We start from the raw sequence: 57671 nt of genomic DNA on the forward strand, positions 1-57671 counted from the left end.
CCTTGTCCGCCGCCACCACCAGGTAAGGATCGTCCGGGTCGTGGCGCACCACGTTGGCCGGCGGCACGATCTGGCCTTCCTTGATGTTGTCGGTGATGTCGAGCAGTCCGGAGATGAAGATGCGGTAGCAGGCGATGGCCTCGGCCTGGATTTCATCGCGGCTGCCGCCAACCGGCAGGCGCCGCGGGATGAAGCCGCCCTTGGCACCGGTGGGGACGATCACCGCGTTCTTCACCTGCTGCGCCTTCACCAGGCCCAGCACTTCGGTGCGGAAGTCTTCCTCGCGGTCGGACCAGCGCAGGCCGCCGCGGGCCACGTCGCCGAAGCGCAGGTGCACGCCCTCCACACGCGGGCAGTAGACGAAGATTTCGAACTTCGGCGTCGGCCGCGGGATTTCCGGAATCGCCTTGGGGTTGAACTTGAAACTGAAATAGCTCTTGTTCTGCCCGGCCGCGTCCGGCTGGTAGAAGTTGGTGCGCAGGGTAGCCTTGATCAGGTCGAGGTAGCGCCGCAGGATGCGGTCCTCGTTGAGCACCTGGACATCGTCCAGGGCGGTGAGGATGGCCTGTTCGAGCTTCTGCTGCTTGTCTTCCAGGTCCTCGGCGGTGAGCTTGCGGGCCAGGTAGAAGCGAGTCTTGAACAGACGCACCAGTTCGCGAGCGATGTCCACATGGGCGTTCAGCGCGCTGGCGATATAGCCCAGGTCGAAGCCCAGGCGAATCTGCTTGAGGTAGCGGGCGTAGGCGCGCAGCAGCGCCACGTCGCGCCACGGCAGGCCGGCGGTCAGCACCAGGCGGTTGAAGGCGTCGTTCTCGGCATCGCCGTTGACGATGTGGACGAAGGCATCCTGCAGGGTCTCGTTGAGTTCCTGGATGTTGACGTCCAGGCCTTCGGCATAGGTGAAGGCGAAGTCATGAATCCAGTATTCGCGGCCGTTGGTGTGGCGCAGGCGGTAGGGGAACTCCCCGAGCACGCGCAGGCCGAGGTTCTCCAGGATCGGCAGGACGTCGGACAGCGCCAGCGGCGTATCGGCGTGGTACAGCTTGCAGTGCAGCTGCTGCTCACCCTGGGCCAGCGGCTGGTAGAAGCTCATCACCAGTGGGCGGCTATCGGACAGGCTGGACAGATGCTGCAGGTCCACCACCGCGAAGTGCGGGGCGAAACGCTCGCGGTAGCCGGCCGGGAAGCCTTTCGGGAAATCTTCCAGCAGGTTGTTGCCCTGCCCTTCGCCGAAGTTCTCCAGCACCAGCGCGGCGTAGTCGTCCTGCCAGGAGCGACAGGCCTGGATCGCCTCCTGTTCAAGCTGGGCAGCGTCGACGTCGATGCGGTTCTTCGGGTCGACGCGCAGGATGAACTGCACGCGGGCCAGGGTGGACTCGGAGAAGAAGGTCCAGAACTCGCAGTCGCTGGCCTTCAGGCGCTCCATCAGCACCTGCTGGATCTTCATCCGCGTTTCGGTGGAATAGATGTCGCGCGGCACGTAGGCCAGGCAGTAGGCGAAGCGGCCGTACGGGTCTTTGCGCAGGAACAGGCGGATCTTGTTGCGTTCCTGGATCTGCACAATGGACATGGCGGTGTTGTACAGCTCGTCCACCGGAGTCTGGAACAGGTCGTCGCGCGGCAGCACCTCGAGGATCTGCGCCAGCTCCTTGCCCAGGTGCGCCTTGCTGTCGAAGCCGGAGTTCTTCAGCACCGCGGCGACCTTGCCACGAATGAACGGGATGTCGAACACGCTCTCGGCGTAGACCGCCGAGGTGTACAGGCCGAGGAAGCGGAACTCGCGGACGACCTTGCCCTTGGCATCGATCTCGCGGATCGACACGTAGTCCGGGTATGCCGGGCGGTGCACACGGCTGGGCTGCGAGGCCTTGGCGAACGACAGCAGTACCGGCTCGCGCAGATAGGCTACCGCGTAATCCTCGATGTGCAGGTCGTCCTTGTTCAGGCCGGCGCGCAGGGTGCGGGTCAGGCCGAGGAAGGCCTTCTCGTCGTACACCAGGTGGCCCCCGTCGGCCTCCTCCTGCACAGTGAATTCTTCATAGCCGAGGAAGGTGAAGTGGTTGTCCAGCAGCCACTCGAGGAAGGCGCGCACCTCGGCGGTTTCTTCCGCGCGGGCCTTCACCTTGGATTTGCCCAGCCAGGCCAGCAGCTCTTCGGCCTTGGTGCGCATGGCCGGGAAGTCGGCGACGGCCAGGCGGACTTCGCCGAGCACGTCCAGCAGGGCCTTCTCCAGAGTGCGCAGTTCGCCGGCCTGGGAGACACGATCGATCTCCAGGTACATCAGCGATTCCTGATGCACGTCCTTGCCAGTGCTGTTCTTCGGCAGAATTTCCAGCAGCTCGCCCTTGGCGTTGCGGCGCACGCTGAGCACGTTGGTCTGCAGGGTGTGGATGCTGTAGCCGCGGCGGTTCAGCTCCATGCGTACCGAGTCGACCAGGAAAGGCTGGTCCGGGTGCAACACCTGCACGGCGGTGTGGGTGGACTGCCAGCCGTGCTTTTCGTAATCGGGGTTGTAGACCGCCACTTCAGGCTGGGTGGGGTCGAAGCGTTCCAACAGGCGCCAGGAAGACAAGGTGCAGCCGACCAGGTCGGACAACCTGCGCTGGGTCAATTCGTCGAGTGAGATAAAGCCGAAGAACTGCTCGGCGAACAGGGCCACTTGTGGCAGACCCTTGTCGTCGACGTGCTGCGCCAGGGCCGCTTTCAGTTGTTGCTGGAAGTCGGCTTTGCTGGCTGCGGTGAAGAACGCCATGTTGTTACTCCGCTGGGCTCGTTTTGTTGGATTGAGCGTAGAACGCATATCGTCTTGTGTCGGGCCACAGGTATAGACGGGCAGTGTGACCCTCGATTGACAGCCCCGACCGGGCGGTCATCGATCCCACCGAGCTTATCGGGAGTCACCCGGCGCTGGCTTACGGGGCTGCGACATATTCGGTCAACGGCATGCAGGCTCATCGTCCACGCGAGGACGACCGATTTCGCAGTACGATCGTTCCGTATCTGCCGCCAGAAATATCAAAGCGCTATCATGGCAATTCCTGATCTGGAACGGACGCCATGCAACGCCACCCGCCCCTGCACCGCCCGCTGCTGCGCCACCTGGACAACCTGCTGGTCACCCTGCTGGGCGTGGCATTGCTGATGCTGGCCTGGCTGTTCCTCGACGAGGCCGTACGGCCGCTGCTGATCGGCGCGGTGCCGGTCTATCTCGGCGTGCTGTTGCCGCGCATCGTCGGTCGCGATGAGCGCCTTCGCCGTGTCGAAGCCGCGCGCGAGCGCTCGGTGCGCGAGTGGGGCTTCTGCAGCCGCGATCGCAACGGCCCGTGGATCAACTACATCGACTTCCCGCTGGTCTGCGAAGACCCGGTATTCGACGGCCGCTTCTTCTATAGCGAATGGCTGGTGGTGCACGACGGGCGCCTCATCATCAACCCCGGCCCCGCCAGCGTGGACCTCGCCGCCGGTACCGTGGGCTACGACTTCGGCTGCACCCGCACCTATGCCTGGGACGGCTGCTCGCCGAAAGTGCCGTTCTTCTGGATCGCCACCCTTGGCACGCCGGACTGGTGGGAACACCTGGAAAGCGTGCAGTGCCTGCGCCACGGCCAGCAGAAGGAGCGCGTGATGTTCTGGCCGGTGGCGCACCACGCCAGTCTGGTGCACGACGCGCTGTATCAGTTCCTCAACGTTGCCCCGGTGAGCAAGGCCGAGGCGGACCAACTGTTCCACCGCATGCTGCTGCGCGCCGGCATGCCGCGCCTGGTGGCCTGGGTCTACCGCTTCGCGGTGGTCCATGGCGGCGCGCGCGACATGCGCCACCAGCGCAACCCCAATACCCTGCTGCGCTGCCTGACTCCCCTGCCCGGCCTCGAAGTCCATCGGGAACCACTAGCGCCGCACAAGGCTCGCAGCGCAGCGCTGCAAGAGTGAGGGCCGATGCAGTAAAGTAGGCGGCCCGACAGCCCCACCCTTCGTCCAGGAAATCCACGCGATGGAACATCGTGAGTCGCTCCTTGCACTGCGCCAGTATCTCTCCAGCCAGATCCTCGGCCAGGAAAAGCTCATCGAGCGGCTGCTCATCGCCCTGATCGCCGACGGCCACCTGTTGGTGGAGGGAGCACCGGGCTTGGCCAAGACCAAGGCGATCAAGGACTTGGCCGAAGGCCTGGAAGCCGAGTTCCACCGCATTCAGTTCACCCCTGACCTGCTCCCGGCCGATATCACCGGCACAGAGATCTATCGCCCGGAAAATGGCAGCTTCGTGTTCCAGCAGGGGCCGATCTTCCACCACCTGGTGCTGGCCGACGAAATCAACCGCGCACCGGCCAAGGTGCAGTCCGCCCTGCTCGAAGCCATGGCCGAGCGCCAGGTCAGCGTGGGTCGCAGCACCTATGACCTGCCGCCGCTGTTCCTGGTGATGGCGACGCAGAACCCCATCGAGCAGGAAGGCACCTACCCGCTACCCGAGGCACAGCTCGACCGCTTCCTCATGCACGTGAAGATCGGCTACCCGGAAGCCTCCGTGGAGCGCCGCATCCTCCAGCAGGCCCGAGGCGAAGCGCTGCACGGCGAGACCAAGCCAGAGCGCCGGGTCACCCAGGAAGCCATCTTCGCCGCCCGCCACGAAATCCTCGGGCTGTACATGGCCGACGCCGTGGAGGAATACCTCGTGCAACTGATCATGGCCACGCGCACCCCGGCCAAGTACGACGCCGAACTGGCCGAGTGGCTGTCCTACGGCGCCAGCCCGCGCGGTTCCATAGCCCTCGACCGCTGCGCACGCGCCCACGCCTGGCTGGCCGGGCGTGACTTCGTCAGCCCCGAGGACATCCAGGCGATGCTCTTCGACGTGCTGCGCCATCGCCTGATCCTCACCTTCGAGGCGGAAGCCGCCGGGATCGACCAGGACCGTGTGGTCCAGCGCATCCTCGACGTGGTCGCCGTCGCCTGACATGCACAACGTCCTGGCGCCCGGCGTGGCCGTCTCGCTCGGCGAGCTGATCGAGATCCGTCATCGCCTGCGCGAAGTCCAGCTGTTCTCGACACCCTCGCGGCGCAGCCCGTTGATCGGCCTGCACCACTCGCGCTTGCGCGGCCGTGGCGTGGACTTCGACCAAGTGCGCGTCTACCAGGCCGGCGACGACGTGCGCACCATCGATTGGCGCGTCACCGCACGCAGCCAGGAGCCGCACACCAAGCTGTTCCATGAGGAGCGCGAGCGCCCGGTGTATGTGCTGGTCGAACAGAGCGCGCGGCTGTTCTTCGGTTCCGGGCTGTGCTTCAAGTCCGTGCTCGCCGCCCGCGCCGCCGCCTTCGTCGGCTGGGCCGCGCTGGCGCACAACGACCGCATCGGCGGGCTGGTCTTCACCGACAGCGAATGCCACGAGATCAAGCCGCGGCGCAGCAAGCAGAGCCTGTTGCAGCTGTTCAACCTGATCGTGCGGGCCAACAATGCGCTGCTCGCCGGCTCCAACCTCAGCCACAGCGGCGACGGCTTCGGCATGGCCCTGCGTCGCGCCCGCGAGGTGCTGCGCCCCGGCAGCCTGATCATGGTGTTGTGCGACGAACGCGCGCTCAGTGACGTCGCCGAACAGCAGCTATCCCTGCTGGCACGCCACACCGACCTGGTGATGCTGCCGGTGTCCGACCCGCTCGATCACGCCCTGCCCGCCGCCGGCCTGCTGAGATTCGCCGAGGGTCAGGCACAGCTGGAACTGGACACCCACATCGACGAGCAACGCCTGGCCTACCGCGCCCTCGGCGAAGCCCGTCGCGAGCGCTGGAAGCGTCTGGCCCTGCGTCTGGGCGTGCCGCTGCTGCCGCTGACCACCCAGGAAGAACTGGTGGAACAGCTGCGCAACCTGCTGGAACAGCACCAGCCGGGCTACGCGAAATGAATCCCCTCGACCAGTTGCAACCGCTGATCGAACCCGCTGCGGTGCCCTGGTGGCCACCGGCGCCAGGCTGGTGGCTGCTCGCCGCACTGGTGCCACTGCTGCTCTGGGTACTCTGGCGCAACCGCCAGCGCTGGCTGCCCAGGCGCAAGGCCAAGGTGGTTGCCGAAGTGCCGCTGGACCCGCTGCGCGAAGCCGCGCTGGAAGAGCTCAAGCACCTGCCGCGCCCCTACGACCGGGCACCAGCCGGGCCCTGGCTGCAATCACTGAACGGCCTGCTCAAGCGCCTGGCCCGTGCCCGCTGGCCGGAGAGCCACAGCCACACCCTGAGCGGCCGCGCCTGGCTGGCCTTCCTCGATACCCGCTGCCCGGCCGCCGGCCTGACCCGCTGGATGATCCTGGTGGAAGGCGGCTACCGCGCCGAGTGCAAGCTGGACGACAAGGCCATCGACGGCCTCGCTGCATCGGTGGAAACCTGGGTGCGCAAGCATGTTTGAGTTCGCCTGGCCGTGGATCTTCCTGCTCGCCCCGCTGCCCTGGGTGATGCGCTTCATCCTGCCGCCGGCCGACAACGGCGAGGCGGCGATCAAGGTCAGCTTCCTCAAGGAACTCGAAGGCCTCGCCGGCCGCCGCGCCCGCGCCCGCCTGCCGGCCTGGCGCCAACAGGCGCCCTTCGCCCTGCTCTGGCTCTGCCTGCTGCTGGCCGCCGCGCGCCCGCAGTGGGTTGGCGAGCCGCTGCCAATCCCGGCCACCGGTCGCGACCTGCTGGTGGCGGTCGACGTCTCCGGTTCCATGGACTACGCCGACATGACCTGGGACGGCGCGGAAGTCAGCCGCCTGGACCTGGTGAAGAAGCTCTTCGGCGACTTCATCGAAGGCCGCCGGGGTGATCGTGTCGGGCTGATCCTGTTCGGCACCCGCGCCTACCTGCAAGCGCCGCTGACCTTCGACCGCCACACCGTGCGCATCTGGCTGGACGAGGCGCTGATCGGCATCGCCGGCAAGGACACCGCCCTGGGCGACGCCATCGGCCTGGCGGTCAAACGCCTGCGCCAGCGCCCTGCCGAGAGCCGCGTGCTGGTACTGATCACCGACGGCGCAAACACCGCCGGCGAGATTTCCCCGCAGACCGCCGCCAAACTCGCCGCCGAAGAACAGGTGAAGGTCTACACCATCGGTATCGGCGCCGATCCCAAACAGGGCGGCGTCGCCGGGCTGTTCGGCCTCAATCCGGGGCTGGACCTGGACGAACCGACGCTCAAGGCCATCGCCGAAAGCACCGGCGGCGAATACTTCCGGGCGCGCAACGGTGAAGAGCTGCAACGCATCTCCGATAGCCTCGACCAGCTCGAACCGGTGGAGCAGAAGCCGACCCAGGCACGCCCGGCCATCGCGCTGTACCGTTGGCCGCTGCTGCTGGCCCTGCTGATCAGCGCGGCGCTGGTCGTCGGAACGTTGTGGCCGCCCGAGGACTGGCGCTGGCCCGCCTGGGTGACGCGCCTGCAGAAGGAGCGCCGGCCATGAGCCACGTCTGGCCGCACCTGCTGCACCCGCTGTGGCTAATCCTGCTGCTGCCGCTCGGCTGGCTGCTGTGGAAACTCTGGCACCGCGAACGCCGCGCCGGCCGCTGGCAATTGCTGCTGCCCCCGGCCTTCCATCCGTGGCTGCTGTCCGGCGGCAGCGGCCGCCATGAACGCCGCCCGTGGATCTACCTCGGCATCGCCTGGCTGCAGGCGGTGCTCGCCCTGCTCGGCCCGAGCTGGGAGCAGGTGGAGCAACCGACCATGGAGCGCAGCGACCCGCTGGTGGTGGTGCTGGAACTCACCCCGCAGATGCTCGCCACCGACCTCAAGCCGACGCGCCTGGAGCAGGCCCGGCACAAGCTGCTCGACCTGCTGCAGAGCCGCAGCGACGCGCAGACCGCCATCGTCGTCTACGCCGGCAGCGCCCACACGCTGGTGCCGCTGTCCAATGACCTAGGCACCGCGCGCAATCTCATCGACGCCCTGAAGCCGTCGATCATGCCCGAGCCCGGCCAGCGCGCCGATCTTGCCGTGGCCCAAGCGCGCCGCCTGCTGGACAACGGCGCCGAGGGCAACGGCCGCATCCTGCTGATCACCAGCGCGCTGGACGCCCGCGAACGCCAGGGCATCCGCCAGGCCCTCAAAGGCAAGGGCAAGGACCTGCTGCTGCTCGCCGTCGGTACCCCCGGCGGCGCGCCCATCGCCCAGGAAGACGGCACCTTCCTCAAGGACGACCAGGGCAACATTCTCGTGCCGCGGCTAGACGAAAACTCGCTGCGTGCCTTCGCCACCGACATGGGCGGACGCTTCCAGCGCCTGCGCGCCAACAGCAGCGACCTGCGTTCCCTCGGCTTGCTGGACAGCACCCAGGGCCTGCAGGTGAGCGAAGAAGATGCCCTGCTGCGCCTGCAACGCTGGGCCGACCAGGGCTACTGGCTGCTGTTGCCGCTACTGCTGCTCGCCGCCTGCGCCGGCCGTCGCGGCTGGCTGTTCAGCCTGCCACTGTTGCTGCCGCTGCTGTGGGCGCCGCCGCAGGATGCCAACGCCTTCGAGTTCAACGACCTCTGGCTGCGGCCGGACCAGCAGGGCCAGCGCCTGCTCGATGCAGGGCACCCTGCCGAAGCCGCCGAGCGCTTCGACGACTTCCGCTGGAAAGGCTTGGCGCTGTACCGCGCCGGCGACTACGTCGACGCCGCCCAGGCCTTCGCCCAGGGCGACGCGGCCGCGGACCACTACAACCGCGGCAATGCCCTGGCGAAACAGAACGAACTGGAAGCCGCCATCGACGCCTATGACCAGGCGCTGGAGCGCGACCCCGAGCTGGAAGCCGCCAAGCGCAACAAGGCGCTGCTCGAAGACCTGCTGCGCCAGCGCAAGGACAACCCCTCGGGCGATGGCAGCGACCAGCCGCCGCAGCAGAACCAGAACCCCGCCCAGAGCAGCGATCCCCAGGCCGCCAAGCCGCAGGAGCAGCAGCAAGAGGAAGAACACTCCAGCGAACGCGACTCGCAGCCGGCACCGGCGGCGAAGAACCCTTCGCAGGAAGCCGACCGTCCCTCCGCCAGCCAGAGCGACAAGCCCGGCGAAGACGCCCGCGAAGAACAGGAAACCAACCCGGAAGATGCCGGTCCACTGGGTGACGAGCGCCGTCAGGCCCTGGAACAGTGGCTGCGGCAGATTCCCGACGACCCGTCCGAGCTGTTGCGCCGCAAGTTCTGGTATCAGCAACAGCAGCAGCGCCAGGAACCCAACCCATGAAAAGGCTGATCTGCCTGACCCTGCTCTGCCTCGCCGCCTTCCGCGCCGAGGCCAGCTTCACCGCCAGCGTCGACCGCGCGCGCCTGAACCAGGGCGAGAGCGTCGAGCTGACGCTGGAATCCGACGACCCCACGCTGTTCGGCAAGCCAGACCTGAAGCCGCTGGACGAGCAGTTCGTGGTGCTCGGCACCCGCCAGGTCAACCGCCTGACCACCCTCAACGGCAAGTCCCAGGCCACCACGCGCTGGATCATCACCCTGCAGCCGCGCAACGAAGGCAAGGTGGAAATCCCGCCGATCCACCTGGGCGGCAACGCCAGCGAACCGATCAGCCTCGAGGTGCTCAAGGCCGAGGACAGCGCCGAGGGACAGAAGCTCGCCCCGGTGTTCATCGACGCCAGCGTCGACCGCGAGGAAAGCTGGGTGCAGGCCCAGGTGATCCTCACCCTGCGCATCTACCACTCGGTGTCGCTGTACGACGACAGCAGCCTCAGCCCGCTGCGCATGAACGACGCCCGCGTCGAGCAGCTGGGCGAGCCTCGCACCTACGAGAAGGACATCAACGGCGTACGCCACGGCGTGATCGAAGTGCGCTACGCGATCTTCCCGCAGACCAGCGGCACCCTGGAAATCCCCGGCCAGACCTTCAACGCCACCCAGGTCGCGCAACGCCGCAATGATGACAACCCTTTCGGCCCGCCGACGGGCAAGCAGATAAGAGTGGTTTCGCCGAGCATCCCGCTGCAGGTCGATCCCAAGCCGGCCGATTACCCGAAAGACGCACCATGGCTACCCGCCCGTTCGCTCAGCCTGACCGAGACCTGGAGCCCGCAGCCCGAGGAAGCCAAGGCCGGCGAGTCGCTGACCCGCAACATCATGCTGCGCGTAGACGGTCTCTCCAGCGCCCAGCTTCCGCCGTTGCCGATCATCCTGCCCGAGGGCCTGCGCCATTATCCGGACCAGCCGCAGCTGGCCAACGAGGCCAGCGACCAGGGCATGATCGGCAGTCGCGAAGAGCGTGAAGCGCTGATCGCCGACAAGGCAGGCCCGGTGGAGCTGCCGCCGGTGGAAATCGTCTGGTGGAACACCCAGGAGCGCCGCGTCGAACGCACCAGCCTGCCCGCGCGCACGCTGCAGGTTGCCGCAAACGCGCAGCTGGAAGAACACACCGAGCCCCCCGCCGCGCCCAGCGAAACAGTGGTCAGCGATACGCTGCTGTGGCCCTGGCAGCTCGCCTGCGCGTTGCTCAGCCTGACCACCCTGCTCGGTTTCGGTCTGTGGTGGCGCGCGCGTAGCCAGCCGGCGGTAATCCGCGTGGCGCAGGCCGGCCCCAGCACCCGCACGCTGCTCGACGAACTGCGCCGCGCCTGCCAGGCCAACGACTCCCACGCCACCCGCCAGGCGCTGGACGCCTGGGCCCGCCAGCAGCCGCAAACCCTGGCCGACATGGCAGCGCGCTTCGTGCCGCTGTCCGATGCGCTGGACGGCCTCAACGGCGCGCTTTACAGCGACAGCGAAGGCGGTCGCAACTGGCAGGGCGAAGACCTCTGGCGCGCCATCCGCACCCTTCCCGGCGCCGATCCGGACGCACCGCCAGCGCCGGAAGCCAGTAGCCTGCCACCGCTCTATCCACGCTGACGGCTATGCTGGAGGCATCCCCGCCAGAGGTGCCTCCATGCCCGCCCACCGGCTGATTCCAGCGCTGGCCGCCGGCCTGCTGCTGATCTGCAACCTGCTCCAGGCAGCCCCGCTGAGCGCTGCCGAGGTCCTGCCACCGTCCCAGCCACTGCAGGGCCCCGGCGGCTCGAACTATGCCCACGCCGACGTGCGCCAGTGGCACTTCACCACCGACGGCAACGAGTACTGGGTGTTCACCCCGGACCGCCCAGTCCCGGCCACAGCCCCCGTCGTGGTCTTCACCCACGGCTGGAGCGTCATGCAGCCCGACCTCTACCGCGCCTGGATCGAGCACATCGTCCGGCGCGGCGCCATCCTCATCTACCCACGCTACCAGGCGACACTGAAGACGCCGGCGGCGGAGTTTCTGCCCAACGCCGCTGATTCCGTGCGCCGTGCCCTCGCCGATCTGCAGGCGGGCACGCTGGGGGTGAAGCCGGAGCTGGAGCACGTCGCCTATGTCGGCCATTCGGCGGGCGGCCTGATCGCCAGCGGGCTGGCAGCCTCCTGGCAACGCCTCGGCGTGCCACAACCGCGCGCGCTGATGGCAGTTGAGCCGGGCAAGAGCAGCGGCCCGCGCTGGCGGCAGGTGCCACTGGAACCACTGGCAAACATTCCCGCCGGCACCTTGTTGCTGGCTGTTTGTGGTGATGAGGACGAACGCGTCGCCTGCGATGACGCGCGACGCGTCTACGCGGAGAGCACCCAGGTCGCATCGCGCGACAAGGACCTGCTCCTGCTGCGCAGCGACCGCCACGGCAGCCCGCCGCTGCTGGCCAATCACGCAGCGCCGACCGCGCCGCGTTTCGATCCGCGCTACCCGCCCAGCGACTCTTCCAGCTGGCTGCTCAACCGCGTGCAGGAACGCGTGAAGCAACGGCTCAAACAGGGGCAACCCTCGGCGCACAACGCGCTGGCCACCGATGCGATGGACTGGTTCGGACCCTGGAAGCTGTTCGATGCACTGTACGATGCAGCCTTCTACGGCCAGGACCGCGACTACGCGCTGGGCGGCGGGCCGGCGCAGTTGTCCATGGGGCGCTGGAGTGACGGAACGCCGGTGAAGGCGATCCTGCGGTTATCCCAAGCCAGCCCCTGATGGGTCGGACACATGGCGGGTTGGCGAGCAAGGGCTAGGCGCCCCCCTCGGTCCTACGAAGAGCACTTGCCCATTCAATTACCCAGCTTTGGCTTTGGCTCTTGAGTCTTCCAGAGCCATATCCGCACGCGCCGAATGCCCCGTTCAGGAGGCCTCGTTGAAGCGGAGTTTCAGGGGTCGAGCGACATGGATGTCGCGAGAGCTGCGATGGGCCAGGGATGGCCCTTCGCAGCGGGCCCCTGAAACTCCGCTTCAACGAGGGAATTTTTCGCCTAAGCGAAAAACCGGATGTCCGGGGCAAGACCTTTGCCCACTTTGGGGCGTTTGCCAAAGTGGGTCGCCCGAGGGGGCGAAACACTATGCCTACGCGCACACCAAAGCGGCGCAGAAATACCGAACCCCAAGCAAGAGCATCGCGGAGTAGCTCCGCTCCTACGATGAAATTCCGTCGTTTGGGCGTGCCCTAACCCTAACCCTGGCTGCGCGCCCCGCCCCAGCCATCTCAGCCACCGCTGCTCTCCATCACCGCCCCCTTGAACACATCATCCAGCGGCACCTGGTAGCCGATGGCCAACCGATTGGTCTCATTGGCCATGGCCACCACCGCCATCAGCTCGCCAAGCATGGCATCGTCCATCCCCGCCTTGCGCGCCGCCGCGCCGTGAGAACCGATACAGTAATTGCAGTTGTTGGTCACGCTCACCGCGACGTAGATCAACTCCTTCACCAGCGGGTCGAGTTGCCCCGGCCCCATGACTTCCTTGAGGCTTTCCCATGTGCGCTTGAGGGTCTGCGGATGGTTGGCGAGGGCCTTCCAGAAGTTGTTGACCCAGTCGATCTTGCGGGTCGCCATGATGTCGTCGTAGACGGCACGGACCTCGGGGCTGGCTTCGGCGTACTCGATGAGCTGGAAGGACATGGGGTCTCCTAACGGAAAGGAATAAGAAAAGCAGAATTCAGAATTGGTAGGCGGGGCAAGCGATGGAGAAAGATAAGGCGCTTTCTCCCATCCCCGTCAAGGAATCAGACCCATGCAACGCCTCCCCGCCCTGCTCTTCGCCGCCGCCCTGTTGCCCGCTGCGAGCCAGGCTGCCCAGCCCGGCCTGTGGGATACCTACGCCAGCCTCAAGCAACACACTTTCGTCGACCTGACCCACTCGTTCGACAGCAACACGCCGCACTGGAAAGGCTTCGAACCCATGGGCCGCAAGACGCTCTACACCGTGGACAAGGACGGCTTCCAGGTGGAGCTGTACAGCCACGTCGGCCAGTGGGGCACCCACGTCGACCCGCCGGTGCACTTCCACAAGGGCTTGCGCAGCGTCGACCAGTTGGACGTGAAGGAGCAGTTCCTGCCGCTGGTGGTGTTCGACATCCATGAGCAGGTGACGAAGAACCCCGACTACGTGCTCACCCTGGCCGATGTGAAGGCCTGGGAGGCGAAGCACGGCAAAGTGCCGGAAGGCTCCTTCGCGGCGCTGCGCACTGACTGGTCCAAGCGCTGGCCGGACCAGGCGAAGATGCAGAACCAGGACGCCAAGGGCGTGGCGCACTATCCGGGCTGGAGCAAGGAGGCGCTGGTGTATCTCTACGAGACGCGCAAGATCACTGCATCGGGCCACGAGACCACCGACACCGATCCGGGTATCGCCACCAGCAAGGACGACTATTCGCTGGAGTCTTACATCCTGGGCACCAACCACTATCAGATCGAACTGCTCGCCAACCTCGACAAGGTGCCCGAAGCCGGCGCGCTGGCGGTGGTGAGTTTCCCGAAGATTGCCCAGGGTACGGGCTTCCCGGCGCGGGTGTTTGCCATCCTGCCCTGACTTGAACCTGTAGGAGCGAGCTTGATCGCGAACCAGCCCCTGCTGCGAAGCTGTTCGCGAGCAAGCTCGCTCCTACGAAGAGCATAAAAAAACGCGGCCCGAGGGCCGCGTTTTTTATGGCTGAAGCGCCGATCAGTGCACCAGGATCGAAGCCTTCTTCTGACGCACCTTCTCCGGGTTGATCAGGAAGCGCGCCAGCGCCGGCAGCAGCCACAGGGCGCCGAACATGTTCCAGAGGAGCATGAAGGTCAGCATCAGGCCCATGTCGGCCTGGAACTTGATCGCCGAGAAGATCCAGGTGGCGACGCCGATGGCCAGGCAGAGGCCGGTGAACAGCACCGCTTTACCGGTGGACTTCAGGGTCTCGTAGTAGGCCTCCTGCAGGGACAGGCCCTGGCGCAGGAAGGACTCCAGGCGGGTGTAGATGTAGATGCCGTAGTCCACGCCGATACCCACGCCCAGCGCGATCACCGGCAGGGTTGCCACCTTCACGCCGATGCCCAGGGTGGCCATCAACGCGTTGCCCAGCACCGAGGTGAGGATCAGCGGCAGCACGATGCACAGGGTCGCGGCGAAGGAGCGGAAGGTGATCAGGCACATCAGCGCCACGCAGATGTACACCAGGATCAGGATGGTCAGTTCCGAGTGCTTGATCACGTCGTTGGTGGCGGCCTCGATACCGGCGTTACCGGCGGCGAGCTTGAACTTCAGGTCATCCTTCTCGTTGGCCTTGGCGAAGTCCTGCACGACGGCCACGGCGCGGTCGAGGGTCTCGGCCTTGTGGTCGTTGAGGAACACCAACAGGGGCGCCAGCGAGCAGTTGCTGTTGAACAGGCCTTCGGCGCGGCTGATGGAGTTGTTCAGCACGTCCTGGTTGCGCGACAGCGACTCCCACTTCAGGTTGCCTTCGTTCATGCCCTTGATCATCTGCTTGGAGACGGTGACCAGGGAGATGGCCGACTGCACGCCCTGGGTGTTCTCCAGGCGCCAGGCCAGCTCGTCGATGGCGGACAGGGTCTTGTGAGTGGAGCAGCCTTCGGCCTCGGACGCCACCATCACCACCAGCACGTCGGAGCTGGTCGAGTAGTTGCGGATGATGAAGTCGTTGTCCAGGTTGTAGCGCGAGTCCGGACGCAGTTCCGGCGCTCCCTGGTCGAGGTCGCCGATCTTCAGGTGATGGCCCTGCCACATGCCGCCGGCGAACATCGCCAGGGCAATGACCACGGAGATCGGCGCCACCGACGGGCTGGCGAAGTTGGACAGCGCACGCCAGAAGGGATGGTCGCGCACGGCGTCTTCCTTGCTGCGCTGTACCGCCTTCTTGCTGATGCCGATGTAGGAAATGGCAACCGGCAGCAGGATCAGGTTGGTGAACACGATCACCGCCACGCCGATGGACGCGCCGATGGCCAGTTCGCGGATCACGCCGATGTCGATCACCAGCAGGGTGATGAAACCCACGGCGTCCGCGAGGATCGCGATCATGCCCGGCAGGAACAGCTGGCGGAAGGTACGGCGGGCCGCCAGCAGCGGGGTTTCCGCGTCACTGGACTGCAGGGCGATACCGTTGATCTTCTGCACGCCGTGGGAAATACCGATGGCGAAGATCAGGAATGGCACCAGCATCGAGTACGGGTCCAGTCCGAAGCCGATCAGGTGCAGGATGCCCAGTTGCCAGATCACCGCCACCAGCGTGGTGGACAGTACGGCAATGGTGGAGCGCACGCACTTGGTGAACCACAGCAGCAGCACCAGGGTGATGACGAAGCAGATGCCGAAGAAGCCGACCACCATCAGCAGGCCATCGATCAGGTCACCGACCTTCTTGGCGAAGCCGGTGATGTGGATCTTCACGTTGGGGTTCTGCAGCTGGTACTTGTCGCGGATCTTCTCTTCCAGCTCATGGGAGAACTGGCGGTAGTCCAGCTTCATCAGCTTGCCCTGGTCCTTCGGGTCCGGGTAGACCTCCAGCAGCGGCACGTCGACGATGCTCGACTTGAAGTTGTTGGCCACCAGGCGGCCGATCTGGCCGGACTTGAGCACGTTGTTGCGCAGCAGGTCCAGGGCCTTGGCGGAACCGTCGTAGGTCTGCGGGATCACCTCGCCACCGGCGAAGCCTTCCTCGGTCACCTCGGTCCAGCGCACGCTGGGGCTCCACAGCGACTTCATGCCGGAGCGATCGACGCCGGGGATGTAGAAGACCTCGTCATGGATCTGCCGCAGCGTCTCCATGTATTCCTTGGTGAAGATGTCGCCATTCACCGCTTCCACCGAGATGCGCACGGTGTTGCCGAGGTTGGCCAGGTCGTTGCGGTGCTCCAGCATGTTCTGGATGAACGGGTGCTGCAGCGGAATCATCTTCTCGAAGCTGGTGGACGGGCGCACCTGCGTGGCCGACCAGGCGAGGAAGACTGTCACCAGCAGGCACGCGATGATCACGAACGGCCGGTGGGTGAAGATGATGCGTTCCAGGAAAGTCGCCTTGTCCTGTTGATGCTTGTTCAGAGCGTTCATTGCGGCTCCCCGGCTTATTGTTGTTCTGTCAGCTCGGCGCCGGTCGCCGAAGCCAGGTGGATACCGCCCTGGCCGACCAGGACCAGGTTGCCATTGCCGGCCGCGCTCACGCCCGCGAGGGACAGGCGGTCCGGACGGTTGACGACGCTGAAGCTCACGCCGTCGTCCTTGCTCTCCAGCACGCTGCCGCCATGGCCAACGACGACGATGGTGCCGTCATCCAGCAGGCTGCCTTCGGAGAGGCCGAACTCCAACTCGCCGCCATTGGCGGTGGGCAGGCTGACCTGCTGCCAGGTGTCGCCGAAATCGGTGGAGCGGAACAGGTGGCCGCGCAGGCCGTAGGCCAGGACGGTGCCGACCTGGGTAGTGCCGGTAGCGCCGAACAGCGAGCCTTCGTATGGGCCTTGGAGTTTCTCCCAGGTCTCGCCCCAGTCCTTGGAGCGGAACATGCTGCCCGCCTCCCCCACCACGAACAGGCCGGAATCCTTCACCGCCGTGATGGCGTTGAGGTGGAACTGGTCTTCGTTGTCCAGGCGGTCGCTGACATCTTCCCAGTGCTGGCCGCCGTCGGTGGTTTCCAGCAGCGCGCCATAGGCGCCCACAGCCATGCCGTGGTTCTCGTCCTGGAACCAGATGTCCAGCAGCGGCGCTTCGCGCTTGAGGTCCTCGAACTGGCGCACCCAGGTGGTTCCGCCATCGGTGGTGGCCAGGACCTGGGCGTCATGGCCAACGGCCCAGCCCTTCTTGTCGCTGATGAAGAACACCGAGGTCAGCAGCTGGCGGGTCGGCACGGTGGCCTGGGTCCAGCTCTTGCCTGCGTCATCGGAATAGAGGATGTGCCCGTGATCACCCACCGCGACCAGGCGCTTGCCGGCATGGGCAACGCTCAGCAGCAGGCTGCTGGAGGCCTTGGCGGAAATGATCGAGTTGGAATCACTGACGGCGTCCGTTGCGGCAACCGCATGCAGCGGAGCCAGGGACATCATCAGGAAGGAAAACGCGCCGAGCAGGGAAACCGTCTTGCGCGACATCGGGAAGGAGCTTCGCACTCCCGACACGGGCTGCTCGCTCGAAGTGCGCCGCAGGGGCTCACGCATATGCCTTTACCTCTTTTTCTTATGCAGGCGGTATGTAGTTTCGGGGTATATAGCCAGCCTTTTCCGGGGCTGACAATTAACGGCACGTTATCTTTTGTTAAGCCCTGGGCGCCTCACTCGAAAGGATGAGTGCTTTTTGCTATCTCAGCCGAAAGGTGCGCCGTCAGGGGCTCGCAGCGGGTGAAGTGGTAACACTTCTAGAGTCTGTCAGAGCGCGTCCGACAAGAGTTTCGATAACCCATGAAGCAGCTCGCCGAGACGCAGAACCTCTTTTGTAGGAGCGAGCTCGCTCGCGAACAACTCAACCGGTAGCTCCACCGTTGGGCGGGTTCGCGAGCAAGCTCGCTCCTACAGGCTTACCGGAAGCCCATAAAAAAGCCCCGCCGAGGCGGGGCTTCTTCGTTCAGGCAACCGACTCAGCGGGTGCCGCGGCGACGCAGGGCGGACGGGCTGAAGTAGGAGTCGTCCGGCACGGCCTGGCCGAAGTCGATGGTGCTCGGCTCTTCGTTGTCCAGGTTCTGTACGTGGTAGCGACGGGCCTGCAGGTCGTGGAAGGTATCCAGAGCGGTCCAGGTGGTGGGCAGCTCGTAGTAGTTCTTCAGGTAGGCCAGCGAAACACGCCACAGCTCGCCGCGACCGTCGTACTGGTCGACTTCTGCGGCGCCCCAGCTGTCTTCGTCCAGGAACAGCACGCGCTTGGAGTAGATGTGGCGCGAGCCCGGTTTCAGGGTGCCTTCGACGATCCACACGCGGTGCAGTTCGTAGCGGGTGTATTTGGGGTTCAGGTGGCTGGGGGTCAGCAGATCCTTGTACTTAACCTCAGGGCTGGAAACCTTGTAGTTGTTGTACGGGATGTACATTTCCTTCTTGCCGATCAGTTTCCAGTCGTAGCGATCGGGCGAGCCATTGAACATGTCGGTGTCGTCGGCGGTACGCAGGCCGTCAGCGGCAGCAATCGGAGTGTCGTAGGCCAGGTTCGGCGCACGGCGCACGCGGCGTTGGCCGGCGTTGTAGCCCCAGGCCTGACGCGGCTCCTTCACCTGGTCCAGGGTCTCATGGACCAGCGCGGCACCACCTGCCAGGCGAGCCGGGCTCTTGGTGAACGACAGGTAGTAGAACAGCAGGTTGTTCAGGTCCGAGAAGCTCTTGCCCTGGATGTAGTACTTGAACAGTGCTTCCTGCTGCGAGGTCACCAGCGAGTAGTCACCGTTGCGCTGCACCGCCACTTCCGAGGCGCGACGCACGACGTAGGTGCCGCGGTAGCGGGCAATGTGGTTCCACACCGCTTCCACGCCGTTCTGCGGGATCGGGAACGGGATGCCGCCGAAGGCATCGACGAAACCGTTGCCGCCCTCGGCCAGCTTGGCGCTGGTGGCGTTCTTGAAGGTGTTGTCATAGACCCACTGCGGCGCGGAACCACTGCGACGGCTCGGGTAAACCGGCATCTGGAAGGTGTCCGGGTAGGTGGCGAAAAGCGCCAGGGTGCCCGGGGTCAGGTTGGCCTTGTACTGGTCCAGGTTCGCCTTGGTGATGGTGTACAGCGGCTTGTCGGCGGCGAACGGGTCGATGTGGTGCTGGCCCGGCTTGTAGCCGGCCGGCGCCTGGGTGATGCCACCGGTCCATGCCGGGATGGTGCCGGCGGCGTTACCGGCCTTTTCCGCGCCCAGCGGGGTCAGGCTCGACTGCAGCTTGGCCGCGTCCTGCGGGGAAACCGCTGCCAGGGCGCTGCCGGCCGACAGGGCCAGGGCCACTGCGGCGCCAACCAGGGTACGCATGTTGCGCATGTTGCTTCTCCGTGAGGTGTGCGCGGCGGGTACTTCCGGACCCCGCCGCGCGGCTTTCGTAGGATCTGTTTGCGTTAGAACGAGTACTTGACGTTGAAGCCCACGTTGTCGCGGTCGCGTGCGGCGTTGTTCTGCCCGGCGCCGTAGAACTCGGTGTATTGCAGCTCGGCTTCCAGGGCGTTCAGGTAGGTCGCCTTGACGCCCAGCGTGTAGGCCTTGCGGCCTTCGATGAAGTTGCCGGTCTGGTAGGAGTTGCCTTCGAAGTCGTCCTTGTAGACGGCGTAGGGCGAGATGTTCACGCCGGCGAAGACGTCGTTCCAGGTACCCGACAGCAGCAGGGTGTAGCCGTAGGCGTTCTTGTTCACCTGATCGTCGCGGTCGTAGCCGGAGATGTAGGCGCCGTTGCTGCGGCCGGAGTAGTAGCGGGTGCTGCCGTCGTACGCGGTGTACTTCAGGTCGCTGCCGCGCAGGTGCTCGGAGGCCAGCTCCGCCACGCCCATCAGCGAGTCGAAGGACAGCGACGGGCCGAAGTTGTAGATGGTGCCCAGCGAGGTGTTGAAGGCTTCGACACGCTCGTAGTTGTGGATCTGGTCGCTCATCGAGACCTGGCCGCCACCGATGTTCACGGACTTGCCGCTGGCCAGCCCCGGAGCCTGGACCAGCAGGTCGCCGAGCAGGTCGTTGGTGGTGGCGATGCCAATCGGCAGATTCGGACGGTAGGCCAGTTCACCGAACACCGAGGCATCGCCCACGGTGGTGTTGAAGCTGAAGCCGTACATGCGGATGTTCTCGACGTACTCGCGACGGGCATTGACCTGGTTGGCCACGTCCACCGAGGTCGCGCCGTTGACCAGGCTCAGTACCTGGCCGGCCAGGGCGTTGCCGCCGCCGGCCGCGCTCACCAGTTGGTCGTACGAGCTGAAGCCGCCGATGCCGGCCAACTGGTCGAGGTTCACGCCGGCGTAATCGCTGTTCAAGTCGGCGTAGATGGTCGGCTCTTTCGAGTGGTAGTTCACGAAGTAGAAGCCGAACTCGGTGGAGTTCAACTCTTCGGCCACGTAGTGGAAGGCCACGCCGAACTGACCATCGTTCTTGGCGTTGATGTCCTTGCCGACGTTGGCGACCTTGAACACGCCATTGGAGTCCAGGTAGCTGGTGCCCTGCAGGCCGCCCACATGGGCTGCGGAAAGCTGCGGGTAGAGGGTCTGGAACAGCGGATTGGAGAGCGCGCCCACGGTGGTGTAGGCCGTGTTGCCGCCGTCGGCGAACAGGTCGGTCTCGGAGAAGAAGGTGCCGACCGGGTCGATGCGGGTCTCCTTCCAGTTCCACTGGTAGAAGGCGTCCATCGACAGGTTGTCGGTGAGGCCGATGTTGAAGCTCGCGGCTTCAACCGGCATCAGTACTTCCTTCAGCTCAGAGCCCGGCAGGCGGAACTTGGCGGCATCCACCGGATTGGTGGTGTTGACGCCACCACGGTAGAAGATGCCCTCGCCCCAGTTGAACACCTGGCGGCCCAGGCGCGCGGTCAGCGGGTGGTCGGCCACGTCCCAGTTGCCGTAGACGTAGGCATCGAGGATCTCGGCGCGGTTGCCGGCGGCGTCGCGGGTCTCGCTGGTGAAGCGGTCGCTGTTGGGGTAGGTCTGGCTCGGCTGCGCCGGATGGTTGTTGTCGTAGTAGTCATTGCGCTTGTCCATGATCTGGGTGTCATAGAAAGCCGAGCCACGTACGAACAGGCCGTAGTTCTTGTAGGTCGCTTCCAGATCGGAAGTGATCTTGTACACCTCGGAAACCAGGCCGGTGTCGAAGTTGCGGTTGCCGTCGTTGCCGTTGATGTCGTTGTTGGTCTTGTCCTGACCCTGTACGCGCCACAGCGAGCCGTAGGAAACGGTGCTGTCCAGCGAGCCGGTCACCTCGTTGTCGAGGAAGCTGAACTCGACGGCGGTCGCCGGGGCGGACATCAGCAAAGGCAGGATGCCTGCCAGGGCGAAGCCCGCACGAGCAGGCGCATAACGCAAGACAGGCTTGCGAACTGGGATTTCCATTAGGACTCACTCCATGGACTGATCATTCTTTGGCGGTGCCGCCACTGCGGGCGGTTCACCGTTTTCAGCCGTTATTCCACGGCCTTGTTGTCGTCGATCTGAAGGAAACTCCCCCAAGGTGCTCGACACGCCTCCCGCCCCATCGGACGGGCAAAGGCTAAGCGGGGTCCGGCGGTGCAACCCCAGTGCCAACAGCACCGATGTATCCGGTTCTGCTTACAAAAAATAAAGAATCTGCGCGCTACTTTTTGTGACTGGTCGTTCACTGATCAAATCAAGTGGCCGATTGCGCCATTTGCGATCCAGGATGGCGCAATCGGCCCCTGAAGGCGCGACGCAGACACATCGGCGTTTTTTGCCCAATATCACAAAGCGATAAGAATGATATCGATTAATTTCGATAGGTAACAAAAAGGTGTTACCTATCAAAGTTGGTAACACCTTTTCGACAGTGCAATGCGCCCCTGGAACGGGGCGCGGCGGGTGTGTTACGCGAGGCTCTTGCTGACCACTTCGTATACATCGCTGGACAGCTCGCCAGACGCGAGGATGCGTTCCAGCTCAGCTTTCATCTGCACCTGGCGCGCCGGCGCGTACTTGCGCCAGCGGGTCAGCGGAGTCAGCAGGCGCGAGGCGATCTGCGGGTTGAGCGCGTTGAGGGTGATGATCTGGTCGGCAAGGAAGCGGTAGCCGGCGCCGTCCGCGCGGTGGAAGTTCACCGCGTTCTGGTTGGCGAAGGCGCCGATCAGCGCGCGGATCTTGTTCGGGTTCTTCAGGGTGAAGGCCGAATGCTTCGTCAGCTCCTGCACACGCTCCAGTCCGCCCGGCAGGGTGCAGCCGGCCTGGACGCTGAACCACTGGTCCATCACCAGCGGGTCATCCTTGAAGTAGTCGGCGAACATCGCCAGCGCGTCGGTCTTCTCTTTCTCGAAGGACGAATTGACCAGCACGGCCAGCGCGGTCAGGCGCTCGGTCATGTTGTCGCAATCCTTGTACTGCTCCTGGCAGGCGGTGAGCACTTCGGCCTTGCCGCTCTGCATGAGATAGGACAGGGAAATGTTCTGCAGGCTGCGGCGCGCGATGTGGCTCGCCTCGGCGACGTAGGCGGTGTCGCGGGACTGCTTGCGGTTGGCTTGGTAACGCTCCCACAGCTGCTCGTGCAGTGCCGCACCGATCTGCTGGCGGGCGAACTCGCGGGCGGTGTGGATGGCCTCGACGTCCGCCACTTCGCTGATCTCGGTGAGGTACGCCTCGCTGGGCAGCGAGAGCATCTCGGCGACCATGGCCTGGTCCAGACCGGTGTCCAGCAGCAAGGTGCGGAAGGCGGTGATCAGGCGATCATCCAGGACAAGCTTCTCGCCACGCTGGTGCTGGCCAATCAGCTCCTGCAGGACCTGCACGGACAGCTGCTGGCCGGCTTCCCAGCGATTGAAACCATCCTCGTCGTGCTGCATGAGGAACATCAGCTGGTCGCGGTCGTAGGGGAAGCTCAGCTTCACCGGCGCGGAGAAACCCCGCAGCAGCGACGGCAGCGGCTTCTCGGCGAGGCCGACGAAGGTGAAGGACTGTTCCGCCTCGGTGACCTGCAGCACGCGATCGCTACCGTGGCCGTCTTCTTCGCCCTTCAGGCGCAGCGAAAGGGCATTGCCCAGCTTGTCGATCAGGCCCATCTGCACCGGGATGACGAAAGGCTGCTTCTCGCTCTGCCCCGGCGTGGCCGGGCAGCTCTGGCGGAAGGTCAGGGTGTAGCTCTGCGCCGCCGCGTCGAAGCTCTCCTCCACCGCCAGGCGCGGGGTGCCGGACTGGCTGTACCAGCGCTTGAACTGGGTGAGGTCGACGCCGTTGGCATCTTCCATGGCCTTGACGAAGTCGTCACAGGTCACGGCCTGGCCGTCATGGCGCTCGAAGTACAGGTCGGTGCCCTTGCGGAAGCCATCGGCGCCCAGCAGGGTGTGGATCATGCGGACCACTTCCGAACCCTTCTCGTAGACGGTCAGGGTGTAGAAGTTGGAAATCTCGATGAACGAATCCGGGCGCACCGGGTGCGCCATCGGACCGGCGTCCTCGGCGAACTGGTTGGTGCGCAGGAAGGCCACGTCCTCGACGCGCTTGACGGTGCGCGAGTTCATGTCGGCGGAGAACTCGCTGTCGCGGAACACGGTGAAGCCTTCCTTGAGCGACAGCTGGAACCAGTCGCGGCAGGTCACGCGATTGCCCGACCAGTTGTGGAAGTATTCGTGGGCGACGACGCCTTCGACCCGCTGGTGCGCGGCGTCGGTCGCGGTCTCGGCTTTGGCCAACACGCAGCTGGAGTTGAATATGTTGAGGCCCTTGTTCTCCATGGCGCCCATGTTGAAGTCGTTGACCGCGACGATCATGAAGATGTCCAGGTCGTACTCGCGGCCGTAGACCTTCTCGTCCCAGCGCATCGAGTTCTTCAGGCTGTCCATGGCGTGCTGGACCTTGTCGATGTTCTCCGGCTCAACATAGATGCGCAGGGTGACGTCGCGCTCGCTCATGGTGGTGAACTGGTCTTCCACGCACCAGAGGTCACCGGCGACCAGGGCGAACAGGTAGGCCGGCTTCTTGAACGGGTCCTGCCAGGTCGCCCAGTGGCGGCCGCCCTCTTCCGAGCCGCTGGCCACCGGGTTGCCGTTGGACAGGAGCACCGGGTACTGGTGCTGCTCGGCCGACAGCGTGGTGGTGAAGCTGCTCATCACGTCCGGGCGATCGAGGTAGTAGGTGATCTTGCGGAAGCCCTCGGCCTCGCACTGGGTGCAGAACATCTTGCCGGACTTGTACAGGCCCTCCAGCGCGGTGTTGCTTTCCGGGTGGATGCGCACGGTGCTGTCGACGGTGAAGGTCTTCGCCGTCGGCTGCAGGGTCAGGTGGTTCTCGTCCTGCTGGTACTGGCCGGCTTCGAGGGTCTGGTCATCCAGCGCCAGCGACAGCAGCTCCAGCTGCTGGCCGTCGAGCACCAGCGGCGGCAAGCCGTCGCCGCGCTCCGGATTGCGGCGCATCACCAGCTGGGCGTGGACCAGGGTGTGGTCCTCGTACAGCTCGAAGGTCAGGTTTGTCTCGTCGATCAGGTACTCGGGTGCCTGATAATCCTTGAGGTAGATGACTTTCGGTTGCTCGGTACGCATGGCTTTTGGCCCCTTGGAAGGCGGCAGGCGGAATCGGCCGGCCGGAGGAATCTGGTACTGACTCTAGCGATCAGGAACGCAGCAGGCGAGTCGGGCACGCCTCTATCCGTAGATGCGTGCCACGAGCCGGAAATTCAATGCGGTTTCGATCAGGCGCTGATGGCCAGCTGGTATGCGCTGAACTTGCGCACGTTGATCACGCCGGTATCGAAGATCAGGTACTGGCCCTTGATACCCTGCAGGGTACCCTCGACCACCGGCGTCTTGTCCAGATCGAAGCTGGTGATCTTGGCCAGGTAGGCCTCCACCGGGTAGCGGATCTCGATGGGCTCCATGTCGATCACCGGCTGGATCGCCTGCAGGCCGAAGCGCTGCTGCAGGGCGACGATGCCCTCGGCGCAGGCATCGAAGATCTGCTCGCGGATGGCCACCAGGTCCAGCGGCTCGGCCTCGCCCTTGAGCAGCGCGCGCCAGTTGGTGCGGTCGGTGACCTGGCTGCGCAGCAGGTCCTCGACGAAGCCGGACTGCTGGCGGGTTGCCACGCGCATGATCGGCAGCGCCTGGCGCGCGCCCTGGTCGATCCAGCGGGTCGGCACCTGGGTGGCGCGGGTGATGCCCACCTTCGCCCCCGAGGAGTTGGCCAGGTAGACCACATGGTCGGTCATGCAGAAGCGCTCGCCCCATTCGGGCTCGCGGCAGGAGCCATCTTCGTAGTGGCACTTCTCCGGGCTCATGATGCAGCTGTCGCATTGCGCCAGCTTGGTGAAGCACGGGTAGCAGTAACCCTGGGCGAAGCTCTTCTTGGTCTTGCGCCCGCAGTGGCAGCAGTTGATCTCGCCCAGGTACTCCAGGCGCACGGTCCTGCCGATCAGCGGGTTGACCGGAACGTCCGCCTCGCCGAGGCGGAAGGCGTACTGCACGGGGCTTTCCAGGCGCGCCGACATCTTGCTCAGGGCGCCGCGTCCAATCTCCTGCATCAGTGCAGGGAGTTGGAGGAGAAGATCATGTTCGGGATCGGCTCGGCGTGGGAGGCGCATTCCTGCGGGCCCATGTAGCCGGTGCGCTGGTCCTCGGGGAGGTTGTCCATCTCCCAGGCGATCATGGCCTGCAACGACAGCTCCTTCTGTTCCTGGGACAGCTTGCGGCCATCGGGCCACTTGCCGATTTCCACGGCCAGCTTGAGGCTCTCGTAGATCTCGGGGGTGATGTTCTGGATCATTTCGGCGAAGGACGACATGGGCCGGCTCCTGCAGGGGAAAAACGAAGCGGGCATTCTACCGGGCTGTGCGCCTGGGCGCACGAACGTCGGTCAATCGGTTGCCCGGCCGCATTCATGTAGGAGCGAGCTTGCTCGCGAACCGCCTAACTCCGCAGCGTCCGGCGAGATTGTTCGCGAGCAAGCTCGCTCCTACAGAGTCAGGGTCAGGGTCAGGCCATGCGACGCCGTGCCAGCAGCCCACCGATCAGGCCGCTGAGGCAACCCGCCAGCAGCCCGCCGACATGGGCGCCGTTGGCGATGGAGCCGAAGCCGAGCAGGTCGATAACGCCCGAGAGGCAAACCAGCAGCCAGATCAGCATCATCGCCACCACGCCCTTGGGCAACTGGTAGGCCGGCGTCGGCGCCATGCGCTGGAAGATCCAGCAGTGGCCGAGCAGGCCGTAGAGCACCCCGGACAAGCCGCCGAACAGGCTCGGCCCGCTGACGCCGTACTGCACCAGGTTCGATACCAGGCCGAAGCCCAGGCTCAGCCCAAGCAGCAGCCAGGGCCCCTGGCGGTACTCGATGCGCCGGCCCAGCTCCCAGTACCACATGGCGTTCATCGCCAGGTGCAGCCAGCCGAAGTGGATCAGCATGGGCGTGAACAGGCGCCACCACTGCCCCTGCGCCAGCGAGTCGGACAGCGGGTAGAACAGCGCGCGATCCTCGCCCACCAGCTGGAAATTCTGGAAGGTGAACCAGCGCAGCGTTTCCGGCGAGGTGCCGAGCAGAGTGATGGCGGCCACCACGAAGGTCACCAGCAGCACCGCCGCAGTCATCCGGCTCATCTTCAGTTGCTGCACGAACCCCGGCCCGCGGCGCGGAGGTTCGGCCTGCACGGTGAACTCCGGATCGCCCTGCGGATAACGCTCGTACAGGCTGCGGACCTGCTCGGCCAGCTGGGAATTGGGCACCCAGAGCACCTGCTCGCCGGACTCTTCGCTGACCCGGAACGGCACGTTCAGCCGGCGCAGCAGGCCGACGAACGCTCCCAGGTCGACTGCCGCCGGCAACCGTATCGCTTCAACTGTGCTCACTCATCGCCCTCCGGACGCTTCACATCCACCCAAACGAACTTGTTGCGGTCCAGCCGCGTTTCCTCGTCCAGCCGGTAGGCTGCGAGCTTGCCGTACATCACCGCGCTGTAGTCCAGGCAGGCGAGGTTCGGGCGGATCGGCGCCGGGGTGCCACGCCGCCAGTAGTGGCCGACGAACAGCAGCGGCTCGTCGGCGCCGTAGGTCAGCAGGCGGGACTTCTGCTCCTCGCTCAGGCGCTCGCTGGCCACCTCGTCAGGCAACGCGTCGGGCTGGAACACGATGTCGCCGTAGGTTTCCGGTGCGCGGTCTTCCTCCCAGAACTTGGTGCGGAAAAAGGCGCGGGTGAAACCGTCGCTGCCGGTCAGGGTCAGGCCGTTGGGCAGGCGCATGTCGGTGCCACGCAACAGGCGGTCACAGGCCTGCTGGGCAAAGCTGCCCGGCTCGGCGGTGGCCATGAGGAAGGCCTCGTCGATGCGCCCATCGGGAAACTGCCGGCGCAGCGCATCGATCACGTCGTGGTCCCAGCAGGCATGGACCATACGGAAGCGCTTCGAGTCGAAGAACAGCGGCATCTCCTGGAACCAACCGAGGAAATCGCGCCAGTCCGCCGGGTGGCCTTCGAACTGCTCCAGCGTCTCGCGGATCAACCGCGCGTGGCGCGGCGTGTGTTCGCGCACGTACTGGCGGCCGCTGCCGGGCGCGGCCGGCGTGGACCAGCCCAGGGCGTTGAATTCGTGGTTGCCCATGATGCACAGGGCTTCGCCGGCGGCGACCATGTCGTGCACGCGGTGCAGCGCCTCGCGGATACGCGGTCCGCGGTCGATGATGTCGCCCAGGAACAGCGCCTGGCGCCGCGCATGCCGCCACACGCCGCCCTGCTGGCGGTAGCCGAGGCGTTCCAGCAGGTGGTCGAGGGTATGCGCGCAGCCGTGGATATCGCCGATCAGGTCATAGCCGCGCGAGGGGTCGAGTTCCATCACTCACTGCTCCCGAGGCGGCTGCCCCAGCCCAGCTTGGTCCGGCAGACCTCGTAGTAGTTGTGGTCGATGGGGTGGATCAGGCGCAGCTTCTGCGGTTTCTTGCTCACCGTGACGGTGTCGCCCGGCGCGCAGGTGAAGTGGTTCTGGCCGTCGCAGGAGACCTGCGGGTAGATCTGCATGTTCGGCGAGACGACGATCTTCAGCTCGCTGTTGCCATCGACCACGATGGGCCGGCTGGAGAGCATGTGCGGGTACATCGGCACCACCACGATGGCATCCAGCTTGGGATGCATGATCGGCCCGCCGGCGGACAGCGCGTAGGCGGTGGAGCCGGTCGGGGTGGCGACGATCAGGCCGTCGGCCTTCTGGCTGCAGACGAACTGGCCGTCGATGTACAGCTCGAACTCGATCATCCGCGTCGACTTGCCGGGGTGCAGCACCACGTCGTTCAGCGCATCGCCCTGGCCAATGGATTCGCCATGGCGGCGTACCAGGGCATCGAGCAGGAAGCGGCTCTCGACGATGTACTGGCCGCCGAGCACTTCGGCGACCTTGGTCTCCAGTTCGTCGGGGCGGATATCGGTGAGGAAGCCCAGGCTGCCGCGGTTGATCCCCAGCACCGGCACCTTGTGCCGCGCCAGGGCGCGCGCCGCGCCGAGCATGCTGCCATCGCCACCGACCACGATGACCAGATCGCAGATCTCGCCCATGATCTTCCGGGAGCAGGTCTGCAGGCCGTGGCCCGGCAGGACCTCGGCGATGGTGTCCTCGAGGATCACATGCAGGTGGCGCTCAGTGAGGAATTTCTTCAGCCGACGGATGGTTTCCAGCACCTGGGTGCTGCCCAGGCGGCCGATGATGCCGATATTGCGAAAGGGTTCCATGGGACTCCGGACGGCGTTGCGCTACTCGAATGTCGGAATTATGGGCGAAAGGCTCAAGCAGCGGCAAACCGCGGCGTGGCCGGAGCCAGGGTGTAGCGGCTAGGCTTGGGGCATGACCGACTTCACTTCCCTGCTCGACGAGCTGCTGATCGACCTGCGCCAGCCGCAAGTCCGCGACCTCGCCTGGACGCTGCTCTCGCCACCGCTGCTGCAGCCCGGCAGCCCTGCACTGCGCCACCCGCTGAGCGCCAGCCGCTGGCACTCGCAGCCGTCCCTGCTGGCTGACTGGCTGCGCGCCCAGGAACGCTCGCCGGATGAGCTGCTGGGGCAACTGGCCGCTGCTCCCAACCAGCGCCTGGGCCGCTACTACGAACGCCTCTGGCAATACGCCCTGGAGCGTGCGCCGGACCTGCACCTGCTGGCCGCCAACCTGCCGGTGCGCGACAACGGTCAGACGCTCGGCGAGCTGGACCTGCTGCTGGAAGACGACGACGGCCTGCACCACCTGGAACTGGCCATCAAGCTCTACCTCGGCCCCAGCGACGACGGTCCCGACTCCTGGCTCGGGCCGGGCGCCGAAGACCACCTGCTGCGCAAGATCGAGCACTTCTACCAGCACCAGTTGCCGCTTTCTTCCACAGCGCAGGGGCTGGCCGTCGTGCGCGAACACAGCGCCGCCGCACCGTCATCCGGCCTCTGGCTCGGCGGCTACCTGTTCTACTCCTGGCCCACGCCTTCTCCGCCGCCCGCCGGCGCCAGCGACGACCATCAGCGCGGTCGCTGGCTGCACCGAAGCGCCTGGCCGGGCTATCAGACGCACTCTCCGCAGGGCTGGCAGGTACTGTCGCGCAAGGGCTGGCTGGCCCCCGCCGCCGAGGACCAATGCTGGAGCCCGGAGCAATTTTCCTCCTGGCTGGCAGAACTGCCGGAAGACGGTTTCCCGCAAATGCTGGTGCGAATGGAGTTCCACGAAGGCCGTTGGCGGGAGCAGGAGCGCCTGTTCCTGGTCGGCGATCGCTGGCCGAGGGTGCACAGCGGTTATTCGCGCTGAGCGGCCAGGGTCTTCAATTTCTCTTCCAACGCCCGCCGCCCCTGCAGGCCGCCACTGTGGATAGCGACTATGCGGGTGCCGCGCCCGATGCGCCCCGCCGCGATTTCATCGTGCAACGCCAGCAGCAGCTTCCCGGTGTACAGCGGTTCCAGCGGCACGCCGCACTCGGCTTCGGTCGCGAGGAGGAAGCGCGCCAGCGTCGCGTCGATCCGCGCGAAGCCGCCCCGACTGGCGTCAATCAGGCGGTAGTCCGCGTCGGGCCCGTCGCCTCCCCTCAACAGATCGGCCACCTGGGTTTCGACGCCGTGCCCCGGCGGCACCGCCAGGGCGCCCACCACCGGATGCGCCCCGCCCTCGCCCAGCACCAGGCCGGCCAGGGTCGTGCCGGTACCGCAGGCCACCCAGAGTTGCTCGTAGTCAGCCCAGCCGAGGTCGCCGAGCTGTCGGCGAATCTGCTCGATCAGAGGCGAGCAGCCTTGCGCGCCGGCAAGCCCGCCACCGCCCTCGCCCACCGCCAGCAAGCGGGGATAGCGCTCGCGCCAGGGCGCCCAGAAATCCGCGTCGTGCCGCCGACGGTAACCGCCGTAGCCGAGCCAATGGAGCCGCATGCCGAGCTGGTGCAGGTCGGCCACCGTGGGATTGTCCTGCGCTTCCCCGCGCAGCAGGCCGACAGTCTCGAAGCCGAAGCGAGCGCCGGCCGCCGCCACCGCGTGCAGGTGATTGGAATGGGCGCCACCCAATGTCATCAAGCCGCCCAGACCAAGCTCCGCTGCCTGCTGGAGGTACGGTGCGAGCTTGAACCACTTGTTGCCGGAAACCAGCGGGTCCACGAGGTCCAGGCGCAACAGCGCCAGCTCGACGCCGGCGTGCTCGAGCCAATCCAGGCGGACGCATTGAAGGGGAGCTTCGGGGCGCCAGTCGAAGTACGACAAGGCGCCCCGGTCAGCCGGTGGTGACGCTGCGCAGGCGGCCGCTGGTCTTGTGCCGCGAGCAGCAGTTGCTGTCGCCTTCGACGAAGCGGCCGGGGGTTTCCACGCGGTCGATGGGCATGGCGCAACGTTCGCCGTTGGACAGTCGTCCCTCGCAGGCGGGCTGCTGGTAGTGGGCGAGCCAGCTGCGGTACTGGTCTTCGGCGACGAAGCACTTGGCGGCGGCGTACGCCATGGGGTTTTCCTGGTAACGGGCGACATCCTGCAGCGAGAGGGTCAGATGACCGGCGCCGGGATGGTACACCACGAAGATCACCCCCAGGCTGGCCAGGCGCTCCAGCACCGAGCCCTCGGCGGCCTTGGCCGACAGCGCATCGAGTTCCAGGCGCAGGCCTTCGGCGCCCTGCTGCAGCTGCCCGGCGACCTGGCGCAACTGGTCGGTTTCCTCGCGCAGTTGCTCGGCTTCCTTGCGCAACTGCAGGTTCTCCTGCTGCAGCTGCTGGTCCAGCTCGTTGCGGTAGCCCAGCTCGACGTCGCGGACGGAAATCTGCTCCTTGTAGCGAGCCTCCAGGCTGGCCATGCGGGTGCGGGACTCTTCCTCGATCTGCTGACGCAACTGCTCCAGCTCGTCGCGGCCGCTCTGTTCGATATGGCGCAGTTGTGCGGTCAGTTCCTCGCGTCCGCGCTGGAAGCCGTTGGCCTGGCCATCCAGCTCGCGGCGCAGGCCGGCATTGATCTCTTCCTCGCGCTGCAACCCCTCGCGCAAGGCGGCGAGTTCGGCCTGCAGCACCTTGACCTGCTCCTGCGCGCCGAGCTTCAGGAGGCTGAGCTCCTGTTCGTGCTGCTGGCTGATCTGCGACAGGCGGGTCTCGTGCTGGCCGAGCAGTTCGGCAGTCTTCTGCTGGTGATCCTCGAGCAGTGCGCGGGCCAGCTGCTCGGCCTCCTCGCGGGACTCCTCGGTGGGTGCATACCACTGGTGCTCGTCGGCCATCTGCAGGCGTGCCAACTCCACGGCGGCCGGTTCTTCCTCCACCAGCACGCCGAGGTTGTTGCGCTTGATCGATTCACGCAGCTGCACCAGATGGTTCTGCCCGGCCTCCAGGGTCGGGTCCCACAGGTGCATCTGGTGCCAGGACACCGGGCACTGGCTGCGGCAGGCCAGGCGGATGGGCCCTGCGCCCATGTCCGGGCCACGTCCGGCACGGTCGGCGAGGTTGCGCAGCGGCAGGTTCCAGCCGCGGTCGGCTTCGCCCTTCTCGTCGAAGTCCAGGTAGAAGAACACCACGGCCTTGACCAGCAGGCGCGGGTTGATCAGCACATAGGCGAGTTGCATCTGCTGATCGGCGTACTCCGGCATCTGCACGACGTTGTCGAGCAGCGCCTCGAATTCGGGGTAGAGCATTTCCCTGCAGACGCCACGGTCATTGAAGAAGACCACGGCTTCGACCATCTGAGGCTTCTTCTGCATGCTCATCGATTGACCTCTGGGCTGGTGCGGGAGGAAGTCTGGAAAAAGGGTCTGCCAGAAACGCAGAACCCGGACAGTGGGAAAATCCCGACATCCGGGCAAGTCTAGGGGAATTAATGTCGCAGGCAATGTGACTCGGTTGGCACCCGACCCGGTGGTCAGGCCGGGTGGTTAACCGGCTGGATAATTCTGTGACAGGGTTGGATATTCGGAAGGGTTTCCGGGCCCGGAAGGGAACTTTTCCGGGCCCGGCTTTGTGACCTGAATCTCAGACCGACTCAGGTCTCGACCCCATCAGAGCTCGGCGGCAAGGCGCGAGCCCTGATTGATGGCGCGCTTGGCGTCCAACTCGGCCGCAACGTCGGCGCCACCGATCAGGTGCACACTCTGGCCGGCGGCGACCAGGCCTTCGTGCAGCTCGCGCAGCGGGTCCTGACCGGCGCAGACGACCACGGTGTCCACCGGCAGCACCTGCGGCTCGCCACCAGCGATGCTGATGTGCAGGCCATCGTTGTCGACCTTGAGGTACTCGACGCTGTTGAGCATCTGTACCTGCTTGTTCTTCAGGCCGGTGCGGTGGATCCAGCCGGTGGTCTTGCCCAGGCCGTCGCCGACCTTGGACTTCTTGCGCTGCAGCAGGAACACCTGGCGCGCTGCGGCATGCGGGTGCGCCTGGATACCGGCGATGCCGCCACGGGCTTCCAGGTTCTCGTCGATACCCCACTCCTGCCAGAAGGCATGGCGATCCAGGCTGGTGGATTCACCGGCATGGGTAATGTACTCGGAGACGTCAAAGCCGATGCCCCCGGCGCCGATCACCGCCGCGCTCTTGCCGACCGGCTTGCGCTCGAGAATCGCGTCCAGATAGCTGATCACCTTGGCGTTCTCGATGCCTGGAATGGCCGGGGTGCGCGGGACGATGCCAGTGGCCAGGATGATCTCGTCGAAGCTGCCCTTGACCAGGTCGTCGACGCTGACTCGGGTATTGAGCTGCAGGTTCACGCCAGTGGTTTCCACCTTGCGCTTGAAGTAGCGCAGGGTCTCATAGAACTCTTCCTTGCCCGGCACGCGCTTGGCGACGTTGAACTGGCCGCCGATCTCGCCGGCGGCGTCGAACAGGGTCACCTCGTGGCCACGCTCGGCCGCTACGGTGGCGGCGGACAGGCCGGCGGGGCCGGCGCCGACCACGGCGATCTTCTTCACGCGGGTGGTCGGGATGTAGTTCAGCTCGGTCTCGTGGCAGGCGCGCGGGTTCACCAGGCAACTGGTCAGCTTGCCGCCGAAGGTGTGGTCCAGGCAGGCCTGGTTGCAGCCGATGCAGGTGTTGATCTCATCCGCGCGGCCTTCGGCCGCCTTGTTGACGAAGTCCGGGTCAGCCAGGAACGGACGGGCCATGGAGACCATGTCGGCGTCGCCTTCGGCCAGCACCTGCTCGGCGATTTCCGGGGTGTTGATGCGGTTTGTGGTGCACAGCGGAATGCTGACTTCGCCGCGCAGCTTGGCAGTGACCTTGGTAAAGGCCGCGCGCGGCACTTTAGTGGCGATGGTCGGGATGCGCGCTTCGTGCCAGCCGATGCCGGTATTGATGATGGTCGCGCCAGCCTTCTCGATGGCCTTGGCCAGCAGGACGATCTCGTCCCAGGTGCTGCCGCCTTCCACCAGATCGAGCATCGACAGGCGATAGATAATGATGAAGTTCGGGCCTACGGCCTCACGCACACGGCGGACGATTTCCACCGGCAGGCGCATGCGGTTCTCGTAGCTGCCGCCCCAGCGGTCGGTACGATGGTTGGTGTGGGCGACCAGGAACTGGTTGATGAAGTAGCCTTCTGACCCCATGATCTCGACGCCGTCATAGCCGGCCACCTGGGCCAGGCTCGAGCAATTGACGAAATCGGCGATCTGCTTCTCGATGCCCTCTTCATCCAGCTCGCGCGGCTTGAACGGGTTGATCGGCGCCTGGATGGCGCTGGGCGCGACGGACTTGGGGCTGTAGGCGTAGCGGCCGGCGTGGAGTATCTGCATGCAGATCTTGCCGCCCGCCTCGTGCACCGCCTGGGTGACGATCTTGTGCTTCTCGGCTTCTTCGGCGGTGCTCAGCTTGGCCGCGCCGGAATACACGCCGCCTTCCTCGTTCGGACCAATGCCGCCGGTGACCATCAGGCCGACGCCGCCACGGGCGCGCTCGGCGAAGTAGGCCGCCATACGCTCGAAGCCCTGGGGTTTCTCTTCCAGGCCGGTGTGCATGGAACCCATCAGGGTGCGGTTGCGCAGGGTGGTAAAGCCCAGGTCCAGCGGTGCGAGCAGGTGCGGGTAAGTGGCGGTCATGGTTCCTCCGGCATTCACGATGATGCCGCGCCCTCAGCCTGCGATCGCGGAACGGCGAGGCATGGGGCGCGGTCGGTATGAGGCAGACTCTAAGGAGCGCACCCTCGTCGCTCAATGATCGAAAATGACAAGTTACTGACCAAAGATGACACCCCAGCTTGGCAAGGCCCGGTCCAACCCCTACCCTGTGGTGCATCCCATGAGTACCTCTTCTATATGCGCAAGCTGATCTTCCTCGTCCTGGTCATCCTCTTTGCCGGTTATGCCGGCTGGGCGGAGCGTCGCCCGGTGGGCCACTACCTGTCCGACCTGCGCAGCCAGGTCTCGCTCAACCAGGGCCAGCCGTCCGAGCGCGGCAACCTGCTGGGCGTACAGCCGGAGCTGTTCACCCAGGACTACCAGAGCGTCGAGCGCCTGCGCCTGAAGTTCCACGCCTACCTGGCCAAGGCCCGCGACGAAGGCCTGATCAACCCGCGCACCGTAGTGGTCTTCCCCGAGCACATCGGCACCTGGCTGGTGGCCGCCGGCGAGAAGCCCGAGGTCTACCAGACCGAGCACATCGCCGAAGCCATGGAATGGATGGCCGCCAGCAACCCGCTGAAACTCGCGCGCGGCTGGCTCGGCGCCAAGGGTGAGGACCGCATGGCCGACGCCCTGTTCCGCATGAAGGCGGTGGACATGGCCCACGACTACCAGACGCTGTTCGGCTCGCTGGCGAAGGAGTTCGGCGTGACTATCGTCGCCGGCTCCATCGTGCTGCCCAACCCGCGCATCGTCGAAGGACAGATCCGCACCGGCAATGGCCGTCTCTATAACGTCAGCCAGGTCTTCGGCAGCGACGGCCTGCCGCTGGGCAAGCCGCAGCGCAAGCTGTTCCCCATCGACGATGAGCAAGGCTTCACCCGCGGCGGCGACGCCGACGACATGCAGGTCCTGCAGACCCCGGCCGGGCGCCTGGGCGTGCTGGTCTGCGCCGACAGCTGGTACCCGGCGAGCTACAGCGCACTGGCCACGAACAAGCCCGACATCATTGCAGTGCCCGCCTTTCTCACCGGCAACGGCAGCTGGAGCAAGCCGTGGAAGGGCTACAACGGCGGCGCGACGCCGAACGACGTGACCCTCAAGCCCGGCGAACTCTCCGAAGGCGAAGCCTGGGAACGCCTGGCGCTGGCCGGCCGTCTCGGCGAGAGCGGCGCGCACGCCGGCATCACAGTGTTCTTCCGTGGCCATCTCTGGGACCTGGGCAGCGACGGCCGCAGCCTGGTCGTGAATGGTGACAGCCATACCCTGGCCCCCGACGGCCCCGGCGCGCGCCTGATCAACCTCTGGCTATGAATCGCCCGACCATGCGTCTCGGCGACCTTTCGGTGGGTTTTGTCCACAGCCTCGCCGACGCGCTGGCGGAAAGCGGCGTCGCCCCGCAACCCCTGCTTCAGCAATACGGACTGGACGCGGCACGCCTGGGCGAGCCCGGCGCGCGTCTGTCGATCCCCCGCTACATGCGCCTGGGCCACGCAGCCATCCAGCAGAGCGGCGACCCCGCCCTCGGCCTGCGCATGGGCCAGCTGAGCCGACCGAGCCAGAGCGGCCTGGCCGGCGTCACCGCCGCCCAGGCACCCAACCTGCGCGCCGCCGCCCGCGCGCTGATCCGCTTCGAGCCGCTCTACGCGCAGAACTACCGCGGCCAGAGCAGCTTCATCGAAGACGCCAGCGGCGCCTGGCTGCGCTTCTACTCCATCAGCCCGTACAACGCCTACAACCGCTTCGTGGTGGATTCGGTGCTGGCCGGCTGGGTGAGCATGCTCGGCAGCATCGGCGCGCAGCCGCTGAGCCCGGAGAGGGTTGAGATCGAGTACCCGGCGCCTGCCTGGGCGTCACGCTTCGAGGAAATGCTTGGCTGCCCGGTGGAGTTCGGCGCCGAGCACAACCAACTGCGCCTGAACCAGACAACGCTGGCGCGAGCCAACCCGGACCACTGCCCGAGCACTTGGCGGCAATTGCTGGATATCTGCGAGAAGGAGCTGGAGCAACTGACCCGCACACGCAGCCTGCGCGAGCGCGTCGCCCAGTTGCTCGGCCCGATGCTCAACGGTCGCGAACCGGACCTGGAGGAAGTAGCGGCGCGACTCAAGCTGCCGACCTGGACACTACGCCGCAAGCTGGCCGAGGAAGGCACGCAGTTCCGCAGCATCCTCAACGACACCCGCCGCGACCTGGCGATGATCTACATCCGCGACACCGACCTGGCCTTCGGCGAGATCGCCTACCTGCTCGGCTTTGCCTCGGCGGAAGCCTTCCAGCGTGCCTTCAAGCGCTGGAGCGGGCAGACCCCCGGGGAATTCCGCCGCGCCCAGCGCCACAGCGCCTGATCACATCTCCGTGGCATCGTCGGCCGGCTCCGGCAAGTCCTGTTCCACGGCATGCTGCTCCAGCAGTTCTTCCTGATAGTCGTCCATTGGCTTTTCTCCTGACCGTTCGATCCGGTTTTAGCAAAGACCACAGGAAAAAAGCTAGACGCCAAAGGTGAACGACCTGTGACAACGTCTTACAGAACAACAGTAGGATTTATCGGACGGAAACGAAAAAGCCCTCAGGTATTGCTACCTGAGGGCTTTCGAATATGGCGCAGCGGACGGGACTCGAACCCGCGACCCCCGGCGTGACAGGCCGGTATTCTAACCGACTGAACTACCGCTGCGTGTCGGTTGGACTTTCGTCCGGTATAGCAATCTCCTGGCGCCTGGAGTGAATCACTCGACAAGCCGGTTCGGGGTAAGAACCAAGGAGGGGGGAAATGGCGCAGCGGACGGGACTCGAACCCGCGACCCCCGGCGTGACAGGCCGGTATTCTAACCGACTGAACTACCGCTGCGCGTAACTTGCGAGAGTGGTGGGTGATGACGGGATCGAACCGCCGACCCTCTGCTTGTAAGGCAGATGCTCTCCCAGCTGAGCTAATCACCCTTCGTCTCGAAGTGGGGCGCATTCTACAGCCGGCAGAACCTAAGTCAATGCCCTGATTGAAATTTTTTTCATTTCCGGCGAAAAAAGTTCGGCGCGCGTTTCGACAGCGGTGCACTGCCGCGTTCGCGAGCTCCGAATTCATCCGGAAAACAAAAAGGGCGACCCTCGGGCCGCCCTCCTCTTCCACACCCGACACTCAGTCGAGGTAGATCATCTTGCGCGTCATGCCACCGTCGATCACCAGCTCCTGGCCAGTGACGAAACCAGCGCTGTCACCGATGAGCCAGGCAACTGCCGAGGCGATGTCCTCGCCCGTGCCGACACGGCCGACCAAATGCTGGTCATGGTCCAGCTCGGTCAGCGGCTCGGCCTCGCGCTCGCGGAGGTCGCGGGCGTCAATCCAGCCGGGGGAAATCGCGTTGACGCGAATGTCCGGGCCAAGGCTGCTGGCCAGGGCGTGGGTCAGCGACAGCAGCCCGCCCTTGCTCGCCGCGTAAGCCTCGGAATTCGGCTCAGACTGGTGAGCGCGAGTGGAAGCGATGTTGACGATGGCGCCGTTGTGCGCGCGCAGGTACGGCGCGCAGTGCTTGGCCAGCAGCATCGGGCCGGTGAGGTTCACCGCCAGGGTGCGGTTCCACTCGTTCAGACCGAGGCTTTCCAGCGCCGTGTTATGCGGCCGGGCGATGGCGGCATTGCTCACCAACGCATCCAGGCGGCCGAACTGACCGATCAGCTCGGCCACAGCCGCGGCGACCTGCCCTTCACTGGCCACGTCCAGCGCGATGAAGCTGGCGCGCTCACCGAGCGCCGCTGCCACTTTCGGGCCGCGCTCACGGTCGATGTCCGCCAGCACCACTTGCCAGCCCTCGGCGACCAGCCAGGCAGCGACGCCCAGGCCGATGCCGTGTGCTGCACCGGTGACCAGCACCACCTGGCCGTTGCCCAGGGCGTCCATTACGCTCACAGCGCCGCCAGGCCTCGCGCCAGGTCGGCCTTGATGTCATCGACATCTTCCAGGCCCACGGCGACGCGGATCAGGTTGTCACGGATGCCGGCGTTCTCGCGCTCGGCCGGCGACAGGCGACCGTGGGAGGTCGTGGCCGGGTGGGCGATGGTGGTCTTGGTGTCACCCAGGTTGGTGGTGATGGAGATCATCCGGGTGGCGTCGATGCAGCGCCAGGCTGCCGCCTTGTCACCCTTCACCTCGAAGCTCACCACCGCGCCGAAGCCCTTCTGCTGACGCTTGGCCAGCTCGTGCTGCGAGTGGCTGGGCAGGCCCGCGTAGTAAACGCGATCCACGCCCGGCTGCTGCTCGAGCCACTCGGCGACCAGTTGCGCCGAGGCGCTGTGGGCCTGCATGCGCACGCGCAGGGTTTCCAGGCCCTTGATGAAGATCCAGGCGTTGAATGGGCTGAGCGTCGGGCCGGCGGTACGCAGGAAGCCGACGACGGGCTCCATTTGCGCGCGCCGACCGGCGACTACGCCACCCATGGTGCGGCCCTGGCCGTCGATGTACTTGGTCGCGGAGTGGATCACCACGTCCGCGCCCAGCTTCAGCGGCTGCTGCAGCGCCGGGGTGCAGAAGCAGTTATCCACCGCCAGCAGCGCGCCCTTGGCATGGGCGATCTCGGCCAGCGCGGCGATATCCACCAGCTCGGCCAGCGGGTTGGACGGCGATTCGACGAAGAACAGCTTGGTGTTCGGCTTGCAGGCCACTTCCCAGGCTTTCAGGTCGCTCAGCGGCGGGTAGTCCACCTCGATGCCGAAGCGCTTGAAGTACTTCTCGAACAGGCTGATGGTCGAGCCGAACACGCTGCGCGAGACCAGCACATGGTCGCCGGCGCTGCACAGGCTCATCACCAGCGAGAGGATGGCCGACATGCCGGTGGACGTGGCCACCGCCTGCTCGGCGCCTTCCAGCGCGGCGATGCGCTCCTCGAAGGTGCGCACCGTGGGGTTGGTGTAGCGCGAGTAGACGTTGCCCGGCACTTCACCGGCGAAACGCGCGGCCGCATCGGCGGCACTGCGGAACACGTAGCTGGAGGTGGTGAACAGGCCTTCGCCGTGTTCAGCCTCTGGGGTGCGGCGTTGCCCGGCGCGCACTGCGAGGGTGTCGAAACCGACGCCCTCCAGGTCGCTGTCCAGCCGGCCGGCTTCCCAATCCTGAGCCATGCCTGCTCTCCTTAGTCGTTATAGAGATCGATGATGGCGCTGACCGCGGCACCCTTGGTCTTGGTGGAGTCGTTGCGCGCCTGGTCGATCTTGTTCAGATAGGCTTCGTCGACGTCACCGGTGACGTACTCACCGTTGAACACGGCGCAGTCGAAGTGATCGATCTTGATCTTGCCGCCCTCGGTGGATTCGATCAGGTCCTGCAGGTCCTGATACACCAGCCAGTCGGCACCGATCAGCTCGCCGACTTCCTCGGTGCTGCGGTTGTGCGCGATCAGCTCGTGGGCGCTCGGCATGTCGATGCCGTAGACGTTGGGGTAGCGCACCGCCGGAGCGGCGGAGCAGAAGTAGACGTTCTTCGCGCCAGCCTCGCGAGCCATCTGGATGATCTGCTTGCAGGTGGTGCCGCGAACGATGGAGTCGTCCACCAGCATCACGTTCTTGCCGCGGAATTCCAGCTCGATGGCGTTGAGCTTCTGGCGCACCGATTTCTTGCGCGCAGCCTGGCCGGGCATGATGAAGGTACGGCCGATGTAGCGGTTCTTCACGAAGCCTTCGCGGAACTTCACGCCCAGGCGGTTGGCCAGTTCCAGCGCGGCGGTGCGGCTGGTGTCCGGGATCGGGATGACCACGTCGATGTCGTGGTCCGGACGCTCGCGGAGGATCTTGTCGGCCAGCTTCTCGCCCATGCGCAGGCGCGCCTTGTAGACCGAGATGCCGTCAATGATGGAGTCCGGACGCGCCAGGTAGACGTGCTCGAAGATGCACGGCGCGTACTGCGGGTTGGCCGCACACTGGCGGGTGTAGAGCTTGCCGTCCTCGGTGATGTACACCGCTTCGCCCGGGGCTAGGTCGCGGATCAGGGTGAAGCCGAGGACGTCCAGGGCCACGCTTTCCGAGGCGATCATGTACTCCACGCCGTTCTCGGTGTGACGCTGGCCGAAGACGATCGGGCGGATCGCATGGGGATCGCGGAAGCCGACGATGCCGTAGCCGGTGATCATCGCCACCACGGCGTAACCACCCACGCAACGGGCATGCACGCCGGCAACAGCGGCGAACACGTCTTCCTCGGTGGGTTGCAGCTTGTTGCGCACCGCCAGTTCATGGGCGAACACGTTGAGCAGCACTTCCGAGTCGGAGTTGGTGTTCACGTGGCGCAGGTCGGATTCGTAGATTTCCTTGGCCAGTTGCTCGACGTTGGTCAGGTTGCCGTTGTGCGCCAGGGTGATGCCATAGGGCGAGTTGACGTAGAACGGCTGCGCCTCGGCGGAGCTGGAGCTGCCCGCGGTCGGGTAGCGCACGTGACCGATGCCGATCTTGCCGACCAGGCGCTGCATGTGGCGCTGCTGGAAGACATCACGGACCAGGCCGTTGTCCTTGCGCAGGTACAGACGGTCGTCCTGACAGGTGACAATCCCCGCAGCGTCCTGGCCACGATGCTGGAGAACGGTGAGCGCGTCATAGAGCGCCTGATTCACGTTCGACTTGCCCACGATACCGACGATGCCACACATGCGACGCAACCCCTAGTTGGTGTTCAGGCTAAAACAATTCCATATTCGGCAGTATCCACCGGACCTGCCGTAGCGGCGACGGCTACCCGTCGCCTCCGCCCGCCCCTCACTGGGCCGGCAGCAAACCACCCACTCCGGACGGCGGAGTGATGGTCACGCCGGACATCCACTGCCCGGCAAAAGTCAGGATGAAGTTCTTCGACCAGTCGGCGACCATCAGGAAATGCGGCATCAGCACCGATTGCTGCCACCACGGGTCCTGTTGTACCGGCGCCAGGCTTAGCAGGCCTACCAGCAAAACCACCAGCAGCACGCCACGGGCTCCGCCGAACACCATGCCGAGCACACGGTCGGTGCCGGACATGCCTGTCACCCGCACCAGCTCACTGATGAGGAAATTGACGAGTGCGCCCAGCAGCAGCGTGACGACGAAAAGAAGAGCGCAGGCGGCAATGACACGCCCCGAGGGCAGCTGGATGTAGGGTGCGAGATGCTCGGCCAGGGCGCCGCCGAACATCCAGGCGACCGCACCGGCTACGATCCAGGTGACCAGCGACAGGGCTTCCTTGACGAAACCACGGCTCAAGCTGATCAGGCTGGAAATGACGATGATGCCGATCATCGTCCAATCGACCCAGGTAAATGCCACGTTGCGGCCCAGAAACGGAAAGGCCCCGCATTTTAGCAGAGGCCTTCGATTTAGAAGAGCCCCAGTTTTACATGGGGCTGATTGAGAGAAGCTAACGAACGGACTCAGCCACGCTCAGGCTGGAAGCGCACCACGAAACCGTTGAGTTTCTGCTGTTTACCAAGCTGGTCACGCAGACGATCCGCCTCGGCGCGCTCGACCACCGGACCAACAAAGACGCGGTTCATTCCGTCGAAGCTACGCACGTAGGCGTTATAGCCCTGGCTGCGCAAGGACTTCTGCAGCTCGTCGGCGCGGGCGCGATTGGACAGGCTGGCCAGTTGCACCGACCAGCTCACGGGGAGGTTATTGCTGTCCAGGCGCTGGGCCGGCTGTTGCGCCGGAGCGGCAGGAGCAATAGTGGTCTGGACCTGAGCAGGCTGCTGTGCAGGCTTGGGAGCAGCCGGCTGCGGTGCAGGAGCCTTGGGCTGCGTCGGCTGGGCCTGCTGGGTTGGCAGGCTGGCAATGGGAACGGAAGGCGCCTGCGCCGAAGCCGCTTCGGCCGGGGGCACGGCATTCTCCGCATCCTCAGCCTGAGGTTCGGGAACTTCGGTGGGTTGCACTTCTACGGTGGGCATTGCCGGTGGCTTGGGCATCACCGGCGCTTCGACCACCACCTGGCGTACATCATCCTCGCGGGAGAACAGCATCGGCAGGAAGATCACGGCCAGCGCCAGCAGCACCAGTGCTCCGACTACCCGCTGCTTGAGCCCCTTATCGAGCAACGCCATGCACAACTCCCCTTAGGTCCACTTATTGAGCAGCCTTGGCGAGCCACTCCAGGGCATCCGCCACGCTGTAGAACGAACCGAACACCAGTATCTCGTCATCGGTGCCCGCTGCATCGCACTGCGCCACCAGTGCCGCGGCGATATCGCCATGGCAGCTGACCTGCGCTCCACGCGCCTGCAGCGCGGCCTCCAGCTCTGCGGCAGGACGACTGCGACCGGTGGGCAGCGGCGCGACGGCCCAATCCTGCACCAAGCCGAGCAAGGGTTCCAGTACGCCGTCGAGATCCTTGTCCGCGAGCAGGCCGAACACCGCGTGGCGCGCCCCCCTGGGCGGCGCTGCACGCAGGCGGCTGGCAAGGTATTGCGCTGCGTGCGGATTATGCCCGACGTCGAGCAGCAAGTGGCGCTCTTCGCCGTGCCATTGCACGGTGCGGCGATCCAGACGCCCGGTCACGCGGGTGCGCTGCAGTGCGGCGACCAGTTGCTCGGGCTGCCACGGCAGGTCCAGCAAGGCATAGACCTGCAAGGCCAGCGCCGCGTTCTCCATCGGCAGGTCGAGCAGCGGCAGATTGTGCAGGCTCAGCGCCTCGCCAGTGGCGGAGCAGCCGCGCCAGTGCCAGTCGCCCTCGCCAATCGCCAGGTCGAAATCGCGCCCGCGCAGGACCAGCGGCGAGCCGAGCTTGCGCGCTTGCTCCAAGATCGGCGCGGGCGGCTCCAGGTCACCACAGACCGCAGGCTTGCCGGCGCGGAAGATGCCGGCCTTCTCGAAGGCCACGCTTTCGCGAGTGTCGCCCAGCCAGTCGGCGTGATCGATACCGATGCTGGTCACCGCGGCGACGTCGGAGTCGATCAGGTTGACCGCATCCAGGCGACCGCCCAGGCCGACCTCCAGTACCACGGCATCCAGGTTGGCGCGCTCGAACAGCCAGAGGGCTGCGAGGGTGCCCATCTCGAAGTAGGTCAGGGTGATTTCGCCGCGAGCCGCCTCGACGGCGGCGAAGGCTTCGCAGAGAGCCTCATCGCTGGCTTCGACGCCATCGATGAGCACCCGCTCGTTGTAGCGCAGCAGGTGCGGAGAGCTGTAGACGCCGACGCGCTGGCCCTGCTCGCCGAGCAGGGCGGCGAGAAAGGCGCAGGTGGAACCCTTGCCATTGGTGCCGGTGACGGTCACCACGCGGGGCGCGGGGCGCCCTAGGCCAAGTCGGCCAGCCACTTCACGGGAGCGATCCAGCCCCATGTCGATTGCCGTGGGGTGGAGTTGTTCGAGATAGCTGAGCCAGTCGGCAAGGGTACGTTGGGTCATCCTGCGAGCGCGGTACTTGGAGTGTGGGTGAATTTGGCCAGCAGGCTGGCGAGCCGCTGACGCATTTCCGAACGGTGGACGATCATGTCGATGGCGCCGTGCTCCAGCAGGAACTCGCTGCGCTGGAAGCCTTCCGGCAGCTTCTCGCGCACGGTCTGCTCGATCACTCGCGGACCGGCAAAGCCGATCAGGGCGCGCGGCTCGCCGACAATCACGTCGCCGAGCATCGCCAGGCTGGCGGATACGCCGCCGTAGACCGGGTCGGTCAGCACGGAGATGAACGGGATGCCCTCTTCGCGCAGGCGGGCCAGCGCGGCGGAGGTCTTGGCCATCTGCATCAGGGAGATCAGCGCCTCCTGCATGCGCGCGCCACCCGAGGCGGAGAAGCAGATCATCGGGCAACGGTTTTCCAGGGCGTAGCTGGCGGCGCGCACGAAGCGCTCGCCGACGATGGACCCCATGGAGCCGCCCATGAAGGAGAACTCGAAGGCGCTGACTACGACCGGCAGGCCCATCAGCTTGCCGCTCATGGAGATCAGCGCATCCTTCTCGCCGGTGTCTTTCTGCGCGGCGGTCAGGCGGTCCTTGTACTTCTTGCTGTCGCGGAACTTCAGACGGTCCACCGGCTCCAGCTCGGCGCCCAGCTCTTCGCGGCCTTCCTCATCGAGGAAGATATCGATGCGTGCGCGGGCGCCGATACGCATGTGGTGATCGCACTTGGGGCAGACGTCGAGGGTCTTTTCCAGCTCCGGACGGTACAGCACCGCCTCGCAGGACGGGCACTTGTGCCACAGGCCTTCCGGAACCGAGCTCTTCTTCGCCTCGGAACGCATGATGGAAGGGATCAGCTTGTCTACCAGCCAGTTGCTCATGCTCTCGTCTCCAGTGCAGTGACACGGCGCGATGGGTTGCGCGTGCCCCTGAGCAAATTCATCGTCGCGGTTCCGACCTCAAGGCCGGAACCCCTCGCAAACAAAGGCGCCGCCTGGGGCGTCGCCACGGATACAGCACTCGATGCGGGTCGCCGATGGGCAAGACTGCCAACACCGACAACTCCCAGCGCCACCCACAGGCAGCGATTGGGTAGTGGACGGCGGCAGGCCGCTCGTCGTCACATGAAGATTCCGCGTCACGCCACCGAACGACACTGCGCAATGAAATCGCGGATCTTCTGCGCATCCTTGATGCCCTTGCTCGCCTCCACCCCGCCGCTCACATCCACGGCGTAAGGACGCACCAGGGCGATGGCGTCGGCCACGTTGCCGACCGTCAGACCGCCGGCCAGGATCAGCGGACGCTGCACATCCCTGGGTACCAGCGACCAGTCGAAGGCCCGCCCGGTTCCGCCGGGAATGCCTTCCACATAGGTATCGAGGAGGAAGCCGCTGGCCTGAGGATACTTCGCGATCTGCGCCGCCACATCGTCGCCCGGCTTCACGCGCAGGGCCTTGATGTAGCGCTTGTGCCAGCCGGAGCAGACCTCGGGGGTCTCGTCACCGTGAAACTGCAGGACGTCCAGCGGCACCGCATCGAGGATTTCCCCCAGCTCGCAGCGACTGGCATCGACGAACAGGCCGACGGTACTGACGAAGGGCGGCAGCGCGGCAACGATCGCCCGCGCCTGCTGGATGCTCACCGCGCGCGGGCTCTTGGCGTAGAACACCAGGCCGATGGCGTCGGCGCCCGCCTCGGCGGCGGCCAGGGCATCCTCGACTCGGGTAATACCGCAGATTTTGATGCGAACGGCGGACAAGATGCAGCAACCTTCAGGCAAGTGATCGATCGATGGTAGCAAATGACCCTGGCATCGTCAGCCAAAGGTATCCGGCAAACTTGAAAGGAAATGTGGCCCCAGATACCGCTCGGGCAACACGAACTCCTCCGGGTATTCGACGCTGACCAGGTACAGCCCGTAGGGATGAGCGGTGATGCCGCTGGCACGCCGATCGCGGGCCGCCAGCGCCTCGGCCGCCCACTCCACCGGGCGCTCGCCGGCACCGATGGTCATCAGCATCCCGGCGAAATTGCGCACCATGTGATGCAGGAAGGCGTTGGCGCGAACATCCAGCACGATGAAGCGCCCGTGCTCGATCACCTCGAGATGGTGCACCGTCTTGATCGCCGACTTGGCCTGGCATTGCACCGCGCGGAACGAGGTGAAGTCGTGGGTGCCGACCAGTGCGCGGGCCGCCTCGCGCATGCGCGAGACATCCAGCGGACGGTGGTTCCAGGTGACTTCCTCGGCCATGTGCGCCGGGCGGATCTGGTCGTTGTAGATCACGTAGCGATAGCGCCGCGCCATGGCGGTGAAGCGCGCATGGAAATGCGCCGGCATCACCTTGGCCCAGGTCACGCTGATGTCGTTGGGCAGGTTGGCATTGGTGCCCATGACCCAGGCGATGAGCGAGCGCTCGGCGGTGGTGTCGAAATGCACCACCTGCCCGCTCGCGTGCACCAGCGCGTCGGTACGACCCGCGCACATCAGCGAAACCGGATGGTCAGCCACCCGGGACAGAGCTTTTTCCAGCGCGCCCTGCACGGTCGGCACACCATTTTCCTGGCGCTGCCAGCCGCGATAGCGCGAGCCTTTGAATTCGACGCCCAGGGCAATCCTGGAAACGCCAACGGCGGCCGATTCGGCCGCCGCTGAGGGTACTGCTTCAATCATCTATCTGGAGCCTTCCGGCTCAGGCGATACGCCCGAGCAGTTCGCGAGCTTCCTGCTGCTGGTTGTCGTTACCCTCGGTGAGGACTTCATCGAGGATGTCGCGGGCGCCTTCGGTATCGCCCATGTCGATGTAGGCACGCGCCAGGTCGAGCTTGGTGGCCGCTTCGTCGGCACCGGAGAGGAAGTCGAAATCGTCTTCATCGTCGGCACCTTCGCCCGGCAGACCCAAATCGCTGGCAGCGAAGCTTTCTTCTGCCAGCAACTCGACCGGAGCCTGCGGCTCGTCGTTCTGCGCGGAGAGACGGTCCAACTCGGCGCTGACTTCATCCAGCTGGGCGGAGAAGCTGTCGTCAGCCTTGGCCGGTGCAGGCTCGTCATCCGCCAGGGACAGGTCGAAATCGTCCGGCAGGTCGTCGGCTTGCGGCGCCTTGCTCTCGATATCCAGAGTGAACTCCTCGGGGCTCACACCGGACAGCGAAGCAGTGTCGTCATCCAGGCCGAGCAGGAAGTCGTCTTCCGCCGAAGTCAGGGTGGAGTGGGTGTCTTTCTCCAGATCCTTGTCCAGGTCCAGGGAGAAGTCGCTAAGGTCGTCGACCAGCGACGGGGCCTCGACCTTGGCAACCGGCTCTTCCGGCAGGTCCAGATCAAAGGCGAAATCATCCTCGGCCTTGGCGCTCGGCGCTGCGGCCGGCGAACCGCCCAGGCTCAGGTCGTCGTCCAGGCCGAAGCTGCCGAAGGACAGCTCGTCGTCCTGTTGCACGACGGGAGCGGCGGGCTTGTCGTCCCCCAGATCAAGGTCGTCCAGCGCCAGGTCGAAGGCGTCATCCAGATCATTGTGCGGCTGAGAGGCAGACTCGACGGCCGGCGGAGTCGGCTCCACCTCGAAGTCGTCCAGGCTGAACCCATCGAGGTCGTCGGCAGAAGCTGCGGCAGCAGCCAGGCCACCACCCACGGCAGCCAGAGTGACCATCCCCGGGTAGCGGGACTTCAGTTGCTCGACCTGCGGCTCGGCACCACCAATTTCGCGCAGCTCGTTTTCCTGACGGGCGAAACCTTCGCGATCACCGATCTCGGCATAGACCTCCATCAGCTTCAGGCGCAGGTCGGTGCGCTGCGGCTCGTCGTAGATGGCGCCCTGCAGCAATTCGGCGGCCTGGTTGAAACGACCATAGGCGATGTAGATATCCGCCTCGCCCAGCGCATCGCTGGTCTGCGCAGCCACACGCTCGGGAGCAGTCTGAGCCGGGGCAGCAACCTCGGCGGCTTGCGGCACGTCCAGGGTGTCCAGTTCGCTGCCGGCAAGGGCCAGGTCGTCGTCGAGATGCGGTTCGTCATCCCCGACGTAGGCAGCAAGGCTTTCCTGCTCCTTGGCGGCGCGACGGCGGGAAATGATCATCAGCAGCACCAGCAATGCCAGCAACGCGCTACCAGCAATCGCACCCAGCCAGATCGGATTGGCGAGAATCTCGTCGACGATGCTGGTTTCAGCCTGCTCGACCGGTGCGACAACGGGAGCCGGTTTTGGCTTCTGCGCTTCCGGCGCGGGGGCCGCTGCGACAGGAGCTGGTGCGGGAGCCGGGGCCGGCTGCGGTTGCGCCTCGGCGGCAGGAGCCGGAGGGGTGCCTGCAGCGCCCCCCGGAGTCGGTGCGGCCGGTTGCTCTGCGACCGCCGGAGCCGGTGCAGTGGCGGGCTGGGCAGCCGAATCGGCGCCCGGCACAGGAGCCGGAACAGCAGCGGCGCCGTTAGCAGCACCAGCCTTGTCGTTGCCCAGTTCGCTCTGCAGCTTGGCCAGTTGGGCATCCTTCAGCGCGATAAGCTTCTGCAGCTTATCCATCTGGCTCTGCAGGTCGGTCATGCGGCTGGTCAGCTCGTCGTTCTCGCGACGGGTACTGTCCAGGCTTTCCTTGGTGACGGCCAGCTTGTCAGCGACGGCCTGGCCGTCCTTGCTGCCCTTGTCGCCCCCCTTGGCCTTGCCGTTCTCGCCGGAAAGCAGGCGCAGGCTGTCCTTGGCCTCGGCCTGGGCCGGGGCGTTGCCGGCGTTGGCGCGCGGTGTGGCATCCAGCTGACGGGCGCCGCCAGTGGGCAGGTTTCGGCCTTCACGCCAGGCGGTGTACTGCTGGTTGACCTCGGTAACGGCTGCCGGCTGGGTGCGAGCCTTGATCTGCTCGGCATCGGGCAGGCGCAGCACTTGGCCGCTCTTCAGCCGGTTGATATTGCCGCCGAGGAAGGCATCGGGGTTGAGGTCCTGGATCGCCAGCATGGTCTGCTGGACGGAAACGCTGCCATCCGGGCGCGCACGGGCGGCGATTTCCCAGAGGGTGTCATTCTTGCCGGTGCGGTACTCGTTGCCTTCCAGGCGCCGAGCCGGGGCGGCAGGAGTGGCGCTTGGCGCGGGGGTTGCGCGCGGCGCGGCAGTGGCGGACGGGCGCACCACCGGAGCGGGAACGGCCATCGGCGCACGCGGCACGGCGGCAGCGGTCTGCGGCGAATACAGCGGCGGGTCCAGCAGCACGGTGTACTCGCGCAGCAGCCGGCCATTGGGCCAGAGCACTTCCACGAGGAAGTTCAGGTAGGGTTCCTGCACTGGCCGGTCGGAGGTCACGCGAATGACGCTCTTGCCGTTCGGCTTGACGATGGGCGTGAATTTCAGCCCGGTCAGGAAGTACTGGCGGTCGACGCCGGCCTTGTTGAAGTCTTCTGGCGAAGCCAGCTTCGGGATTACCTCGGCCGCGGACAGGTCACGAACTTCGACCAGCTCGATTTCGGCATCCAGCGGCTGGTTCAGCGCCGAACGCAGGTGGATATCCCCCAACCCCAGCGCATGCGCCATGCCCGAGGTCAGTGCCGAAGCAGCTGCGATTGCCTGCACCAGTTTGCGAAGCCGGACCATATATTAATCCCTTGTTTTAATAGCTTTTTTCTGGATTAGAACAACGTCTAACGGGCGCCGCTGCCCACTACACCTTCCGTTTTTACGGCGGTGTTCTCCCCTGTCAGCGACGTTCCCGGCCAGTATTGCCAAGCTAGAATACTTCTTCAAATATTCGGTAAGTATCTTTTACAGATAGTGTTTTATCAACAATTCGCCCAAGTTCACAGCATTTAGGGCTGCGCCTTTTCTCACATTATCTGACGCAATCCACAAATTCAGTTCGCATGAATCTGCCAGACCGGTCCGTAGGCGACCGACGTAAACACTATCCTGTCCCTGTGCATCACCGATGACAGTCGGGTAATCGTCTTGCACCAGCTCGATACCTTCGGCCGCGTCCAGGGCACCGCTGACAGCCGCCAGGGAAACCGGCGCTGCCGCCTTGATGGAAAGCATCAGGGTATCGCCAAAGAATACCGGCGCCAGGCTGCAGGTCACGCTCAGACCATTCTTCAGCTCGGGGAACAGCACGGCGAGCTCTTCCCCGATGCGGCGCTCCACCACGGAATAGCCCTGCTCGTCGACGCCGCCCAACTGCGCCAGCATGTTGAAGGCGAACTGGCGATCCACCAGCCGCGGCTCCAGCGGACGGGCATTGAGCAGCTCGGCGGTCTGCCGCGCCAACTCCTGCACACCCTCGCGCCCTAGCGCGGAAGCGGACAGGCAGGCGCTCACAGTGACCTGGCGAAGCTCCAGCACGCCGCGCAGCACGGCAAGCACTTCGGCAACCTCGGCGGCCGGCGCTGCCGGGGCAGCAATCAAGGCGGGAAGCTGCAGGGTTTCGACGGCCTCGCCATTCACGCTGGCCTGGGCCAGCAGCGCGGCGGCATTGCTCAGCGACGCCCCACTGAGATCGATCACGCTGCAACCGGCCGCACGGGCGCGGGCGGCGCAGTCGGCAGCAGCTTCGGCGCCCACGGAGAGGAAGGCCAGGCGCACCTTGGCGAAGTCGAAATCATCGAGCTTGCCGACCCGGATGTTGCGCCCGCGGAAAGCGATCGACTTGCCGGCGGATTCGCCGCTGGCCAGCAGGTATAGGTTGGCGACAGGGAAGTCGCGCTCTTCCAGCAGTTCGACCAAAGCCTCGCCAACGAGTCCAGTGGCGCCTACTACGGCGATGTCGAGTGTTTCAGGCATCCGGGGTCTCACAATCGGTGGGTAAAGTAGCGCAGCACTTTACTGCCCCCACCAGCGGCGAAGCAATCGAGGGCCCCGCCGCCTATCGCCGCAGCTCAGGGGCGCGGCGCACCCTCCGCCGCCTGGGCGGTCAGCGGCGCGCCGGCCTGGGCAACCGCACCGGCTGCAGCCTGGGGATTGCCGGCTTGCGGAGCCGCCTGGGTCCTGGCGCGGTCCTGCTCGGCCAGACGCGCGATGAGACCGGCGATCTGCGAATCCTTCAGCTCGATCAGCTTGTTCAGTTTCTGGGTCTGGCTTTCCAGGTCGGATATCCGGCTGCGCAATTCATCGCCCTCGCGATGCGCGCTGTCCAGGCCCTCCTGAGCCACCGCCAGTTGCTCGGCCTCGACCTTGCCCTTGTCCTTGCCCGGCTGACCGGAGATCAGGCGCAGGTTGTCGCTCTCTTCGGCCTTTGCCGGCGCGCTGCCCGCTTCGGCCTTGTGGGTCGCGTCCAACTGGCGACCCTGCTGGGCCAGTTGCGGATTGCGCTTGGCTTTCCACTCGGAATTCTGGGTTTCTACGTGAGCCACGGCCTGGGCGTGGCTCTGCTCGCGAATCTGCTGTTCGCTGGGCAGGCGCAGGACCTGGCCGGCTTTCAGGCGATTGACGTTGCCGTCGACGAAGGCATCGGGGTTCATGCGCTGGATCGCCACCATGGTCTGCATGACCGAGACGCTGCTGGAAGGCCGATTGCGCGACGCGATGTCCCACAGCGCGTCGTTGCGCTGGATGCGATAGCTGTCAGCCGGCGAATTGGCAACCGATGGCGCTACCGACGGCGCCAGCGGTTGCACTTGCGGCGCGCGGACCGCAGCCACCGGCGCGATGGCCGGCGGCGTGACCGGGCTGGCCAGGTAGGTCGGCGGGTCCAGCAGCAAGGTGAATTCGCGCACCAGGCGACCCTGCGGCCAGACCACCTGGAGGACGAAGTTCACGTAGGGCTCGCGAATCGGCTTGGACGAGCTGACGTGAATGACGCCACGGCCGTTCTTGCCGACGTCGGGCGTGAATTTCAGCCCGCTGGCGACCACATTGCGGTCCACACCCAGACGCTCGAAGTCATCTGCCGAGGCAAGACTCACCGCGACTTCTTCAGAACTCAGGTCAGCCACGCCGCGCAGGTCGATATTGGCCGAGAGGGTCTGCCCCAGCGCTGCCCGCGAGGAGATGTCGCCCAGCTCCAGGGCGCCTGCCATGCCCGGCATGAACGCCGCGGCGACTGCCGTCGCCAACCACAATTTGTGTAACCGAGCCATTGTCTCCCCCGCTGCTTGCTTGCCGTCGGCCGGCGCGAAAAGGCGCGCCGAAACCTGTCCCCATGGACGGGCTGCGAGGATAGCGACTGGTTCCCGGTGGCATTTGCGGGTGCGTCACAGAAACTGGCGCCAAAGAGCCGGCAGTCAAACGGACTGGCGTTTTTGTGCGGCGGTTCACCTACACGCTGGGAACTTCTCGTGCGCCACAAAGCACGACGCCGGCTCAGGCCGGCGTCGTGGGATTCACACTCAGGAGCGAATCAACGCTCGAGCAGGATACGCAGCATGCGGCGCAGCGGTTCGGCGGCGCCCCACAGCAGCTGGTCGCCCACGGTGAAGGCGCCCAGGAACTGAGTGCCCATGTTGAGCTTGCGCAGACGGCCGACCGGAACGCTCAGGGTGCCGGTGACGGCCGCCGGAGTCAGTTCGCGCATGCTGATCTCGCGCTGGTTGGGGATCAGCTTGACCCAGGGATTGTGCTGGCTGATCAGGCCTTCGATGTCCGCGATGGGTACATCCTTGTTCAGCTTGATGGTCAGCGCCTGGCTGTGGCAGCGCATGGCGCCAATGCGCACGCAGATGCCATCCACCGGGATCGGGTTCTTGAAGCGGCCGAGGATCTTGTTGGTCTCTGCCTGGCCTTTCCACTCTTCGCGGCTCTGGCCGTTGGGCAGTTCCTTGTCGATCCACGGGATCAGGCTGCCGGCCAGCGGCGCACCGAAGTTCTCGGTGGGCATGGCGTCGCTGCGGATGGCTTCGGCGACCTTGCGGTCGATGTCGAGGATGGCGCTGGACGGGTTGGCCAGGTCATCGGCGACGGAAGCGTTGATGGCGCCCATCTGCTTGATCAGCTCGCGCATGTTCTGCGCACCGGCGCCCGAGGCCGCCTGATAGGTCATCGCGCTCATCCACTCGACCAGGCCGGCTTCGAACAGGCCGCCCAGGGCCATCAGCATCAGGCTGACGGTGCAGTTGCCGCCGATGTAGTTCTTGGTGCCGGCGTCCAGCGAGTTGTCGATGACCTTGCGGTTCACCGGGTCGAGGACGATCACCGCGTCATCCTGCATGCGCAGGCTGGAGGCGGCATCGATCCAGTAGCCCTGCCAGCCGGCTTCGCGCAGCTTGGGGAAGACTTCGCTGGTGTAGTCGCCGCCCTGGCAGGTCAGGATGACGTCGAGGGTTTTCAGTTCCTCGATGCTGTAGGCGTCTTTGAGGGGGGCAATGTCCTTGCCAATGGACGGACCTTCGCCACCCACGTTGGAAGTGGTGAAGAACACCGGCTCGATCAGGTCGAAGTCCCGCTCTTCCAGCATCCGCTGCATGAGCACCGAACCCACCATGCCACGCCAACCGATCAGACCTACACGCTTCATCGCTACTACACCTTCATATATTTAGAGGGCCGTCGCTCCCGCATTCCTGACAAGAGCGCGGGAACGAGCGAGCCGAACAGATTACAGATTCCGCAGAGCCGCGACTACCGCATCGCCCATTTCGCGGGTACCGACCTTGGTGCAGCCTTCGGACCAGATGTCACCGGTACGCAGACCCTGGTCGAGCACCAGGCTCACGGCCTTCTCGATGGCGTCGGCAGCGGCACCTTCGTTGAAGGTGTAACGCAGCATCATCGAGACCGAGAGGATGGTCGCCAGCGGGTTGGCGATGCCCTTGCCGGCGATGTCCGGCGCGGAACCGTGGCAGGGCTCGTACATGCCCTTGTTGTTCGAATCCAGCGAGGCGGAAGGCAGCATGCCGATGGAGCCGGTGAGCATGGAAGCCTCATCCGACAGGATGTCGCCGAACATGTTGTCGGTCACCATCACGTCGAACTGCTTGGGCGCGCGGACCAGTTGCATGGCAGCGTTGTCGACGTACATGTGCGACAGCTCGATGTCCGGGTAGTCCTTGGCGACTTCCTCGACCACTTCGCGCCACAGCTGGCTGGAAGCCAGGACGTTGGCCTTGTCCACCGAGCAGAGCTTCTTGTTGCGCACGCGGGCCATGTCGAAGCCGACACGGGCGATGCGGCGGATTTCGCTCTCGCTGTACGGGAGGGTGTCGTACGCCTGGCGCTCGCCGTTCTCCAGCACGCGCTGCTCGCGCGGTTGGCCGAAGTAGATGCCACCGGTCAGCTCGCGGACGATGAGGATGTCCAGGCCGGCGACCACTTCGGGCTTCAGGCTGGAGGCATCGGCCAGTTGCGGGTAGAGGATGGCCGGGCGCAGGTTGCCGAACAGGCCCAGCTGCGAGCGGATCTTCAGCAGGCCACGCTCGGGACGGATGTCACGTTCGATCTTGTCCCACTTCGGGCCACCCACGGCGCCCAGCAGCACGGCGTCGGAAGCGCGCGCGCGCTCCAGGGTCTCGTCGGCCAGCGGTACACCGTGCTTGTCGATGGCGGCGCCGCCGATCACGTCCTCGGTCAGCTCGAAGCCCAGGGAGAACTTGTCGTTGGCCAGCTCCAGCACCTTGACCGCTTCGGCCATGATTTCCGGGCCGATACCGTCGCCGGGGAGAACCAGAATCTGTTTGCTCATCTTTCTGCTCACTTTTTGAAAGTCGCTTGGCAAATAAAGCCGCTTGGCAAATAACGTAACGCCCCGGATGGCTCGCGCCATCCGGGGGCGGTCAGAACCTTGAATTCAGCGCTCCGCCCAGAGCACCAGCACATCAGTGCTGAAAGAACCCTCGGCGTCGATCTCGAAATACTCGCGCACCTCGTCGCCCATCGAAAGCTGCAGGGCACGAATGGCCTGGCGCATCACCTCAGGGGTGCGCATGCGCTCGACCCAGGAAGTGAACTCCAGGCGCAGACGCTGGCGCTTGGCGGCAGTCACCGCGAGGCCCGCTTCGCCGACCAGACGTGCCCACTCCGACGGGGAATAGTCACGCACATGGCTGGTGTCGCGCAGGACCTCGACAGTCTGCAGATAGGTGTCCAGCAGAGGCAAGCCCGGTGCCGCGACATCGATGAAGCAGACCACGCCGCCCGGTTTGAGCACCCGGCGCACTTCGCGCAGCGCCTGGCCGACATCCCGCCAGTGGTGCGCGGAATAGCGGCTGAAGACGAAATCGAACTCGCCGTCCTCGAACGGCAGCTGCTCGGCGGCGCCACAGCGCGTGGCGATGTTGCCCAGCCCACGCTCGGCGGCGGCCGAGGCCACCACATCGAGCATCTGCTGGGACAGGTCGTAAGCCACCACTTCGCCAGCCAGCGGCGCTACGTTGAAGCTCACATGCCCTGCCCCGCTACCCAGGTCGAGCACGCGCGCACCGGTAGTCGTCGACAGTCGCTCGCGCAGCTGGGCGAACTCTTCGCCCTGGGCGTGTACGGCGCTGGTCAGGTAAGCGTTGGCCTGGGCGCCGAACTGGCGCTGGACCACTTGCTCGTGACGACTCTCGGTCATGGTGCTCTCCTTGAAGAGTGGTGCGACGCCGCTCAGGCGTCGCGGAACAACCAGGGCTGGTTCTGCTTGTAGCCGGTCTCGAAACTGCGGATGGCCTCGGCGTCCTGCAGGGTCAGGCCGATGTCGTCCAGGCCGTTGAGCAGGCAGTGCTTGCGGAACGCATCCACTTCGAAGCTGTACTGCTTGCCGTCCGGACGGGTCACGGTCTGCGCGGCGAGGTCAACGGTCAGCTGGTAACCCTCGGTGGCTTCGCACTGCTCGAACAGCTCGTCGACTTCCTCATCCTTCAGGATGATCGGCAGCAGGCCGTTCTTGAAGCTGTTGTTGAAGAAGATGTCGGCGAAGCTCGGTGCGATCACGGTGCGGAAGCCGTACTCGTCCAGCGCCCACGGCGCGTGCTCGCGGGAGGAGCCGCAACCGAAGTTTTCCCGGGCCAGCAGCACGCTGGCGCCCTGAAAACGCGGGAAGTTGAGGACGAAGTCCTTGTTCACCGGACGCTTGGAGTTGTCCTGGTTGGGCTGCCCCACATCGAGGTAGCGCCACTCATCGAACAGGTTCGGGCCGAAGCCAGTGCGCTTGATCGACTTGAGGAACTGCTTGGGGATGATCTGGTCGGTGTCGACGTTGGCGCGATCGAGCGGCGCAACGAGACCGGTGTGCTGGGTAAAGGCTTTCATGTTCGGTCTCCTCAGGCCTGCATCAATTCACGTACGTCGATGAAACGGCCGGTCACGGCAGCCGCGGCGGCCATCGCCGGGCTCACCAGGTGGGTACGACCACCTGCGCCCTGGCGGCCTTCGAAGTTGCGGTTGGAGGTGGAAGCGCAATGCTCGCCGCTCTCCAGGCGGTCCGGGTTCATCGCCAGGCACATGGAGCAGCCTGGTTCACGCCATTCGAAGCCGGCTTCGATGAAGATCTTGTCCAGGCCTTCCTGCTCGGCCTGGGCTTTCACCAGGCCCGAACCCGGCACGACCAGCGCCTGCTTCACCGTGGCAGCGACCTTGCGGCCCTTGGCCACGGCGGCGGCAGCGCGCAGGTCTTCGATGCGCGAGTTGGTGCAGGAGCCGATGAACACGCGATCCAGCTGGATATCGGTGATCGCCTGGTTGGCATTCAGGCCCATGTATTTCAGCGCGCGGACGATGGAATCGCGCTTGACCGCATCGGCTTCGGCCGCCGGGTCCGGCACGTTCTGGTCCACTGCGAGGACCATCTCGGGCGAAGTACCCCAGCTGACCTGCGGCTTGATGTCCTCGGCACGCAGCTCGACGATGGTGTCGAAGTGCGCATCGGCGTCGGAAACCAGATCGCCCCAGGCTTCCACGGCCTTGTCCCAGTCACTGCCTTGCGGCGAGAACGGACGGCCCTTCACGTAGTCGACGGTCTTCTGGTCGCACGCCACCATGCCGACGCGAGCGCCCGCTTCAATGGACATGTTGCAGATGGTCATGCGGCCTTCCATGGACAGGTCGCGGATGGCGCTGCCGGCGAATTCCAGGGCATGGCCGTTGCCGCCGGCGGTGCCGATCTTGCCGATCACCGCGAGGACGATGTCCTTGGCGGTCACGCCGAAGGGCAGTTTGCCTTCCACGCGAACCTGCATGTTCTTCATCTTCTTGGCGACCAGGCACTGGGTGGCGAGCACGTGCTCCACCTCGGAGGTGCCGATGCCATGGGCCAGCGCACCAAAGGCGCCGTGGGTCGAGGTGTGCGAGTCGCCGCAGACCACGGTCATGCCCGGCAGGGTCGCGCCCTGCTCCGGGCCGACCACGTGAACGATGCCCTGACGGACGTCGTTCATCTTGAATTCGAGGATGCCGAAGTCATCGCAGTTCTCGTCCAGGGTCTGTACCTGGATGCGCGACACTTCGTCGGCGATGGCCGCGAGGCCGCCCTGGCGCTCGACCTGGGTGGTCGGCACGTTGTGGTCCGGGGTCGCGATGTTCGCGTCGATGCGCCACGGCTTGCGGCCGGCCAGGCGCAGACCTTCGAAGGCCTGCGGCGAGGTCACTTCGTGGAGGATGTGACGGTCGATGTAGATGAGCGACGAACCATCGTCACGGCGCTTCACCTCGTGCATTTCCCAGAGTTTGTCGTAGAGCGTCTTGCCGGCCATCAGAGAGTCCTCATCAGCGTCTTTCTATGCCCCTAGGGCTTGTGGGGATGATGCTATGGCTTGTCGTCAAATAACTCAAATTCATATTTTTTATCCAAAGGATTCCCACGAGGAATACGGTGCGCTATAAAAGTCGGGCGCCGCCGCCAGAGCGCAGGGAGTCGACATGGATCTGACCAGCCTCAACACTTTCCTCGCCATCGCTGAATCCGGCAGTTTCTCCGAAGCCGGCGAGCGCCTGCACCTGACGCAACCGGCCATCAGCAAGCGCATCGCCGCCCTGGAGAACCAGCTGGGCGTGCGTCTGTTCGACCGCGTCGGCCGCGAAGTGACCCTGACCGAATCCGGTCGCGCCCTGCTGCCACGCGCCTACCAGATCCTCAATGTGCTGGACGACACCCGTCGTGCCCTGACCAACCTCAACGGCGAGGTGAGCGGCCGGCT

General features: G+C 65.3%; 45 protein-coding genes and 3 tRNA genes (2 of these 48 only partly in view). 13 read left to right on the plus strand and 35 right to left on the minus strand.

The window, feature by feature from the left end:
- Positions 1 to 2752 carry the 5' portion of an NAD-glutamate dehydrogenase gene (locus IB274_RS00510; RefSeq protein ID WP_192430193.1) on the minus strand. The gene continues 2111 nt to the left of window position 1, outside the view, so only the first 2752 of its 4863 coding nucleotides appear in the window; it begins with the start codon at positions 2750 to 2752; the stop codon falls past the left edge of the window.
- Positions 2753 to 3057: 305 nt separating this feature from the next.
- Here IB274_RS00510 and IB274_RS00515 point away from each other — a divergent pair, with 305 nt between their 5' ends.
- The 8 genes from IB274_RS00515 to IB274_RS00550 all read left to right on the plus strand — a co-directional run bounded on the left by IB274_RS00515 (position 3058) and on the right by IB274_RS00550 (position 11950).
- Entirely contained in the window at positions 3058 to 3930 is an 873-nt protein-coding gene (locus IB274_RS00515; RefSeq protein ID WP_192430194.1) for a DUF1353 domain-containing protein, read from the plus strand.
- A gap of 61 nt (positions 3931 to 3991) precedes the next feature.
- Complete coding sequence (locus IB274_RS00520) at positions 3992 to 4951, plus strand: AAA family ATPase (protein WP_045211803.1); 960 nt, start codon at positions 3992 to 3994, stop codon at positions 4949 to 4951.
- Position 4952: 1 nt separating this feature from the next.
- Positions 4953 to 5897, plus strand: a complete 945-nt coding sequence (locus IB274_RS00525) for a DUF58 domain-containing protein (protein WP_192430195.1) — start codon at positions 4953 to 4955, stop codon at positions 5895 to 5897.
- A complete protein-coding gene (locus IB274_RS00530; protein WP_192430196.1) occupies positions 5894 to 6391 on the plus strand; it encodes a DUF4381 domain-containing protein in 498 nt (165 codons plus the stop codon). Before IB274_RS00525 ends, IB274_RS00530 begins: the two co-directional genes overlap by 4 nt.
- Positions 6384 to 7418 carry a vWA domain-containing protein gene (locus tag IB274_RS00535; RefSeq protein WP_192430197.1) on the plus strand — a complete coding sequence of 345 codons (1035 nt, stop codon included), beginning with the start codon at positions 6384 to 6386 and terminating at the stop codon, positions 7416 to 7418. The genes IB274_RS00530 and IB274_RS00535 overlap by 8 nt, the downstream gene beginning before the upstream one ends.
- Positions 7415 to 9175, plus strand: a complete 1761-nt coding sequence (locus tag IB274_RS00540) for a VWA domain-containing protein (RefSeq protein ID WP_192430198.1) — start codon at positions 7415 to 7417, stop codon at positions 9173 to 9175. The genes IB274_RS00535 and IB274_RS00540 overlap by 4 nt, the downstream gene beginning before the upstream one ends.
- Positions 9172 to 10812, plus strand: coding sequence for a BatD family protein (locus IB274_RS00545; protein WP_192430199.1), 1641 nt, complete (start codon positions 9172 to 9174; stop codon positions 10810 to 10812). The genes IB274_RS00540 and IB274_RS00545 overlap by 4 nt, the downstream gene beginning before the upstream one ends.
- Before the next feature lie 37 nt (positions 10813 to 10849).
- Entirely contained in the window at positions 10850 to 11950 is a 1101-nt protein-coding gene (locus IB274_RS00550) for a chlorophyllase/cutinase-like alpha/beta fold protein (protein WP_192430200.1), read from the plus strand.
- A gap of 502 nt (positions 11951 to 12452) precedes the next feature.
- Here the strand turns inward: IB274_RS00550 and IB274_RS00555 are convergent.
- On the minus strand, positions 12453 to 12869 hold the full coding sequence (locus IB274_RS00555) for a carboxymuconolactone decarboxylase family protein (protein WP_192430201.1): 417 nt from the start codon (positions 12867 to 12869) through the stop codon (positions 12453 to 12455).
- Between the two features lie 112 nt (positions 12870 to 12981).
- Here IB274_RS00555 and IB274_RS00560 point away from each other — a divergent pair, with 112 nt between their 5' ends.
- The gene (locus IB274_RS00560) at positions 12982 to 13779 is read left to right on the plus strand and encodes a cyclase family protein (RefSeq protein ID WP_192430202.1); all 798 of its coding nucleotides are present in this window, start codon (positions 12982 to 12984) and stop codon (positions 13777 to 13779) included.
- Positions 13780 to 13911: 132 nt separating this feature from the next.
- On the opposite strand, the gene IB274_RS00565 is transcribed toward IB274_RS00560, so the two are convergent.
- The 10 genes from IB274_RS00565 to IB274_RS00610 form a co-directional block, all read right to left on the minus strand.
- Complete coding sequence (locus tag IB274_RS00565; protein WP_192430203.1) at positions 13912 to 16293, minus strand: efflux RND transporter permease subunit; 2382 nt, start codon at positions 16291 to 16293, stop codon at positions 13912 to 13914.
- A gap of 14 nt (positions 16294 to 16307) precedes the next feature.
- The gene (locus IB274_RS00570; protein WP_192430204.1) at positions 16308 to 17390 is read right to left on the minus strand and encodes a WD40/YVTN/BNR-like repeat-containing protein; all 1083 of its coding nucleotides are present in this window, start codon (positions 17388 to 17390) and stop codon (positions 16308 to 16310) included.
- Positions 17391 to 17806: 416 nt separating this feature from the next.
- Positions 17807 to 19174 carry a DUF1329 domain-containing protein gene (locus tag IB274_RS00575; RefSeq protein ID WP_192430205.1) on the minus strand — a complete coding sequence of 456 codons (1368 nt, stop codon included), beginning with the start codon at positions 19172 to 19174 and terminating at the stop codon, positions 17807 to 17809.
- A 74-nt stretch (positions 19175 to 19248) separates the two neighbouring features.
- A complete protein-coding gene (locus tag IB274_RS00580) occupies positions 19249 to 21216 on the minus strand; it encodes a DUF1302 domain-containing protein (RefSeq protein ID WP_192430206.1) in 1968 nt (655 codons plus the stop codon).
- A gap of 488 nt (positions 21217 to 21704) precedes the next feature.
- Positions 21705 to 24362, minus strand: coding sequence for an aminopeptidase N (pepN, locus tag IB274_RS00585; RefSeq protein WP_192430207.1), 2658 nt, complete (start codon positions 24360 to 24362; stop codon positions 21705 to 21707).
- Between the two features lie 149 nt (positions 24363 to 24511).
- On the minus strand, positions 24512 to 25339 hold the full coding sequence (locus IB274_RS00590; RefSeq protein WP_192430208.1) for a DUF2797 domain-containing protein: 828 nt from the start codon (positions 25337 to 25339) through the stop codon (positions 24512 to 24514).
- Positions 25339 to 25599 carry a YeaC family protein gene (locus IB274_RS00595; RefSeq protein ID WP_024765109.1) on the minus strand — a complete coding sequence of 87 codons (261 nt, stop codon included), beginning with the start codon at positions 25597 to 25599 and terminating at the stop codon, positions 25339 to 25341. Before IB274_RS00595 ends, IB274_RS00590 begins: the two co-directional genes overlap by 1 nt.
- Before the next feature lie 191 nt (positions 25600 to 25790).
- Positions 25791 to 26657, minus strand: coding sequence for a rhomboid family intramembrane serine protease (locus tag IB274_RS00600; protein WP_192430209.1), 867 nt, complete (start codon positions 26655 to 26657; stop codon positions 25791 to 25793).
- Entirely contained in the window at positions 26654 to 27634 is a 981-nt protein-coding gene (locus IB274_RS00605; RefSeq protein WP_192430210.1) for a metallophosphoesterase, read from the minus strand. Before IB274_RS00605 ends, IB274_RS00600 begins: the two co-directional genes overlap by 4 nt.
- Positions 27634 to 28521, minus strand: coding sequence for an NAD(+) kinase (locus tag IB274_RS00610; protein ID WP_017519352.1), 888 nt, complete (start codon positions 28519 to 28521; stop codon positions 27634 to 27636). The genes IB274_RS00605 and IB274_RS00610 overlap by 1 nt, the downstream gene beginning before the upstream one ends.
- Positions 28522 to 28633: 112 nt before the next feature.
- Here IB274_RS00610 and IB274_RS00615 point away from each other — a divergent pair, with 112 nt between their 5' ends.
- On the plus strand, positions 28634 to 29572 hold the full coding sequence (locus IB274_RS00615) for a DUF1853 family protein (protein WP_192430211.1): 939 nt from the start codon (positions 28634 to 28636) through the stop codon (positions 29570 to 29572).
- Here the strand turns inward: IB274_RS00615 and IB274_RS00620 are convergent.
- From IB274_RS00620 to IB274_RS00630, 3 genes are all read right to left on the minus strand, one after another.
- Positions 29560 to 30504 carry a 1-aminocyclopropane-1-carboxylate deaminase/D-cysteine desulfhydrase gene (locus tag IB274_RS00620; RefSeq protein WP_192430212.1) on the minus strand — a complete coding sequence of 315 codons (945 nt, stop codon included), beginning with the start codon at positions 30502 to 30504 and terminating at the stop codon, positions 29560 to 29562. The genes IB274_RS00615 and IB274_RS00620 overlap by 13 nt on opposite strands.
- Positions 30505 to 30514: 10 nt before the next feature.
- Positions 30515 to 31975, minus strand: coding sequence for a chromosome partitioning protein ParA (locus tag IB274_RS00625; RefSeq protein WP_192430213.1), 1461 nt, complete (start codon positions 31973 to 31975; stop codon positions 30515 to 30517).
- 288 nt (positions 31976 to 32263) lie between these two features.
- Positions 32264 to 34297, minus strand: a complete 2034-nt coding sequence (locus tag IB274_RS00630) for an FAD-dependent oxidoreductase (protein WP_192430214.1) — start codon at positions 34295 to 34297, stop codon at positions 32264 to 32266.
- A gap of 216 nt (positions 34298 to 34513) precedes the next feature.
- Here IB274_RS00630 and IB274_RS00635 point away from each other — a divergent pair, with 216 nt between their 5' ends.
- Positions 34514 to 35632 carry a carbon-nitrogen hydrolase family protein gene (locus tag IB274_RS00635; protein ID WP_192430215.1) on the plus strand — a complete coding sequence of 373 codons (1119 nt, stop codon included), beginning with the start codon at positions 34514 to 34516 and terminating at the stop codon, positions 35630 to 35632.
- Positions 35629 to 36666, plus strand: coding sequence for an AraC family transcriptional regulator (locus tag IB274_RS00640; RefSeq protein WP_192430216.1), 1038 nt, complete (start codon positions 35629 to 35631; stop codon positions 36664 to 36666). The genes IB274_RS00635 and IB274_RS00640 overlap by 4 nt, the downstream gene beginning before the upstream one ends.
- 252 nt (positions 36667 to 36918) lie before the next feature.
- Here the strand turns inward: IB274_RS00640 and IB274_RS00645 are convergent.
- The 20 genes from IB274_RS00645 to leuC form a co-directional block, all read right to left on the minus strand.
- Positions 36919 to 36995: transfer RNA gene (locus IB274_RS00645), tRNA-Asp, on the minus strand.
- A 97-nt stretch (positions 36996 to 37092) separates the two neighbouring features.
- Positions 37093 to 37169: transfer RNA gene (locus tag IB274_RS00650), tRNA-Asp, on the minus strand.
- Positions 37170 to 37185: 16 nt separating this feature from the next.
- Positions 37186 to 37261: transfer RNA gene (locus IB274_RS00655), tRNA-Val, on the minus strand.
- 196 nt (positions 37262 to 37457) lie between these two features.
- Positions 37458 to 38216: an SDR family oxidoreductase gene (locus IB274_RS00660; protein WP_192430892.1), complete on the minus strand. Its 759-nt coding sequence runs from the start codon at positions 38214 to 38216 to the stop codon at positions 37458 to 37460.
- 5 nt (positions 38217 to 38221) lie between these two features.
- Positions 38222 to 39433, minus strand: a complete 1212-nt coding sequence (locus IB274_RS00665) for an O-succinylhomoserine sulfhydrylase (protein WP_192430217.1) — start codon at positions 39431 to 39433, stop codon at positions 38222 to 38224.
- Positions 39434 to 39444: 11 nt separating this feature from the next.
- Entirely contained in the window at positions 39445 to 40950 is a 1506-nt protein-coding gene (gene purF / locus IB274_RS00670; protein WP_081519374.1) for an amidophosphoribosyltransferase, read from the minus strand.
- Between the two features lie 106 nt (positions 40951 to 41056).
- On the minus strand, positions 41057 to 41599 hold the full coding sequence (locus IB274_RS00675) for a CvpA family protein (protein ID WP_192430218.1): 543 nt from the start codon (positions 41597 to 41599) through the stop codon (positions 41057 to 41059).
- A gap of 104 nt (positions 41600 to 41703) precedes the next feature.
- Positions 41704 to 42369, minus strand: coding sequence for an SPOR domain-containing protein (locus IB274_RS00680; RefSeq protein ID WP_192430219.1), 666 nt, complete (start codon positions 42367 to 42369; stop codon positions 41704 to 41706).
- Positions 42370 to 42391: 22 nt separating this feature from the next.
- Positions 42392 to 43672, minus strand: coding sequence for a bifunctional tetrahydrofolate synthase/dihydrofolate synthase (gene folC / locus IB274_RS00685; protein ID WP_192430220.1), 1281 nt, complete (start codon positions 43670 to 43672; stop codon positions 42392 to 42394).
- Positions 43669 to 44544 carry an acetyl-CoA carboxylase, carboxyltransferase subunit beta gene (accD, locus tag IB274_RS00690; protein WP_192430221.1) on the minus strand — a complete coding sequence of 292 codons (876 nt, stop codon included), beginning with the start codon at positions 44542 to 44544 and terminating at the stop codon, positions 43669 to 43671. Before accD ends, folC begins: the two co-directional genes overlap by 4 nt.
- Before the next feature lie 257 nt (positions 44545 to 44801).
- Positions 44802 to 45425 (minus strand): phosphoribosylanthranilate isomerase, encoded by a 624-nt coding sequence (locus tag IB274_RS00695; RefSeq protein WP_192430222.1) that lies wholly within the window; start codon positions 45423 to 45425, stop codon positions 44802 to 44804.
- A 57-nt stretch (positions 45426 to 45482) separates the two neighbouring features.
- Entirely contained in the window at positions 45483 to 46340 is an 858-nt protein-coding gene (truA, locus tag IB274_RS00700) for a tRNA pseudouridine(38-40) synthase TruA (RefSeq protein ID WP_192430223.1), read from the minus strand.
- A gap of 19 nt (positions 46341 to 46359) precedes the next feature.
- Entirely contained in the window at positions 46360 to 49230 is a 2871-nt protein-coding gene (locus IB274_RS00705) for a FimV family protein (protein ID WP_192430224.1), read from the minus strand.
- 168 nt (positions 49231 to 49398) lie between these two features.
- Positions 49399 to 50409 carry an aspartate-semialdehyde dehydrogenase gene (locus tag IB274_RS00710; RefSeq protein WP_192430225.1) on the minus strand — a complete coding sequence of 337 codons (1011 nt, stop codon included), beginning with the start codon at positions 50407 to 50409 and terminating at the stop codon, positions 49399 to 49401.
- 95 nt (positions 50410 to 50504) lie between these two features.
- Positions 50505 to 51653: a FimV family protein gene (locus IB274_RS00715; protein ID WP_225614612.1), complete on the minus strand. Its 1149-nt coding sequence runs from the start codon at positions 51651 to 51653 to the stop codon at positions 50505 to 50507.
- Positions 51654 to 51964: 311 nt separating this feature from the next.
- Positions 51965 to 53077, minus strand: a complete 1113-nt coding sequence (gene asd / locus IB274_RS00720) for an aspartate-semialdehyde dehydrogenase (protein ID WP_138215011.1) — start codon at positions 53075 to 53077, stop codon at positions 51965 to 51967.
- Between the two features lie 81 nt (positions 53078 to 53158).
- Complete coding sequence (gene leuB / locus IB274_RS00725; RefSeq protein ID WP_192430226.1) at positions 53159 to 54241, minus strand: 3-isopropylmalate dehydrogenase; 1083 nt, start codon at positions 54239 to 54241, stop codon at positions 53159 to 53161.
- Positions 54242 to 54346: 105 nt separating this feature from the next.
- Positions 54347 to 55111, minus strand: a complete 765-nt coding sequence (locus IB274_RS00730) for a class I SAM-dependent methyltransferase (protein WP_192430227.1) — start codon at positions 55109 to 55111, stop codon at positions 54347 to 54349.
- 32 nt (positions 55112 to 55143) lie between these two features.
- Entirely contained in the window at positions 55144 to 55788 is a 645-nt protein-coding gene (leuD, locus tag IB274_RS00735; protein WP_192430228.1) for a 3-isopropylmalate dehydratase small subunit, read from the minus strand.
- An 11-nt stretch (positions 55789 to 55799) separates the two neighbouring features.
- The gene (gene leuC, locus IB274_RS00740; RefSeq protein WP_192430229.1) at positions 55800 to 57227 is read right to left on the minus strand and encodes a 3-isopropylmalate dehydratase large subunit; all 1428 of its coding nucleotides are present in this window, start codon (positions 57225 to 57227) and stop codon (positions 55800 to 55802) included.
- A gap of 166 nt (positions 57228 to 57393) precedes the next feature.
- On the opposite strand from leuC, the gene IB274_RS00745 reads away from it, so the two are divergent.
- On the plus strand, positions 57394 to 57671 hold the 5' portion of the coding sequence (locus IB274_RS00745; RefSeq protein WP_024766911.1) for a LysR family transcriptional regulator. Its footprint extends 616 nt past the window's final position; only the first 278 of its 894 coding nucleotides appear in the window; it begins with the start codon at positions 57394 to 57396; the stop codon falls past the right edge of the window.

The organism is Pseudomonas sp. PDM18, assembly GCF_014852585.1.
Lineage (GTDB): Bacteria > Pseudomonadota > Gammaproteobacteria > Pseudomonadales > Pseudomonadaceae > Pseudomonas.

Excerpts from the sequence above, each read along its gene's own strand:
- pepN (WP_192430207.1), bottom strand. The coding sequence starts at position 24,362 with ATGCGTACCGAGCAACCGAAAGTCATCTACCTCAAGGATTATCAGGCA.
- IB274_RS00705 (WP_192430224.1), bottom strand. The coding sequence starts at position 49,230 with ATGGTCCGGCTTCGCAAACTGGTGCAGGCAATCGCAGCTGCTTCGGCA.
- IB274_RS00565 (WP_192430203.1), bottom strand. The coding sequence starts at position 16,293 with ATGAACGCTCTGAACAAGCATCAACAGGACAAGGCGACTTTCCTGGAA.
- IB274_RS00550 (WP_192430200.1), top strand. The coding sequence starts at position 10,850 with ATGCCCGCCCACCGGCTGATTCCAGCGCTGGCCGCCGGCCTGCTGCTG.
- IB274_RS00680 (WP_192430219.1), bottom strand. The coding sequence starts at position 42,369 with ATGGCGTTGCTCGATAAGGGGCTCAAGCAGCGGGTAGTCGGAGCACTG.
- leuC (WP_192430229.1), bottom strand. The coding sequence starts at position 57,227 with ATGGCCGGCAAGACGCTCTACGACAAACTCTGGGAAATGCACGAGGTG.
- leuD (WP_192430228.1), bottom strand. The coding sequence starts at position 55,788 with ATGAAAGCCTTTACCCAGCACACCGGTCTCGTTGCGCCGCTCGATCGC.
- IB274_RS00640 (WP_192430216.1), top strand. The coding sequence starts at position 35,629 with ATGAATCGCCCGACCATGCGTCTCGGCGACCTTTCGGTGGGTTTTGTC.
- purF (WP_081519374.1), bottom strand. The coding sequence starts at position 40,950 with ATGTGTGGCATCGTCGGTATCGTGGGCAAGTCGAACGTGAATCAGGCG.
- asd (WP_138215011.1), bottom strand. The coding sequence starts at position 53,077 with ATGAAGCGTGTAGGTCTGATCGGTTGGCGTGGCATGGTGGGTTCGGTG.
- IB274_RS00525 (WP_192430195.1), top strand. The coding sequence starts at position 4,953 with ATGCACAACGTCCTGGCGCCCGGCGTGGCCGTCTCGCTCGGCGAGCTG.
- IB274_RS00610 (WP_017519352.1), bottom strand. The coding sequence starts at position 28,521 with ATGGAACCCTTTCGCAATATCGGCATCATCGGCCGCCTGGGCAGCACC.
- IB274_RS00615 (WP_192430211.1), top strand. The coding sequence starts at position 28,634 with ATGACCGACTTCACTTCCCTGCTCGACGAGCTGCTGATCGACCTGCGC.
- IB274_RS00710 (WP_192430225.1), bottom strand. The coding sequence starts at position 50,409 with ATGCCTGAAACACTCGACATCGCCGTAGTAGGCGCCACTGGACTCGTT.
- folC (WP_192430220.1), bottom strand. The coding sequence starts at position 43,672 with ATGACCCAACGTACCCTTGCCGACTGGCTCAGCTATCTCGAACAACTC.
- IB274_RS00530 (WP_192430196.1), top strand. The coding sequence starts at position 5,894 with ATGAATCCCCTCGACCAGTTGCAACCGCTGATCGAACCCGCTGCGGTG.
- IB274_RS00540 (WP_192430198.1), top strand. The coding sequence starts at position 7,415 with ATGAGCCACGTCTGGCCGCACCTGCTGCACCCGCTGTGGCTAATCCTG.
- IB274_RS00715 (WP_225614612.1), bottom strand. The coding sequence starts at position 51,653 with ATGCCGGGCATGGCAGGCGCCCTGGAGCTGGGCGACATCTCCTCGCGG.
- IB274_RS00545 (WP_192430199.1), top strand. The coding sequence starts at position 9,172 with ATGAAAAGGCTGATCTGCCTGACCCTGCTCTGCCTCGCCGCCTTCCGC.
- IB274_RS00665 (WP_192430217.1), bottom strand. The coding sequence starts at position 39,433 with ATGGCTCAGGATTGGGAAGCCGGCCGGCTGGACAGCGACCTGGAGGGC.
- IB274_RS00730 (WP_192430227.1), bottom strand. The coding sequence starts at position 55,111 with ATGACCGAGAGTCGTCACGAGCAAGTGGTCCAGCGCCAGTTCGGCGCC.
- IB274_RS00660 (WP_192430892.1), bottom strand. The coding sequence starts at position 38,216 with ATGGACGCCCTGGGCAACGGCCAGGTGGTGCTGGTCACCGGTGCAGCA.
- IB274_RS00560 (WP_192430202.1), top strand. The coding sequence starts at position 12,982 with ATGCAACGCCTCCCCGCCCTGCTCTTCGCCGCCGCCCTGTTGCCCGCT.
- IB274_RS00590 (WP_192430208.1), bottom strand. The coding sequence starts at position 25,339 with ATGCAGGAGATTGGACGCGGCGCCCTGAGCAAGATGTCGGCGCGCCTG.
- IB274_RS00555 (WP_192430201.1), bottom strand. The coding sequence starts at position 12,869 with ATGTCCTTCCAGCTCATCGAGTACGCCGAAGCCAGCCCCGAGGTCCGT.
- IB274_RS00625 (WP_192430213.1), bottom strand. The coding sequence starts at position 31,975 with ATGAGCATGCAGAAGAAGCCTCAGATGGTCGAAGCCGTGGTCTTCTTC.
- IB274_RS00515 (WP_192430194.1), top strand. The coding sequence starts at position 3,058 with ATGCAACGCCACCCGCCCCTGCACCGCCCGCTGCTGCGCCACCTGGAC.
- IB274_RS00580 (WP_192430206.1), bottom strand. The coding sequence starts at position 21,216 with ATGGAAATCCCAGTTCGCAAGCCTGTCTTGCGTTATGCGCCTGCTCGT.
- truA (WP_192430223.1), bottom strand. The coding sequence starts at position 46,340 with ATGATTGAAGCAGTACCCTCAGCGGCGGCCGAATCGGCCGCCGTTGGC.
- IB274_RS00595 (WP_024765109.1), bottom strand. The coding sequence starts at position 25,599 with ATGTCGTCCTTCGCCGAAATGATCCAGAACATCACCCCCGAGATCTAC.
- IB274_RS00575 (WP_192430205.1), bottom strand. The coding sequence starts at position 19,174 with ATGCGCAACATGCGTACCCTGGTTGGCGCCGCAGTGGCCCTGGCCCTG.
- IB274_RS00570 (WP_192430204.1), bottom strand. The coding sequence starts at position 17,390 with ATGCGTGAGCCCCTGCGGCGCACTTCGAGCGAGCAGCCCGTGTCGGGA.
- IB274_RS00635 (WP_192430215.1), top strand. The coding sequence starts at position 34,514 with ATGCGCAAGCTGATCTTCCTCGTCCTGGTCATCCTCTTTGCCGGTTAT.
- accD (WP_192430221.1), bottom strand. The coding sequence starts at position 44,544 with ATGAGCAACTGGCTGGTAGACAAGCTGATCCCTTCCATCATGCGTTCC.
- IB274_RS00630 (WP_192430214.1), bottom strand. The coding sequence starts at position 34,297 with ATGACCGCCACTTACCCGCACCTGCTCGCACCGCTGGACCTGGGCTTT.
- leuB (WP_192430226.1), bottom strand. The coding sequence starts at position 54,241 with ATGAGCAAACAGATTCTGGTTCTCCCCGGCGACGGTATCGGCCCGGAA.
- IB274_RS00535 (WP_192430197.1), top strand. The coding sequence starts at position 6,384 with ATGTTTGAGTTCGCCTGGCCGTGGATCTTCCTGCTCGCCCCGCTGCCC.
- IB274_RS00605 (WP_192430210.1), bottom strand. The coding sequence starts at position 27,634 with ATGGAACTCGACCCCTCGCGCGGCTATGACCTGATCGGCGATATCCAC.
- IB274_RS00520 (WP_045211803.1), top strand. The coding sequence starts at position 3,992 with ATGGAACATCGTGAGTCGCTCCTTGCACTGCGCCAGTATCTCTCCAGC.